A 57,671-nucleotide genomic window follows, 5' to 3' on the forward strand; every position below is an offset into this window, starting at 1 on the left:
ATCAGCGAATTCCATCAGGGACAGAGGCACCGCCTCACTTAAAGTCCGGATGTATGGCTGCAACCTTATCCCGTCTGTGTTTTCACGAATTGAGTGCTTGGCATACTGGGGGCGTCCATGTATGAGCAGGCTTGCCCTGCGCTGGGCTGCGAAGCAGCCCCATTCCAGGCGATGTGGTTTTATCTGGCAAAGCGAGGCGCCTGGGTTTGGGGCCGCTTCGCAGCCCAGCGCGGGGCAAGCCCGCTCTCCACAGAGTTATCTGTGAGCCTTTTAGATTTGTGTAGATACCTATGCCCCGATGACGGGAAGACAGTCAACTTATCCATAACTGATCCACCGCCATCGGGGGCAAGCCCCCTCACACAATGGATCTTCAGTGCCTTGGGAAGTAGATTCCACGCCCCGCCCGGCACCGGGCACTAGGCAAGCGCCCCGTCAGCCGCTACATTGGCCGACTTGCGCCTGCCTTTCAGGCCCGCCTGACACCCCTTACTGAACACACGGAACCTGCACAACTCCATCATGGACCCTTCCCCTGGTATCACCCTCGCGACACTCTTCGCCGATTTCGGCATGATCCTCTTTGCACTGATCCTGGTACTGCTCAACGGTTTCTTCGTTGCGGCCGAGTTCGCCATGGTCAAACTGCGGGCCACCCGGGTCGAGGCCATCGCCCACACCAACGGCTGGCGCGGGCAGATCCTGCGCACCGTACACAGCCAGCTCGACGCGTACCTGTCGGCCTGCCAGTTGGGTATCACCCTCGCCTCCCTGGGCCTGGGCTGGGTCGGTGAGCCGGCGTTTGCGCACATCCTGGAGCCGTTGTTGGGCGCGGTGGGCGTTGAGTCGCCGGAAGTGATCAAGGGCGTGTCGTTCTTTGCGGCATTTTTCGTGATTTCCTACCTGCACATCGTGGTCGGCGAGCTGGCGCCCAAGTCTTGGGCCATTCGCAAGCCCGAGTTGCTGTCGCTGTGGACGGCCGTGCCGCTGTACCTGTTTTACTGGGCCATGTACCCGGCTATCTATCTGCTCAACGCCAGCGCCAACGCGATCCTGCGTATCGCCGGCCAAGGCGAGCCTGGCCCGCACCACGAACACCATTACAGCCGCGAGGAACTCAAGCTGATCCTGCACTCCAGCCGTGGCCAGGACCCGAGCGACCAAGGCATGCGAGTGCTGGCCTCGGCCGTGGAAATGGGCGAGCTGGAAGTGGTGGACTGGGCCAATTCCCGCGAAGACCTGGTGACTCTGGACTTCAACGCGCCGCTCAAGGAAATCCTCGCGCAGTTCCGCCGCCACAAATTCAGCCGCTACCCGGTGTATGACGCCGAGCGCAATGAGTTCGTCGGCCTGCTGCATATCAAGGATCTGCTGCTGGAGCTGGCGGCGCTGGACCATATCCCCGAATCGTTCAACCTGGCCGAGCTGACCCGCCCGCTGGAGCGCGTATCCCGGCACATGCCGCTGTCGCAGTTGCTGGAGCAGTTCCGCAAAGGCGGCGCACACTTTGCGCTGGTGGAAGAAGCCGACGGCAAGGTCATTGGCTACCTGACCATGGAAGACGTGCTGGAAGTGCTGGTCGGCGATATCCAGGACGAACACCGCAAGGCCGAACGCGGCATCCTCGCGTATCAGCCGGGCAAGCTGCTGGTACGCGGCGATACCCCGCTGTTCAAGGTGGAACGCCTGCTGGGCGTGGACCTGGACCACATCGAAGCCGAGACCCTGGCCGGGCTGATCTACGACACGCTCAAGCGCGTGCCGGAGGAAGAGGAAGTGCTGGAGGTCGAAGGGCTGCGGATCATCATCAAGAAGATGAAAGGTCCGAAGATCGTACTGGCCAAGGTGCTGCTGCTGGATTGACCGTCAGTTGCCCAACGCAAAGTTGGGCAACGCGCCCACCGGCTGGTTGAACTCATACGGGATCGACACCAGCCCCGCTTCGGTGGCGCGTTGAACCACAAAATGCAGATGAGGCCCGCTGCTGTTGCCGGTATTGCCGGACAACCCCAGCGGGCTGCCAACCACCACACGCTGACCCACCTTCACACTGACCGAACCCTGCCGTAGATGCAGATAGACACCCTGGGTGCCGTCGTCGTGCTGGACGCGCACGAAATTGCCCGACGCATCACCGCCCCGCCCCGCCTGCTGATTTTCGGTCTTCACCACCACACCGCCCCGCGCGGCAATGATCGGCGTGCCCTCGGGCATGGCGATGTCCATGGCGTAGCGGCTCTTGGGGTCGGTATGGCTGAAGCTGCCGTTAGGTCCCTGAGTCAACCGGAACGGCCCGCCACGCCACGGCAACGGGTAGCGATAAGCATGCGGGGTGTCACGAGGTATGGGCGCCTGCGGTAGCGGCCTGTGTACGCGCTCAACGCTGCGCTGCTGAATCACGAACGCCTGGGCGCCGGGGGTATGCCAGTCGCTGTAAATCACCACGCCATTGGCATCGATGGACTTATACAGCGTCATGGCCAGGGTCGACGGCGCGGCCGTTACCAGCGCGCCGCACAACAGCAGGCGAATGAACATGGCGTGCACCTGTCGGGATGACTGAACGGCAGGCTAACAAGGGTTCATGACAATCTTGTAGCCCGCTTACGACAGGTATTGCGCTGGTCCTACGGGTTACGCACCCGGCACAAAGTGCTTCTGCGCCGTGCCCCGTGCGATCAGGCGCGAGATGTAGTCCATCTTCTGCGCGTCCTGATCGATGAAGCGGAAAGTCAGTTGCAGCCAGTCGCTGTCCGGCCTCGGCTCAAAGGCGACGACGGCGTGCAGGTAGCCGTTAAGGCGCGCCACTTCCGCGTTGTCGCCTTGCTCCAGGTCCAGCACCGCGCTTTCCAGCACTTGCGGCAGGACTTCACCACGGCGCACCACCAACAGCGCTTCCTTGATGCTCAGCGCCTTGATGACGCATTGCTGGGTGCCGCTGGACAGCCGCAGCTGGCCCTGGCCACGGCCCGCTTGGGCAGATGCAGATGCAGCCGGGGCTTTTACCGGCTGCGTATTGAGCAGGCCGCGATTGGGCGTCGCAGCGGCCGCGGGGGCAGCCTTGATGGCTTCGGGCTTGCCGCCGGTCAGGGCGCTGAGGGAGTCGTTACCGAAAGCCGAATTCATCTTGGTTGGCGCACTGGCGACCAACGCATCGAGGCGACCGACTTTGTGCAGGGCCTGCTTGACCTTGTTCAGCAACTGCTCGTTGGTGAACGGTTTGCTGACGTACCCGGACACACCGGCCTGGATCGCCTGGACCACGTTTTCCTTATCGCCACGGCTGGTCACCATCACGAACGGCATGGCTTTGAGATGGGTCTGTTCGCGGCACCAGGTCAGCAGCTCCAAGCCGGACATTTCCGGCATTTCCCAGTCGCACAGCACCAGGTCGAAGGTCTCGCGCATCAGAATGGCCTGGGCCTTTTTGCCGTTCACCGCATCTTCAATCTTGATCCCAGGGAAGTAGTTGCGCAGGCACTTCTTCACCAGGTCGCGAATAAACGAGGCGTCATCCACCACCAATACACTGACTTTACTCATCGACCCTTTATCCTATAAAAACCGCGGCACGCAGAACGCCTAACTGATGGCATTTTGCCAAAACTCTGTAGTCACGTCGGGACTTTCTTTCACCCGCCGCGCAAATAATTCAGCTGCCACAAACAAAAACGCCCGACCAAAGGCCGGGCGTTAATTTCTCGGGCAACCTTACTTATCGTCAGTTTCGCCCGGAACATTAGGTATTTGATCGGTTGAGCCTTCAACTTCGGCTTTCATGCGTTTGAGCCCCATGTGCCGCACGTCGGTACCGCGCACCAGGTAAATCACCAGCTCCGAGATGTTGCGCGCGTGGTCGCCGATGCGCTCCAGCGAACGCAGCACCCAGATAATGCTCAAGACCCTCGAGATAGAGCGCGGGTCTTCCATCATGTAGGTGGCCAGCTCACGCAGCGCGGTTTTGTACTCGCGGTCGATGACTTTGTCGTACTGGGCCACGGACAGCGCCAGCTCGGCGTCGAAACGGGCAAAGGCGTCGAGGGCATCACGCACCATGTTGCGCACCTGGTCGCCAATGTGGCGAACTTCCACGTAACCGCGCGGCGCTTCGCCTTCTTCGCAGAGTTGGATGGCACGGCGCGCGATCTTGGTGGCTTCGTCGCCGATCCGCTCAAGATCGATCACGGATTTGGAAATGCTGATGATCAATCGCAGGTCGGATGCCGCCGGCTGTCGACGGGCCAGAATGCGCAGGCATTCTTCGTCGATGTTGCGCTCCATCTGGTTGATCTGGTCGTCGATTTCACGCACTTGCTGGGCCAGGCCCGAGTCGGCCTCGATCAGGGCGGTGACGGCGTCGTTGACTTGCTTCTCCACCAGCCCGCCCATCGCCAGGAGGTGGCTGCGCACTTCCTCAAGCTCGGCGTTGAACTGCGCGGAGATGTGATGGGTAAGGCCTTCTTTGCTAATCATGTTGGCGTCCTTGGAGCGTCCGGTAAGGTGCGGAGAACCGCAGCGTCAGTGCAATGAGAACCACAGCGTCCTAGCCATAGCGACCGGTGATGTAGTCTTCGGTCTGTTTCTTTGCCGGATTGGTGAACAGGGTATCGGTGTCGCCGAACTCCACCAGCTTGCCCATGTACATGAACGCGGTGTAATCGGAAACCCGCGCCGCCTGCTGCATGTTGTGGGTCACGATGACGATGGTGAACTTGGATTTAAGCTCGTAGATCAGTTCTTCCACTTTCAGCGTCGAGATCGGGTCCAGAGCCGAGCAGGGTTCGTCGAGCAACAACACTTCCGGCTCCACGGCGATGGTCCGCGCGATCACCAGACGTTGTTGCTGGCCGCCGGACAAACCGAGCGCCGAATCGTGCAGGCGGTCCTTGACCTCATCCCACAGCGCCGCGCCCTTGAGTGCCCACTCGACCGCTTCGTCGAGGATGCGCTTCTTGTTGATGCCCTGGATGCGCAGGCCGTAGACCACGTTTTCGTAGATGGTCTTGGGGAACGGGTTGGGCTTCTGGAATACCATGCCCACCCGGCGACGCAGCTCGGCCACGTCCTCGCCCTTGCGGTAGATGTTGCTGCCATAGAGGTTAATGGCACCTTCCACGCGGCAGCCGTCCACCAGGTCGTTCATGCGGTTGAAGGTGCGCAGCAGCGTGGACTTGCCGCAGCCCGACGGGCCGATGAAGGCGGTCACGCGCTGCTTGGGAATGTTCATGCTGACGTCGAACAGCGCCTGCTTTTCACCGTAGTACAGGCTCAGGCCCGGCACTTCGATGGCCACGGTTTCTTGAGCCAGGCTCAGGCTCTGCTTGTCGCGACCCAAGGCAGACATGTTGATGCCGTGGGAATGGGTTTCATGTTGCATGGGATGCTCCCTGTGCTGTTGTGTGGGAGGGGGCTTGCCCCCGATAGCGGTGCATCAGGAACAAGTGTGCTGGCTGGCACACCGCAATCGGGGGCAAGCCCCCTCCCACAAATAAGTCCGCGTTCAATTCAGATCAGCTGTCCAACGCCTTGTACTTCTCGCGCAGGTGGTTACGAATCCACACCGCCGACAGGTTGAGCGTGGCGATCACCAGTACCAGCAGCAGCGCGGTGGCGTACACCAGCGGTCGCGCGGCTTCGACGTTGGGGCTCTGGAAGCCGACGTCATAAATATGGAAGCCCAGGTGCATGATCTTTTGATCCAGGTGCAAGTACGGGTAGTTGCCGTCCAGCGGCAGCGACGGCGCCAGTTTCACCACACCTACCAGCATCAGCGGCGCCACTTCACCGGCGGCACGGGCCACGGCGAGGATCATGCCGGTCATCATGGCCGGGCTGGCCATCGGCAGTACGATTTTCCACAGCGTTTCCGCCTTCGTCGCGCCCAGGGCCAGGGACCCTTCGCGCACTGTCCGCGGGATCCGCGCCAGGCCTTCCTCGGTGGCTACGATCACCACCGGCACCGCCAGCAGCGCCAGGGTCAGCGAGGCCCACAACAGGCCCGGGGTGCCGAAGGTCGGCGCCGGCAGGGCTTCGGCGAAGAACAGCCGGTCAACCGAACCCCCCAATACATACACGAAGAAGCCCAGGCCGAACACGCCGTAGACGATGGCCGGTACACCGGCCAGGTTGTTCACGGCGATCCGGATAATGCGGGTCAGGGTGTTCTGCTTGGCGTACTCGCGCAGGTACACCGCCGCCAGCACACCGAACGGGGTCACGATCATCGCCATGATCAGCGTCATCATCACGGTGCCGAAGATAGCCGGGAAGATCCCGCCTTCGGTGTTGGCTTCCCGTGGGTCATCGCTGAGGAATTCCCAGACCTTGCTGAAGTAGAAGCCGATCTTGGTCATGGTGCCCATGGCGTTCGGCTGGTAAGCGTGCACCACTTTGCCGATGCCGATTTCCACTTCCTTGCCGTTGGCGTCACGGGCCGTCAGCGCATCGCGGTTGAACTGGGCGTGCAGGTCGGCCAGGCGTGCTTCGATGTCTTGGTAGCGCGCATTCAGCTCGGCGCGGTCGGCGTCCATGTCGGCCTGGGCGGCGGCGTCGAGCTTGCCTTCCAGTTCCAGTTTACGGCCGTGCAGGCGGATACGTTCCAGGCCGGCGTTGATTGCGCCGATGTCGGTTTTTTCCAGGCTCTTGAGCTGAGCGGCCAGCTTGTTGACACGGTCGACCCGGGCCTGCAGCTCTGGCCACGCGGCCTCGCCTTCTGCGATGACCTTGCCGTCCTGCTTGACGTTGACTAGGGTGCCGTAGAAGTTGCCCCACTCACGACGCTCAATCGCCATCAGCTCTTTAGGCTTGGTCTGGTCCTTCAACCACTCGCCGACGATCCAGGTGAAGTCGTTGCCGTTCAGGTCGCGGTTACCGACCTTGATCAGCTCGCGGGTCATGAATTCCGGGCCTTCGTCGGGCACCGGCAGACCGGCGCTTTTAAGGCGCTCGCGCGGCACTTCTTCTTTCTGCACCACTTCGCCGATGACGATGTGGTTGGCCTGGCCAGGCACGCTGTAATTGGCCTGGATCAGGTCGGCCGGCCAGAAGTGGCCCAGGCCCCGCACCGCGATCACGGCCAACAGGCCAATGGTCATGATGACCGCGATGGACACCGCGCCACCGCTGATCCAGACGCCAGGGGCGCCGCTCTTGAACCATCCATTCAGGGAGTTCTGTTTCACAGACTTCTACCTTTCTTAAAGCGACGAGTATTTCTTGCGCAGACGCTGACGAATCAGCTCCGCGAGGGTGTTCATGATGAAGGTGAACAGCAGCAGTACCAGCGCCGAGAGGAACAGCACACGGTAGTGACTGCCGCCCACTTCCGACTCGGGCATTTCCACCGCGACGTTGGCCGCCAGGGTGCGCAGGCCTTCGAACAGGTTCATCTCCATCACCGGGGTGTTGCCGGTGGCCATCAGCACGATCATGGTCTCGCCGACGGCGCGGCCCATGCCGATCATCAGCGCCGAGAAGATGCCCGGGCTAGCGGTGAGGATCACCACGCGAGTCATGGTCTGCCACGGCGTGGCGCCCAGGGCCAGGGAGCCCAGGGTCAGCCCGCGCGGCACGCTGAACACGGCGTCTTCGGCGATGGAGTAGATGTTCGGAATCACCGCGAAACCCATGGCCAAGCCCACCACCAGAGCGTTGCGCTGGTCGTAGGTGATGCCTAGGTCGTGGGAGATCCACATGCGCATGTCGCCGCCGAAGAACCAGGTTTCCAGGTACGGGCTCATGTACAGCGACAGCCAGCCCACGAACAGGATCACCGGGATCAGGATCGCGCTTTCCCAACCGTCGGGTACACGCAGACGCAGGGATTCAGGCAGGCGACTGAAGATAAAACCAGCCACCAGGATGCCAATCGGCAACAACATCAGCAGGCTGAAAATCCCCGGTAGATGCCCTTCGACATACGGCGCCAGGAACAGACCGGCGAAGAAGCCCAGGATCACCGTCGGCATTGCTTCCATCAGCTCGATCACCGGCTTGACCTTGCGACGCAGGCTCGGCGCCATGAAGTAGGCGGTGTAGATCGCCGCCGCAACGGCCAGCGGCGCGGCCAGCAGCATGGCGTAGAACGCAGCCTTGAGCGTGCCGAAAGTCAGCGGCGCCAGGCTCATCTTGGGTTCGAAATCGGTGTTGGCGGCGGTCGATTGCCAGACGTACTTAGGCTCGTCGTAGTTCTCGTACCAGACCTTGCTCCACAACGCGCTCCAGGAGACTTCCGGGTGCGGGTTATCCAGCAGCAGCGGTTGCAGCTTGCCGCCGGCTTCCACGATCACGCGGTTGGCCCGTGGCGACATACCGAACAGGCCTTGGCCGTCGACTACCGGGTCCACCAGCAGGGTGCGGTGCGCGGTGCTGTGGAACACACCGAACTTGCCGGAAGCATCCAGGGCGGTGAAGCCCTTACGACGTTCTTCGGCGGTGATTTCCACAATCGGCGCGCTGCCCATCTGGAAGGTACGGATCTGCTTGAAGCGCTGCTCGCCGTCCGGGTCGCGGGCCATGAACCACTGGGCCAGGCCGCCCTTGGAGTTACCGAAGATCAGCGAAATGCCGCCCACCAACTGCGTGCTGGCGGTGATTTCGGCGTTGCCATCTTCCAACAATTTGTATCGACCGTTGAGGCTCTTGTCGCGCAGGCTGAACACGTCGGCCAGGGCGCGGCCGTTGATCACGTACAACCACTGCTGGCGTGGGTCGATAAAGATCGCCTTCACCGGCTCGGTCATTTGCGGCAGCTCGATACGCTTCTGCTCGCTGGTGACTTCACCGGTCATCATGTTTTCTTCGCGGCTCAGGGTCAGCACGTTCAAGTACGAACCGGACGAACCAGCGGCCACCAACGAGGAGTCGGTGGCGTTGAGCGCGACGTGCTCCAGTGGGCGACCGGCCTCGTCCAGCATGATCGGAGTTTCACCGTAGGGGTATTCGATCGCGGGGGTGATGGTTTTCTTACCGTCCGGGTAGGACACCTTATAGGTGTGGCGGAACACCATGGCCTGGCCATTGGACAAACCGAGGATCACCAACGGGCTGCCCGGTTGATCCTTACCGATGGACGCCACGCTCACACCGGCCGGCAGCGGCAGGTCGATGCGCTTGAGTTCGGCACCGGTGTCCACTTCAAAGAACAACGCCTGGCCTTTGTCGGAAACCCGCATGGCGACTTGATTCTGTTCTTCCAGAGAGATCAGCAACGGCTTGCCAGCGTCTTGCATCCACGCGGGCGTGAGCGCGTCTTCCTTGGTCAGCGAAGCACCTTGGAACAACGGCGCTACCACGTAGGCCAGGAAGAAGAAGATCAGGGTAATGGCGGCCAGCACGGCAAGGCCGCCGACCAGCACATACCAGCGAGTGAAGCGATCTTTGAGCGCGCGGATGCGGCGCTTGCGTTGCAGCTCAGGCGTATTGAAATCAATGCGCTTGGGAGGAGAAGTCGTCGTCATGGTGGAATTGGCCAGATCATTCATGCGCACACCCTAGCGATCCTGTATGACAGAAAGATGACAATGCAGTGACGCAGGAAATCCGCCGCGTAGCAGGGCTGGCAGCGGACTAGAAATTAGGAGGCGAGGTCCAGCTCCTTCGGACCTGCCCGGGCCTTGAACCCAGCCAAGCGGCGGGTTCAAGGCGATTTGACCGGTGGCTTACTTGCCGCCTTCTTTCAGACCCAGATCAGCCAGTGCCTTGGCGGCAACTTTGGCTGGCAGTGGGATGTAACCGTCTTTGACCACCACTTCCTGGCCCTGCTTGGACAGCACCAGCTTCACGAACTCAGCTTCCAGCGGAGCCAGAGGCTTGTTCGGGGCCTTGTTGACGTACACGTAGAGGAAGCGCGACAGCGGGTATTTGCCGTTCAGGGCGTTTTCTTCGCTGTCTTCGATGAACTCAGTGCTGCCTTTTTTGGCCAACGGTACGGTTTTCACGCTGGCGGTCTTGTAGCCGATGCCCGAGTAACCGATGCCGTTCAGCGAGGAACTGATCGACTGCACAACCGACGCCGAGCCTGGTTGCTCGTTCACGTTAGGCTTGTAGTCGCCTTTGCACAGGGCTTCTTCTTTGAAGTAGCCGTAGGTACCGGATACCGAGTTACGACCGAACAGCTGCACCGGCTTGTTGGCCAGGTCGCCGGTCACACCCAGGTCGCCCCAGGTTTTCACGTCGGCTTTGGCACCGCACAGGCGAGTCGAGGAGAAGATCGCGTCGACTTGTTCCATGGTCAGGTGCTGGATCGGGTTGTCCTTGTGCACGAACACGGCCAGGGCATCCACGGCCACCGGGATAGCGGTTGGCTTGTAGCCGTACTTCTGCTCGAAGGCCGCCAGTTCGGTGTCCTTCATCTTGCGGCTCATCGGGCCCAGGTTGGAGGTGCCTTCAGTCAGCGCAGGTGGCGCAGTGGCGGAACCGGCAGCTTGAATCTGGATGTTGACGTTCGGGTATTCCTTTTTGTAACCCTCAGCCCACAGGGTCATCAGGTTGGCCAGGGTGTCAGAACCGACGCTGGACAAGTTGCCCGACACACCAGTGGTCTTCACATACGCCGGAATTGCCGGGTCAACACCAGCGGCCACCGCGTTGGCGGTCGCAACGCCAGCAGCGACAAACGTCATTGCCGCCATCAAACGTTTCAGTTTCATGCCTTGCTCCTAGCAGATAGGGATAGTTGGATCGGGGCCAAGTATCGGTAGGCCGTGTGAACACTCTATGTCTGGAATGTGACAATTAGATGAAAGGCCAGTATGGAACGAGGGCGGCGATTGGAGGGCACCCCCCCGCACCGAACGGGCTGCATGAGCAGATAGACGTTTCGAGGCTCAGGCTTGGAAACACTCTGTAATTGTTAGTGGGAAACTTCCCACAGTTCTCTAGGGTTGTAGCTAGGAATCGACCTGACTAACCTGCCTCGCGTCATTGCATATTCAACCATCAGAGACTCCAAGCCCTTGCAGGCTGAAAAAGCTTCCTAGACCTTAGGTTGACAAAACAAAAGCAAAGCATAACCTTGTCAACCGAAGGAGACCTCACATGATCAACGACCGAATCCGCCGCGCAAGGTTGTTGCGTGGAATGTCGCTGGAAGCGCTTGCGCTCAGCCTTGGCGACATAACCAAGCAAGGCTTGAGCAAATATGAGAAAGGATTGAGCCAACCCAGCTCTCGGCGCCTTCTGCAATTGGCAAAAGCGCTGGAAGTGAGTCCTGAGTACTTCTTTCGTCCCCCAGCTCTGCCCCTCGCGCCACTGGAGTTCCGAAAACTGGCGAAAATGCCTCAATACCGCCAGGTTCAGGTCGAAGAACAGATCCGAGAACATCTGGAGCGCTATATCGCCCTTGAAGCGTGCTTCGACCCGGAGGATATACAAACTGCCAAGACCCCCGCTCAAATGCTGTCGGTATCATCCATGGAGGAGGCTGAACGAGCGGCAGATGAGCTCCGCAGATATTGGGACATTGGTGAAGACCCCATCGCTCATTTGACCGAGCAATTGGAAGAACACGGCATCAAGGCGGTGATGCTCAGCGGCCTAGAGGATTTTGATGGCGCCTGTGCCTCGACCAATGACGGCCAACATGTGCTGATTGCTCTGAATGCACAACGACCAGGCGAACGCATTCGCTTTACCGCGGCACATGAATTGGGCCATTGGGTCATGCGATTGCCAGACGACATGCCCGAGCGCGATAAAGAAAACTGCTGCCACCGCTTTGCAGGCGCTTTTTTATACCCAGCTAAGCGTGTCACCGCAGACTTTGGCGGCCATCAGCGGTCTCGGGTTCATCCCCGGGAACTCTTGATCGTCAAACGCCAATACGGACTATCCATGCAGGCGGTACTCCGTCGCCTGAAAGACCTTAACCTACTGGGTGAGGGCGGCTATAAGTCTCTGACTATTCAATTCAGCAGCAACGGCTGGCGAAAGGCAGAACCTGAACCGCTGCCTTGTAAACCCCCTCAGCGTTTCGAGTCACTTGTGTTCTGGGGGTTGGCGGAGGGACTTATTACCAAGTCACGAGCGGCGGAGTTACTGCGCCGTTCAGTGAAGGCTCTGGACCCCAATTTTCTGGGCTCACTGGAGAGCGCATGAGCCTGATCTATATCAGCGATACCAACATCTGGATTGACTTCAGAAATGCAGGATTGCTGGATCACATGTTCAGGCTGCCGTTCACGTTCTGTTGTACTGACTTTGTGATGTACGAACTTGAGGATTTCCCTCATGACGAACTTCTTGCCAAAGGGCTGGTTGTAGAAACATTCGATGGGGATGGCGTACAAAAGCTCGTCGGCCTGAAAGCCGAACACAACAACAGCTCGCTGGCTGACGTTTCCTGCTACCTGCTCGCACAAGTTACCGGCAGACCATTGTTGACAGGGGATGGGAAGCTACGGCGCCAGGCCATTCGGGACGGATTACACGTGCATGGCGCACTGTGGCTGCTCGATCTGATGGTCGAATATCAAGTCGTCAATACGAGCGAAGCCGCAATGGCTCTGGACAATATGCTCACAGGGGGAGCCCGTCTGCCAGCATCAGAGTGCCTGGCGAGACTCTCCACATGGCGCCCCCTCTAAACTCCGACTAACAGGTACATCCGTGTACACAGTCGGCGTTCTGATCACTCAGCGCCCACGCTTCCACAGATACCCACCCACCAAGATCCCCATCACACACAGCACGGCCACGTAGTACGCCGGGCCCATCGGGCTTTCCTTCATCAGCAGCGACACCACCAACGGCGTCAGCCCGCCGAACACTGCGTAGGCCACGTTGTAGGAGAACGACAGGCCGCTGAAGCGCACCACCGGTGGGAACGCTTTGACCATCACGTAAGGCACCACGCCGATGGTGCCGACGAACAGGCCGGTCAGGGCGTACAGCGGGAACAGCCAGTCGGGGTGGTCGAGAAGGCTGTGGTAGAGCGTCCAGGAGGTCGCCAGCAGCAACGCGCAACCGGCGGTCAGCACGCGCCCGGCGCCGAAGCGGTCGGCCAGGGCGCCGGAGGCGATGCAGCCCAGGCTCAGGGTCACGATGGCCAGGCTGTTGGCTTGCAGCGCCACGGTGGGGCTGAAGTGATATATGGTCTGCAGCACGGTCGGCGTCATCAGGATGACCACCACCACGCCGGCCGACAGCAGCCAGGTCAGCAGCATCGACAGCACGATGGCGCCACGGTGATCGCGCAGCACCGCGCGCAACGGCAACTCGGCGGCCAGGGTCTTGCGTTGCTGCATCTCGGCAAAAATCGGCGTTTCATGCAACCAGCGACGCAGGTACACCGACAACAGGCCGAACACACCGCCGAGCAGGAACGGGATACGCCAGGCGTAATCCGACACCTGTTCCGGGCTATACAGCGTGTTGATGGCAGTGGCCACCAGCGACCCCAGCAGAATACCGGCGGTCAGGCCGCTGGTCAGGGTGCCGCAGGCATAGCCGATATGCCGTGGCGGCACGTGCTCGGACACAAATACCCATGCTCCCGGCACCTCCCCGCCGATTGCCGCGCCTTGGATGATGCGCATCAGCAGCAATAACAGCGGCGCCCACAAACCGATCTGCGCGTAGGTCGGCAGCAAGCCCATGATCAAGGTCGGCACCGCCATCATGAAGATGCTCAAGGTGAACATCTTCTTGCGCCCCAGCAGGTCGCCGAAGTGCGCCATGATGATGCCCCCCAGCGGACGCGCCAGGTAGCCGGCGGCGAAGATGCCGAAGGTTTGCATCATGCGCAACCATTCAGGCATGTCGACCGGGAAGAAGAGTTTTCCGACCACGGTGGCGAAAAACACAAAAATGATGAAGTCGTAGAACTCCAGCGCCCCGCCCAAGGCGGACAGCGACAGGGTTTTGTAGTCGTTGCGGGTCAGCGGGCGCGAGGGTTGCGCACTGCTTGCGGGCACGGAGGACATGGCAAGGCTTCTCTTATTAGTCAGAACGGCAGAACCCAGGTGCTGGCTGCGCCAGGACGGGTTCGGCAAGATAGCAAATCGCCTGGAAAAGCACACCAGAAGCACAGTTGACGGAAAAAGCCGCATTACAGCCGCTAAATGCCGACCAAATGAGCGCCGGGAGGTCGTCGCGGCGCATGGGTGTCGATATACTCGGCCCTTGCACGCGCCAGACCCGCAGTCTTGAGGGCTGCTGTGCCAAAACGACGTTGGCGCCACCCAGCCGCTTTGGCAGAGTTTCCCTTTAGTACGCCTTACGAGAAACGCATCAGGCGGGGTATGGTGCTGAAACGTTTTTCCAGAAGACGGCTATCCACTTGAAACACCCATGAAGCGTCACGGGTCAGAGGCACCCTCGGCATGATCGAACTCGAACAAGAAGATCCTATCCCGCAAGGCGATCTCGCCCTGCAAATCACTGCGCTCCCGCGTGAAACCAACGGCTTTGGCGACATCTTCGGCGGCTGGCTAGTCGCACAGATGGACCTGGCCGGCACCGCCATGGCCAGCAAGGTCGCTGGCGGGCGTGTGGCCACGGTAGCCATCGATCGTATGGCGTTCCTGGTGCCGGTGGCGGTGGGCGCGCAATTGTCCTTTTATACACAGGCCCTGGAAATCGGCCGCAGCTCGATCCAGATGATGGTCGAAGTGTGGAGCGACGACCCTCTGTCCAGCGAATGGCGCAAGGTGACCGAGGCGGTCTTCGTGTTCGTCGCCATCGACGGCAGCGGCCGCACGCGTTCGGTACCGTCGCGCGCGCGTTAAACCTCATCGGGTTTTGACGGTCAATTGCCCCATTACCTGCCATTGAGAGTGCTTCGTATGCCTACGCCCCACGTTGAAACCGTGACGATCGACGAGCTGGACTGCTGGCGCATCCGCCACAACGGCGCCGAGCTGCAGGTGGCCCGGCAGGGTGCGCATATCTTCAGCTACCAGCGCGATGGTGAGCAGCCGTTGATCTGGCCGAACCCCGAAGCGGTATTCAAGCAGGGCAAAGGCATTCGTACCGGCGTGCCGGTGTGTTGGCCATGGTTTGGCGTCTTCGACCGTAACCCGGACAGCGTCAAAGCGATGCGCCAGAATGACCAACCGGCCGGCGCTCACGGGTTTGCGCGCACCGCACGCTGGGAGTTGGCCGGAGCCGAGCTTGAAGGTGACGCCTTGCGCATCGACCTGGTGCTACCGGTACCCGCGGGCGGCTTCCCCGGCTGGCCCCATCAGGTCGATCTCACCCTGAGCCTGCTGCTGGACGAGCAACTGCACATCCGCCTGACCAGCCACAACCGTGGCACCGACACCGTCACTCTGAGCCAGGCGCTGCATACCTACTTCGCCGTCAGCGATGTGCGTCAGGTTCAGGTTGAAGGCCTGGACGGCACGACATACATCGACACCGCCGACGGCTGGACCAGTAAGACCCAGTCCGGCCCGCTGCGCTTCAATGCCGAGACCGACCGCATCTACCTCGACACGCCCGCGCAGGTGAGCATCGTCGACAAAGACTGGCAGCGCCGCATCCAACTCACGGCCCAGGGCTCTAAATCGACAGTGATCTGGAACCCTTGGACCGAGCGGGCCAAAGCCTTCGACGATATGGCCGATGACGGCTGGCAAAACATGCTGTGCATCGAGACGGCGAACGTGCTGGACGATGTGGTAACGCTGGCGCCCAACGAACGCCATACCCTGGGCGTAAGCATCACCGGCATCGCCCTGTAGATAAAGAACCCATTGTGGGAGGGGCAAACCCCCTCCCACATTGATTGGTGTTGAGGCTTAGAGATCGGATTCCTTGACTACTCGCACCTTGCCCGCATCCAGCGCATAGGCCGCGTCGGCCAAATCGTTATTCACCGTCTCCACCTTCAACGTGCCGGTCACCCACAGCGGCGTGTAGATGTCGTCCAGCTTCAACCCTTTGGGATAACGCACCAGCACCAGTTGGTTGGGCGGCGGTGGCGGTACGTGAATGCAGGCGCCTGGGTACGGCACCAGAAAGAACAGCGTGCTGCGGCCTTTGGCGTCGGTTTCCAGCGGAACCGGGTAACCGCCGATGCGGATATTCTTGCCGTTCATGGCGGCCACGGTCTTGGTGGAATACATCACCGCCGGCAAGCCTTTGCTCTGCTTCAAGCCGCCTTTGTCGGTAAAGGTGCCCTGGGCTTCGGGGGAGTTGTGATCGATCTCGGGCATGGCCTCAAGGGCCTTTTGGTCCGACAGCGGCATGAGGTCGAGCCAGTCGGTTTCCGGCAGTTCGCCGGCGTGTGCCAGGCCAGTGCCCAGCAGGAGAAAAATCAATAGAAAACGGCGCATGGAGAGGCTCGGCAAGTACAAGTGCCGAGCATTCTAGCCCTCTGCGCCTGCGCAGCGCAGAGGACTTTGTCGGCTGATTACTTCTTTTTGATCAGGCCGTAGATCACCAGCAAGACGATTGCGCCGACCAGCGCACCGATGAAGCCAGCACCTTGACCTGCCTGATAGATACCCAGCGCCTGGCCACCGTAAGTCGCGGCCAGGGAGCCGGCGATACCCAGCAGGATGGTCATGATCCAGCCCATGCTGTCGTCGCCTGGCTTGAGGAAACGCGCGAGCAGACCGACGATCAGGCCGATAAAAATGGTTCCGATGATACCCATGGCATTTCCCTCTGAATGAATGTGTGTCATGGCAAAGCCTAGCCAGGCTTTACCATCCTGCATTCAGAGAGACGGCGGGCCCCAATGGTTCCCGCCGTGCCGAGGCTTATTGCTCGGCGATCAGCGCTTCGACCTTGAGGATCTGCGCCTGCAGCGTCGCGCGGTCCTGGCAACGCAGGTTGGCGTGGCCGACCTTGCGCCCGGCCTTGAAGGCCTTGCCGTAGTGGTGCAGGTGGCAGTCGTCGATCGCAATCACGCGCTCTACCGGCGGGACCACGCCGATGAAATTGAGCATCGCGCTCTCGCCCACCTTGGCCGTGGAGCCCAGCGGCAAGCCCGCTACCGCCCGCAGGTGGTTCTCGAACTGGCTGCACTCGGCGCCTTCGGTGGTCCAGTGCCCGGAGTTGTGAACGCGTGGGGCGATCTCGTTGGCCTTGAGGCCACCGTCGACTTCAAAGAACTCGAACGCCATCACGCCGACGTAATCCAGTTGCTTGAGCACACGGCTGGAATAGTCTTCGGCCAGGGCCTGCAATGGGTGATCGGTGCTGGCTACCGACAGCTTGAGGATGCCGCTGTCGTGGGTATTGTGCACCAGTGGGTAAAAACGGGTTTCGCCATCGCGGGCGCGCACAGCGATCAGCGAGACCTCACCGGTGAAGGGCACAAAGCCTTCCAGCAGGCAGGCAACGCTGCCCAGTTCAGCGAAGGTGCCAACCACATCCGCTTCGGTGCGCAGCACTTTCTGGCCCTTGCCGTCGTAACCCAGGGTGCGGGTTTTCAGCACGGCCGGCAGGCCGATGCGGGCGACGGCGGCTTCCAGGTCCGCTTGGGACTGGATATCGGCGAAGTCCGGGGTCGGGATGCCCAGGTCCTTAAACATGCTTTTCTCGAACCAACGGTCGCGGGCGATGCGCAAGGCTTCGGCGCTCGGGTACACGGGCACGAATTGCGAAAGGAAGGCCACGGTTTCAGCCGGGACGCTTTCGAACTCGAAGGTCACCAGGTCCACTTCGTCGGCCAGTTGGCGCAGGTGATCCGGGTCGCTGTAGTCAGCGCGCAGATGCTCACCCAAGGCCGCGGCGCAGGCGTCCGGCGCCGGGTCCAGGAAAGCGAAGTTCATCCCCAGCGGGGTGCCCGCCAGGGCGAGCATGCGGCCCAGCTGGCCGCCACCGATTACACCGATCTTCATGGTCTACAACCTCAGGCGATGCGTGGGTCTGGATTGTCCAGCACGCTGTCTGTCTGTTCAGCACGGAATTTTTTCAGCACCGCGTGGAACTGCGGGTGCTTGGCGCCCAGGATGCTGGCAGACAGCAACGCGGCGTTGATCGCGCCGGCTTTGCCGATCGCCAGGGTCGCCACCGGGATGCCGGCCGGCATCTGCACAATGGACAACAGCGAATCTACGCCCGAGAGCATCGACGATTGCACCGGCACGCCGAGCACCGGCAGGTGGGTCTTGGCCGCACACATGCCGGGAAGGTGCGCTGCGCCGCCGGCGCCAGCGATGATCACCTCGATGCCTCGGGATTCTGCTTCATCGGCATACTGGAACAGCAGGTCCGGGGTGCGGTGGGCAGAGACCACCTTCACTTCGTACGGAATGCCGAGTTTTTCCAGCATATCGGCGGTGTGGCTAAGGGTGGACCAATCGGACTTGGAGCCCATGATCACGCCAACCAATGCACTCATCGTCGCGCCTCTTCTCTCTGGGCGCCCGCAGGCGCGTCAAAAAACAACAAGCCACGCGGGAAATCCGGCGTGGCTTGTTGTACGAATGGTGGCCGGTTGGACCGGCCGAAGGCCGCGCAGTATACCGTAATAATTCAGATAAACAGCCCCTGGAACGACCATCTGTCCAGTGGCGCAAACCGGCGGTTTTATTGACTTTCAGGTCAGCGAAAACACTACAAACTATGTGGGAGCCGGCTTGCTTGCGATGGCGGAAGGTCAGTGCCTGATAATGCCGGCTGATACACCACTATCGCAGGCAAGCCAGCTCCCACATTTGATCTGTGTTGGCTCAAGTATTCTGCGCCGCCCCACCTTCCAACTTACGCCACAACAACCGCACATTCGCCTTACGCACCAACGCACAGCGGTACAGACGAATTTCCAGCGGCACATGCCATTGCGGCCCACCGCAGACCACCAACTCGCCGCGGGCCAGTTCGGCACGCACGCTCAGTTGCGGCACCCACGCAATACCCAAGCCTTCCAGCGCCATGCTTTTGAGGCTGTCGGCCATGGCGGTTTCGTACACAGTGGTAAAGCGCAAGGCGCGCTGGCGCAGCAGCAAATGCACCGAGCGGCCCAGGAAGGCACCGGCGCTGTAGGCCAGCAACGGCACGCTGCCCTCGCCTTCCAGATCGAACAGCGGCTTGCCATCCGCATCGGCGGCGCACACCGGCAGCATTTCGGTGTTGCCCAGGTGCAGGGACGGGAAGATCTCGGCGTCCATCTGCATCGCTGCGTCCGGGTCGTAGAACGCCAGCATCAAATCACAGCCACCTTCACGCAGGGCATGCACGGCATCGCCGACGTTGGTGGCCACCAGCCGCGTGGCGATGTTCAGGCCTTCGTTGCGCAGTTGCGCGATCCAGCGTGGGAAGAACCCCAGCGCCAGGGAGTGGGCGGCCGCCACCTGCATGACTTCGCCCTGCCCGCCTTCCAAGTGGTGCAAATGGCGCAGCACTTCGCCGAGTTGCTCGACCACGGTGCGCGCGGTGACCAGGAACAACTGCCCCGCCGCCGTCAGTTCCACGGGGGTGCGCGAGCGGTTGACCAGGGTCAGGCCCAACGCGGCTTCCAGGCTGCGGATGCGTCGGCTGAACGCCGGCTGGGTGACGAAGCGCCGCTCCGCCGCCTGGGAAAAGCTGCGGGTCGCCGCCAGGGCACTGAAGTCTTCCAGCCATTTGCTCTCAAGGTTCATCACTTCCTCCCACGGATATGCACCATTTTGGCACACACGCCCGCCACGTTAGCCGGGTCACACGCTCATTATGCCGTTTGTGCATAGGATAGTGTTTAACAGCATTGGCCCTGAAACGTCCAGAAGCCTAGGATTCACAGCGTTCCGGCTTAGCCCGGGTCCATATCGAGATGATTTCCGTCATGTCCTCCGCTGCATCATTCCGCACAGAAAAAGACCTGCTTGGCGTACTCGAAGTACCCGCTCAAGCGTATTACGGCATCCAGACCCTGCGAGCGGTGAACAACTTCCGCCTCTCGGGCGTTCCGATTTCGCATTACCCGAAATTGGTGGTCGGCCTGGCAATGGTCAAGCAAGCCGCCGCTGATGCCAACCGCGAGTTGGGCCAGCTCAGCGAAGCCAAGCACGCTGCCATCAGCGAAGCCTGTGCCCGTCTGATCCGCGGCGATTTCCACGAAGAATTCGTGGTGGACATGATTCAAGGCGGCGCCGGCACTTCAACCAACATGAATGCCAACGAAGTCATCGCCAACATCGCGCTGGAGGCCATGGGCCACCAGAAGGGCGAATACCAGTACCTGCACCCCAACAACGACGTGAACATGGCGCAGTCGACCAACGACGCCTACCCGACCGCGATCCGCCTGGGTCTGCTGCTGGGCCATGACGCGCTGCTGGCCAGCCTCGACAGCCTGATTCAGGCGTTCGCCGCCAAGGGCGAAGAGTTCAGCCACGTACTGAAAATGGGCCGCACCCAACTGCAAGACGCCGTGCCGATGACCCTCGGCCAGGAATTCCGCGCCTTCGCCACCACCCTCGGTGAAGACCTGGCCCGCCTGAAAACCCTGGCGCCAGAGTTGCTGACCGAAGTGAACCTGGGCGGCACCGCCATCGGCACCGGCATCAACGCCGACCCGCGCTACCAGGCCCTGGCCGTACAGCGCCTGGCCGTCATCAGCGGCCAGCCCGTGGTTCCAGCGGCCGACCTGATCGAAGCCACTTCCGACATGGGCGCCTTCGTGCTGTTCTCCGGCATGCTCAAGCGTACCGCGGTGAAGCTGTCGAAGATCTGCAACGACCTGCGTCTGCTGTCCAGCGGCCCACGCACCGGCATCAACGAGATCAACCTGCCGGCACGCCAGCCAGGCAGCTCGATCATGCCCGGCAAGGTCAACCCGGTGATTCCGGAAGCGGTCAACCAGGTGGCGTTCCAAGTCATCGGCAACGACCTGGCCCTGACCATGGCGGCCGAAGGCGGCCAGCTGCAACTGAACGTGATGGAGCCGCTGATCGCTTTCAAGATCTTCGACTCGATCCGCCTGCTGCAACGCGCCATGGACATGCTGCGCGAGCACTGCATCGTCGGCATCACTGCTAACGAAGCACGCTGCCGCGAACTGGTGGAGCACTCCATCGGTCTGGTCACCGCGCTGAACCCGTACATCGGCTACGAAAACGCCACCCGCATTGCGCGTATCGCCCTGGAAAGCGGCCGCGGTGTGCTGGAACTGGTGCGCGAAGAAGGCTTGCTCGACGACGCCATGCTCGACGACATCCTGCGCCCCGAAAACATGATTGCCCCACGCTTGGTCCCGCTGAAGGCCTAAGCGTTAGATGCACCGCTCACCAGGTTGAGGGACTAGACACCTCTCACCTTTTGAGGGCCTGAAGGCTCGTTCTTCAGGCCCTTTTTTTTGCCTCAAGGTTGTGAAATGAAGCCCATAAAAAATCCAATATCGCCCTGCAAACTCACCTTGCCTGCAACAGCTTGGCTGAAACCTTTAATCAGGCCGAGCAGACGGATCACGTTCGCCTAGGTATAGTGCCGCCCCTCTTCGCGTCTGCGGCTGTCGGTAACGACGCCCGGAAACCCGCGAAACCGCATGAATAACAACCCGCAAAAGGATTGGGGTCGAACCGTCGCGCACTGCCTGGTGCGATGCGACGTCTTTGAGCCGTCCTGCGTTTGCCATTAGAAAAATCAGCGAGGAACACTCCATGCTCGAAGTCATCAACGACTTCCTCTCAGGGAAAGTACTGATCGTGCTCATTGTCGGGCTCGGCGGTTATTTCACGATCCGCTCGCGTTTCGTACAACTGCGCCACTTTTTCCACATGTTTTCGGTGTTTCGCGACAGCCTCAAGAGCAGCGCCGGCCAGCTCAGCTCGTTCCAGGCACTGATGCTCAGCCTCGCCGGGCGCGTGGGTGCCGGCAACATCGCCGGTGTCGGCATTGCCGTTACCCTCGGCGGCCCGGGTGCCGTGTTCTGGATGTGGGTCACCGCATTGGTGGGCATGTCTTCGAGCTTTATCGAGTGCTCCCTCGGCCAGTTGTACAAGCGTACCGACGCGGAAGGCACCTTCCGTGGCGGCCCGGCTTATTACATCCAGCACGGTCTGCACAAACGCTGGCTGGGCATGGTCATGGCGTTCCTGTTGTTGGTGACCTTCGGTTTTGCCTTCAACGGCCTGCAAGCCCATGCCGTGACCCACTCGCTGAACAACGCCTTCGGCCTGGACACCACCTACACCGGCCTGGCGCTGGCGGTATTGCTGGGCCTGGTGTTTATCGGCGGGATCAAGCGCATCGCGTCGATCGCCGACCTGCTGGTGCCGGTCAAGACCCTGGTCTACATCGCCGTGACTCTGTACGTGATCGTGCTGCAATTCGACCACGTACCGGCCATGCTCGCGACCATCGTCAAGAGCGCCTTCGGCCTCGACCAAGCCTTCGGCGGCCTGGTGGGCAGCGCGATCATCATGGGTGTGAAACGCGGCGTGTTCGCCAACGAAGCCGGTTTGGGCAGTGCGCCTAACGTGGCGGCAGTTGCCTCGGTTGAGCACCCGATCGCCCAAGGCGTGGTTCAGGCGTTCAGCGTGTTCCTCGACACTTTCGTGATCTGCACCTGCACCGCGCTGCTGATCCTGCTCTCCGGTTTCTACACCCCAGGCTTTGAAGGCGACGGCATTGCCCTGACCCAGAACTCCCTGGCGGCAGTGGTCGGCGATTGGGGCCGCATGTTCATCTCGGTGGCCCTGGCGTTGTTCGTGTTCACCTCGATCATGTACAACTACTACCTCGGCGAGAGCAACCTGCGCTTCCTGGTGGGCAACAACCGCAAAGTGCTGATGGGCTACCGCACCCTGGTACTGGTGCTGATTTTCTGGGGTTCGATCGAGAACCTGAGCACCGTGTTCGCCTTCGCTGACATCACCATGACCATGCTGGCGTTCGTCAACCTGTTCGCCCTGGCGTTCCTGTTCAAGATCGCCATGCGCATCCTCAAGGACTACGACGACCAGCGCGCAGCGGGCATCAAGACCCCGGTGTTCGACTCCAGCCAGTTCCCGGACCTGGACCTGGACCGCAAGGCCTGGCCGGCCAACCCGGTCAAGTCCGAGCCAGCCGCTCAAGCGAGCGCTGAACTGAACGCTCAAACGCAACGTTGAGCGTAGGTAGATGACACGCCGCCCGGCCTTGGGCATGCTCGGGGCCCGGCGGCGTTTTTCGTTCAGGAGAATTCTCGATGTCCCCAGCCAACAACATCATGGTGCTCTACACCGGCGGCACCATCGGCATGCAGGCCAGCGCCAACGGCCTGGCGCCCGCGTCGGGTTTCGAAGCGCGCATGCGCGAACAGTTTGCCGATGTGAAGGTGCCCACCTGGCGTTTCCGTGAAATGTCCCCGCTGATCGACAGCGCCAACATGACCCCGACCTACTGGCAGCACCTGCGCTGCGCCGTGGTCGAGGCCGTGGACGACGGCTGCGACGCGGTGCTGATCCTGCACGGCACCGACACCCTGGCCTACAGCGCGGCGGCCATGGCGTTCCAACTGCTGGGCCTGCCGGCGCCGGTGGTGTTCACCGGTTCCATGCTGCCGGCGGGCGTGCCCGACAGCGATGCCTGGGAAAACGTCCGCGGCGCCCTGCTGGCGCTGGGCGCGGGCCTGGCACCGGGCGTGCATTTGTACTTCCACGGCGCGCTGATGGCGCCGACCCGCTGCGCGAAAATCCGCAGCTTCGGCCGTCACCCTTTCGCCGCGCTACAGCGTCAGGGCGGCGCAGCCAAGGTCGATGCCATTGCCGATACCTTGGGCTATCGCCAGCCCAAGGCGCTGGCGAACGTCGGCGTGCTGCCTCTGGTGCCCGGTCTTTCGGCGGCGCTGCTCGACAGCCTGATCGACAGCGGCATCCAAGCGCTGATCCTGGAATGCTACGGCAGCGGCACCGGGCCCAGCGACAATCCGGCCTTCCTCGCCAGCCTGCAGCGCGCACAGAATCAAGGCGTGGTGGTGGTGGCCATCACCCAATGCCATGAAGGCGGCGTAGAACTGGACGTGTATGAAGCTGGCAGCCGCTTGCGCGGCGTCGGTGTGCTGTCCGGTGGCGGCATGACCCGTGAGGCGGCGTTCGGCAAGCTCAACGCCCTGCTCGGGGCGAGGCTGCCCACTGCCGAGGTCCGTCGTCTGGTCGAACTGGACCTGTGCGGCGAACTGAGCTGACGTCCGATACATAGTCACTCCCGCCGCTGACCTGGCGGTGCCTAGCATGGAAAACCCGAGCCCTCGCTCGGGTTTTTTCCATCAGCCGGCACCACAGGAATGCCCCCATGACCTCTTCAACCTCCACTTCCACGCAACAGCCCACGGGCAATGACCCCAGCCTGGAGCTGATCGCGCAGTTCTACGCAGGCCCCTCCTTCCGCGAAGCCGCCACCGCAACGTTGCGCCAGGCGCTGAACGAACACTATCCGAACCTGAACATCGACCCCGGCAGCACCCTGATGGGGTCGCCAACCTGGACCCTGGTAGGCGATGAACTTGTGGCCGGGCCGCCCGACTATCACGCGCTGAGCGATCTGCTGGCGCGCCAGGCAGTGCTTGCCGTACCGGCGCAGTGTATCGAGGGCGAACATTTTCTCACCCGCCAACCGGTGACCGACCCGCCGGTGCATTTGCCCGTGCGCATGACCGACATCGCAAAAATCCTCAACACCCGCGCCCCGGTGATGCTCAGTGTGTTTCAGGAATACCTGGTCGATTACTGGAACGAAAGCAATACCCTGGGCCCGCGCTGGCAGGAACTGTCCAGCACCCTGCGCAATGGCTGGAATGTGCAAAACGTCGAAGGCTGGGACGAGACCGACCACGCCATGGCACGTCGGCTGTTCCGCTTGCCCGAGCGCGCCACTCGGCAGGTCGACGACCCGTACACCAGCACCGCCAGCATCGTGGAGGTCCAGCAGTTGCATGGCGAATCGGCACAGGGGTTCACTGCGCTGATGTTCGCGGTGCTGTCGGGGCAGGTTCAAGGGCGCCCGGTCATCCTCAGTTACTCCCTGCTCAAGGGCTATGAGAAGTTCGACTCTTTGCAGCAGTTAGGCCAGTCATTGGCCGATCACGTTGGGCCACAGGCGCAGCTGTCAGGGTTGCAATGGCGCCTGTATGAGCCCGACGGTCACTTTTTCGATTACTTGGCCTGCACCTTCATCGCTCAACAGGTGGACGCCGTTGGCGCGATGGATTTCTCCGATCTGCGCCAGGGCAGCCCCAGCCGGATCAACAGCGCGTTGAACTCAACCCCTGGCGCGGATGATGCGGCGGCGCAGAAAGGCCCAGGCTTGGAGTGGTATCGCGATGCCCTGCCCGACTGGCTGAGTGCCGGCTCCACCGGTGACTTGAACAACTACGCGCGGCACCTCAAAGACCTCGCGGCCCTTAATAGCCAGCATGCCGGCCAGTCCTACCTCGATGGCATCCCCGGCATCGAGGAGTACGCCCTGGCCCAGCTCAGGCAACAGGTGCTGATCGACCACCCGGACGCCCAGCATCTGCCCTTGGACAAAGTCGTGGTGAGGGTGCAAAGCGTCGTCACCTGGGGCACGTTCATCGTGCCCGGCGCCACCGAGACCACCACCTTTACCCTGGTGGAGCTGGCGCTGCAGAACCTGATCGCACTGCCCCTGGGCACCAAGACGGTTCAACTGCCCAACGGCGCACAGCTGCCCGCCTGGCTGACCGTCGATTACGTGGAGCAACTGATCCAAGAGGTGGATATCGGCAAGAACTACCCCGAGCTGATCAAAGCCCAACTGGTGGATATTCGCCAGGAAGCTGCGCGGCGCAGGAATCTGTACACCGAACAGACGCGTATCCAACTGCCGCTGATGGCGCTGCAAAGCAAACTTCGCCAACAGAACGGAATCGACGAGCAAGGCTACCGTTACATCGCCGCGCTGATGAATGCCGAGGCCCACGAGCGCAAAGTCGATAACCAGACGATTGTCATGCGCCCGTTGGCGTTCGCGCCCAAACGCCGCTCGGATGGCGCGTATGACACGGTGGAAAACATGTACGTGATCGGCCCGCAAAGCCTCACGGCCGGACCCTGCCTGCTGTATCGCCCGCTGTTCGACCCACCGCTGGTTCAATACGCCTCGCCCGCCAACCTGATCTATGCGATCGCGCAATCGGAATCGCTGCGCAGCTCGGTCCTGGCCTGGCTGCCCGACGCGGTGCGCGAGGACTACGCCAACTACGTATTCCCAGGGGACCTGCCGTCGCCGTGGGCGGTTGCCGAGTACCTGGTCGAGCCCGATAAACTCTGGACCCTGAGCGGCCCTATGACCCTGGCCAACACCGTGTTGGACGGCGACCTGCTGGGGACGTTGTTCAATGCCAACGCGCAGGCACTGATCGCCCTGGCGGACCGCACGTCGGTGTCCAACGCCGAAAGCCGCTGGGCAACGTTCAAGCAGGCCGGCTGGACCCTGCTCAATGCCGTGCTGCCCTTTCTCAGCCCGACGCTTGGCACCGCGGCGTGGATTTGGCAGATCCTCGATCAACTCAAGCAATTGGCCGAGGCCGAACAGCAACACGACACCGCGACGCAACAAGTCACCCTCACCGATGTGCTGCTCAACCTCGGCCTGGCGATTACCCTGCACATCGCCACACGCCATTCGCGTACAGGCCCGACGCTGGCAGCGCGCCGGGGGCCGGAGGCGGAACCGCCAGTCAAGAAACTCGTCATCCAACAAGTGCTTGCCACCCCAGCGAGCGACCCGTTGACCGAACGTGGATCCCCGCTGAACATCCTCGGCGCCGTCAATCGCCTGCCCGAAAAACTCGGCACCGTCCTGGACCGCTTCAAAGTGGATAAGCCCTCAGACCTGAATGCTCCCATCACCGAAGCCGGTACGTATCAGCACCTCTACCGTTCAGGGCAGCACTATTACGTGCCCGTGGGCGCACGCTGGTTTCAGGTCTCGGCTCAACCGGACGAGCCGGTGCACATCATCGATCCGAAACAACCGGAACGTAGCGGGCCGATGCTGGTGCACAATGCCGCCGGCCAATGGTTTATCGATACCCGCTTGCGCCTGCGCGGTGGTGGCCCCAAACGGGCGATCAAGCGAGCCAGCCTTGAAGCCGCGGTAAGAGCCAAGCAACTGCGCGACAAACTGCAAGCCTTCGAGAAAGCCAAAAAAACCGCACAGGTGCAATTGCAGCAAGCGCACACAGCCATGACCGATGCCCCCGGCACCTCGACCGAGGCCAAGCGCCAGCTTTACCTGCAAAAGCTCGCCAGCCAGCGCGCGGACTATGAAACCGCACTGCAACAGCTCAAAGAACTGAACGTGTTCGACCCCTTGCCCGATTACCAGCCCAGGGCCATGGCCTACCTCAAGGCACAGCTGGATTTATCCGAAGCCAGCATCAGCGAGACCCAGCGCAGCTTTACCCCGGTATTCCGCCGCGTGTTGGACCAGATCGAACAGCAGGCCCAGGCACCGAACGAGCGCCATATCGAAGACGCACGAACCCTCACCGAAATGAACCGAGACATGATCGAACGCCTGGACTACGTGCAGTCGCGCTTCGAACAGTTACGCCAATTGCCCTCCGAAGGGCTGCGCCAGATCCAGGAACGGAAAAAACGCCTGCCCGCCTACAACAGCAGCGATCTACGGGCCATGCAAGTGACCATGGCGCGCAACCTGTGCATGCGTGAAGCCTCGCTAAGCAGCGCGCCCGATGCGTGGGAGGCCTTGGACCAGATCGTCAATGCCGCCGATATCGCGATCCAGGCCCTGCGCGACACCTTGCACGAACGCAGCGAAACACGCCTGGATGAGCGCATCGAGGCGCTGGGGAGTCTGATTGAACAATTTGCCGTGATCGATGAACGCCTCGAAGACCTGCCGCAAGATTTTGCCGACGCCATCATTCCCGAGCAGTTGGCCAGTTTGCGCAGCAAAATACGCCAATACTCACAAGACACGCAGGTGCAACTGGCCCTCCTGCACCTGGACCGCGATGCCCTCAGGAGCCGCCCCACGCCGCCGCCCACGCCGCCCAAGCCCAAGATGAAATTCATCCACACCCGCTACAACGGCGTATTGATCGGCGAACCGCGCTTGACGCCGGTCGGGCTGGAAACCGGCCTGGTGGATATCAAGTCGCCGATCACACAGCAGGTAATCGCGACCTATCACCAGAAAGGTCAGGATGTGTACGTGCAGCGCATCAGCACACCGACGCCAACGCTGCCCGCCGTGCCGGATATCCAGGTTGCCCTCGATAAAGCCAAGGGGTTTCTCGACGATTTGCACAGCTTCAAGACCCTCGCCGACGAACAGGCGGCCAAGCCCACCCGCACCGCAATGGGCATTGAGTACCTGTACCACCAGCACGCCCTGCGGCTGGAAGAGACCGACCAGGCCATCGAGCATGGCTTGGCGTCGGCCAGCCTTACCGCCGACCAGCACCGCGCCGCCGCGATTCTCAGCCGCAAACTCAAAGAGGCCACCGCCGAACTCTACCAAGAGGCCACGCAACATATGCTGCGCATGATCCGCGAAAAGCCGCCGACCATTGCCGGTGTGGATTGGCTGCTGCAACGCCACAAAGTCACCTTGAAGAAAACCATGAGCCGCCGCCGACTCAAGAGCGCCAGGCCCGATTATCTGGATGAATACACCGTCGCCGATCGCACCACCCATGAAGTGCTCTGGTACGCCCACTTCCACTACTCAACGTCATGGACGCCGGCCAAGGCGTTTATTTCCGCTCGGTTGAAAACCCCGGCCGAGCGCCGTCTGGGGCTGGCCGCCGACACCGTCAATGGGCTGAACGCTCAGCAGCGGCTGGATTACTACCGCAGCGAAATCAATCTGGAGCAAGCCCGTCGGTTGTTCTTTAACCTCTGATCAGGCATTGCACGCGGCATGGGAATTGCTCGCTTCTGGCAATCGTCCCAGGGACTTACCCAATGCTGCACTCGCACCTGACCACCCTCAACGCCGTTTCGCTGGTACTCGACGCCTTCAGCGCCGACGGCATCCATCAGCAGGTGCTGCTGGCCGGCAGCGGCATTGCGAGCGCGGACCTGCACCAGCCCGACACGCGAATCACCACGCGTCAGGAGATGCGGGTCTGCGCCAATGCCGTAGCGCTGCGCCGCGACCTGGGGCTGGACCTGGGCCAGCGCATGCACGTGTCGTCCTACGGCATGCTGGGCTATGCGCTGCTCACCAGTGCCACCTTCGGTGACGCTTTGCGCCTGGCGCTGCGCTACCCCGCATTGCTGGGAACACTTTTCGAGCTGAGCCTTGAAGAGGACGGCCAACGGATCTGGTTCACCGCCAGTGATTATCGGGAAGACCCGGCGCTGGCCGCGTTCAATATCGAGCTGTGCCTGGTATCGCTCAAAGTCATCTGCGACGACCTGCTCGGCCAGCCGCTGCCACTGTTGGGGGCGCGCTTCGACTATCCGGCGCCGGCCTATCAGGCACGCTACCGCGAACGTTTCACCTGCTCGTTGCAGTTCCAGGCCGCCGGCAACGCGTTTGCCTTCGACCGTCACTGGCTCGATCAACCGTTGCCGCTGGCCGATGCCATCACCCATCGCGCCATGGCCGAACGCTGCCGCAAACAGAACACCGAATTCACCGGGCGCCAGGCGTGGCTGGGGCGTGTGCGCCAGTTACTGGCCTCGCAACTGCACGCCGCGCCGGGGCTGGATCGGCTGGCCGAACAGCTGAACTGCTCGTCACGCACCTTGCGGCGGCACCTGCACGATCTAGGCAGCAGCTATCAGGAGTTGCTCGACGAATTGCGGTTCGAGCGCGCCAAGCAATGGTTGGCAGAGGATGCGATGCCGATCCACTGCATCGCCGAGCAGTTGGGTTTCAGTGAAACCGCGAGTTTCCGGCATGCCTTCGTGCGCTGGAGCGGCGTCGCGCCGAGCCAGTTCCGGCCATGAAGGGGGCAAAAGAGGCCAGACTGGACAGCGCGCCTGGCCATATTTATCCCCTTTTGGCCGCTCCTGTCGTTCTCTTGCCGCGCCGGCCCGGCAACACTGCAAGGCATCACCCTCAGCCCGCGAGAACAACAACATGCTGACGATCTACTCGGACGATCATCACCTGCACCACGGCCGCTGCGAACTGATGGATGGGCAACTGATGCCCTGTTTCGAAATGCCCTCCCGCGCCGACCATGTATTGCAGCGAGTCCAGCAACGCGAACTCGGCCCGGTGCAGGCGCCCCACGACTTTGGCCTGGCGCCGCTGGCACGCATTCATGACCCGGCGTACCTGGAATTCTTCAAAGGCGCGTGGGCACGCTGGGCCCTGTCGGGTCAGGAGGGCGACTTGCTGCCCTACACCTGGCCCGCCCGCACGTTGCGCCAGGTAATGCCCACCAGCCTGCACGGGCAATTGGGCTATTACAGCTTCGACGGCGGCGCGCCGATCACCGCCGGCACCTGGCAGGCGGCGTACAGTGCGGCTCAGGTAGCGCTCACCGCGCAGCAGGCGATCCAAAACGGTGCCCACAGTGCGTTTGCCTTGTGCCGCCCGCCCGGACACCACGCCGCCGCCGACCTCATGGGCGGTTATTGCTATCTCAATAACGCGGCCATTGCCGCCCAGGCGTTCCTCGACCAGGGCCATCGCAAAGTCGCGATCCTCGATGTGGATTACCACCACGGCAATGGCACCCAATCGATTTTCTACGCCCGCAACGACGTGCTCTTCGCCTCCATCCACGGCGACCCGCAAGCCGAGTTCCCGTTTTTCCTCGGGTATGCCGATGAGCGCGGCGAAGGCGCCGGCGAAGGCTTCAACTTCAATTACCCGTTGCCGGCCGGCACCGGCTGGGCGCGTTGGAGCGCTGCACTGGACAGCGCTTGCGCCGAGATCGAAGGCTATGGCGCCGATATTGTGGTGGTGTCGCTGGGGGTCGATACGTTCAAAGACGACCCGATCTCACAGTTCAAGCTCGACAGCCCGGACTACCTGGCCATGGGGCAACGTATCGCCCAACTCGGCAAGCCGACGCTGTTCGTGATGGAAGGCGGTTATGCGGTGGAAGAAATCGGCATCAATGCCGTCAACGTTCTCGAAGGTTTTGAGGGGTCAGCCGAATGAACATATTCAGGTCTCTGTTGCTCTGCGCCGCCGTGGCGAGCAGCGCCGTGCACGCCGAAGAAAAAACCCTGCGGGTCTACAACTGGTTCGACTACATCACGCCCAAGGCGCTGGATGACTTCAAGGCCGCCAACCCGGCGATCAAGCTGATCTACGACATCTTCGATACCAACGAAGCCCTGGAAGCCAAGCTGCTGACCGGCAACTCCGGCTATGACGTGGTGGTACCGTCCAACGTATTCCTGGCCAAACAGATCGAAGCCGGCGTGTTCCAGCCTCTGGACCGCAGCCAGTTACCCAACTGGAACCACTTGGACCCCAAGCTGATGAAGCTGATCGAGGCCAACGACCCCGGCAACAAATTCGCCGTGCCCTACATGTACGGCACCATCCTGATCGGCTTCAACCCGGCCAAGGTCAAGGCGGCGTTGGGCGACGATGCGCCGGTGGACAGCTGGGACTTGATCTTCAAGCCGGAAAACATCAGCAAGCTCAAGCAGTGCGGCGTCGCCCTGCTCGACTCGCCTTCGGAAATCCTGCCCCTGGCCCTGCAACACCTGGGCCTGGACCCCAACAGCCAGAACCCCAAGGACTATGAAAAGGCCGAAGCGCTGCTGCTGAAAATCCGCCCCTACATCACCTACTTCCATTCCTCCAAATACATGGCCGACATCGCCAATGGCGACATCTGCGTGGCCGTGGGTTACTCCGGTAGCTTTTCCCAGGCCGCCAACCGCGCCAAGGAAGCCAATAACGGCGTGACCGTGGACATGCGCCTGCCCAAGGAAGGCGCACCGATCTGGTTCGACATGCTGGCCATTCCCAAAGGCGCGAAAAACCCGCAGGACGCCTACACCTTTATCAACTACCTGCTGCAACCCCAGGTGATCGCGCCAATCAGCGATTTCGTCGGTTACCCCAACCCGAACAAGGACGCCACCGAGCAGGTCGACCCGGCGATCCGCAACAACCCCAACCTTTATCCCACTGAGGCGGCGATGGCCACGCTCTATACCTTGAAACCCCTCGACAGTAAGGCCGAGCGCGCCAGGACGCGGGCCTGGACCAAGATCAAGTCCGGCACCTGAGCCGGCCGCCACCTGGGCAATGTGCGAACTGTCCTTTACTGAAGTTCGCCACAGTCATAACCAGGCTTTACGCAGTCGCATCAAGGCCTGGGCGATGGCCGCCTCGGGCACGGCGGCGAACCCCAGCACCAGGCCGGCGCGCTGATCCGGCGCAATGGCCGAGTGCGGCAGCCAATAGCTGCTCAGGCCATTGACCTCGACATCCACCGCGCGGGCCTGTGCCAACAATTGTTGCTCCCGGGCGAGGCTGTCCACCCGCACGGTCAGGTGCAGGCCCGCAGCCACCGAGGGCAACTCGCCTACCCCCGGCAGCGCCGCCGGCCAGCCCGCCAGCAAGGTGTTGCGCCGACTCAGCGCGGCGCGGCGCATGCGGCGGATATGCCGTTGAAAGTGCCCCGCCGCCATGAATTCGGCCATGACTGCCTGGGTACTGACTTCCGAGTGGCGCATGTCCACGGCGCGGCGCCGCGAGAACGCATCCACCAGCCCCGGCGGCAACACTAGGTAGCCCAAGCGCAAAGCCGGAAATGCGACTTTGCCGAACGTGCCGACGTACAGCACCCGGCCGCTACGATCCAGCGCCGCCAGGGGCGACAGCGGTGCACCGCTGTAGCGGTACTCGCCATCGTAGTCGTCCTCGATAATCCAGCCGCCCGTGCGCTCGGCCCAGGCCAGCAGTTCCAGGCGCCGCGCCAGGCTCATTACCACCCCGAGCGGGTACTGATGGGACGGCGTGACATAGGCCACGCGGCAGTCAGTCAAGGTATCGAGCACCTCACACTCAATGCCGTCGGCATCCACCGGCACACCATGCAGGTGTGCACCGGCCAGGGCGAAGGCATGGCCCGCGGCGCGATAGCCCGGATTTTCCACCGCCACGCCGTCACCGGGCTCCACCAGCAGCTGTGCACAAAGGCTGATGGCCTGCTGCGCGCCACTGGTGATCACTATTTGCTCAGCGCAGCACTGCATGCCCCGCGAACTGCGCAGGTACGCCGCGATCAAGCCACGCAGGCGACCGTCTCCGGCAGGGTCGCCATAGCACAACTGCTCAAGGTTCGGCTTGCGCCAGAAAGCCCCGTTGAGCTTGGCCCATACCTCAAACGGGAACAGATCGAACGCCGGCACGCCGACACGAAACGCCTTCGGCGGGCCAGCCGGCGGTGGCGGCAAATGGTTGTTTTCCAGACGATCCAATCCCGCCTTGTGGATAACTTTGGGGAGCGAATTAACCGGTAAATCCAGCCAATTTGTGGATAAGGCTGGGGATAAGCCTGGTGATAACCCTGTGGACAGTTTTGTGGATAGTTTTTCAGCGGTCGGCAATTGGGCAACATAGGTGCCGTCTCCCACCCGCCCTTCGATAAAGCCTTCGGCATACAGCTGATCGTAGGCGCGCACCACGCTGTTACGGGAAATCGCCAAGGCCGCCGCCAGATCGCGGCTGGCGGGCAAGCGCGTGCCGCCAACCAAGCGCCCATCCAATACACGCTGGCGCAGGGCGTCGTAGAGCTGGCGGGTCAGGCCCTGGCGGCGGTCCAGTTCGATACCGGCGGGGTTGAATGACAAAGGTGGTGCGATGGGCGACATATTGGACCTATGAAATTGGCCACAGATGGCTCTTACAACAGACCATTAGCCTGCCTAGGATGCAGCCATTCGCCAAGGAAAATAATCATGTATACACCGCGCGCCTTTGCCCTCGACGACTTGCCAGAAATCCAGCAATTGATCCAGCACACCCGGCTGGCGCAATTGGTCAGCGTCGGCGAGCACGGCTTGCAAGCCAGCCACCTGCCGCTGTTGCTCAACCCCGATGAGGGCGCCAATGGCACGTTGTACGGGCATATGGCCAAGGCCAATCCACAGTGGCGCGACTTGCAAAACGGCGCTGAAGCCTTGGTGATCTTTGCCGGCGCCGACGCCTACGTCAGCCCCGCGTTCTACCCGGCCAAGGCCGAACACGGCAAAGTCGTGCCCACTTGGAATTACCTGGCAGTGCACGCCTACGGCAAGGCCGAGGTGTTCACCGATGCCGAGCGCTTGCTGGCCGTGGTCAGCGCCTTGACCGATCGCCACGAAGGCGGCCGCCAGCAGCCGTGGGCCGTCAGCGATGCGCCGGCCGATTACATTGACGGCATGCTCAAGGCCATCGTTGGCTTCGCCCTGCCCATCGAGCGCGTGATCGGCAAACGCAAGCTCAGCCAGAACCGCAGCCAGGCCGACATAAACGGCGTGCGTAACGGCCTGGCGGCCAGCGAAGACGTACGCGACCAGACCCTCGCCCGCTTTATTCCCCAAGGAGTTGCTGAATGAGCCAGATCGACATCCGCCCAGTCACCGCCGCCGACCAAGCCGCCTGGCTGCCGCTGTGGCAGGCGTACTTGAAGTTCTACAACACCGAACTGCCGGACGCCGTCACCCAAAGCACCTGGCAGCGCCTGATCGACCCCAGCGAACCGACCCATTCGGCGCTGGCCTGGCAGGACGGCAAGGCGGTGGGCATGGTCAACTTTATCTACCATCGCTCCAACTGGAGCATCGAGAACTCCTGCTACCTGCAGGATCTGTTGGTGGATCCCGCTCAACGCGGCACCGGCGTGGGTCGCAAACTGATCGAATTCGTCTACGCCACCGCCAAGGCCGACGGTTGCTGCAAGGTGCACTGGCTTACCCACGAAACCAATGCCACTGCGATCCAACTGTATGAACGCATCGCCGAACGTCCGGGTTTCATTCAATTTCGCCAAGGTCTTTAAGGAGCGCAGCATGCCCACTTCCCTCGCCGACTGGAAAGGTGCCCCGGCCCCCTCCGCTCAACTGCTCGAAGGGCGCTTTATCCGCCTGGAAAAACTCGACCCCGCACGCCACGCCGAGCAACTGTGGCAAGCCCTCGAAGGCCCCGGCGCCGACCCCAAACTGTGGGATTACTTGCCCTATGGCCCGTTTACCGAGCGCACCGCGTTCGATGCCTGGCTGAACAACCACGCGGCCAACAGCGACCCGTATTTCTTCAGCGTGATCGAACGCGCCAGCGGCGAGGTGCAAGGTATCCTCAGCCTGATGTCGATCGTGCCGGCCCAGGGCCGCATCGAAATCGGCCACGTCACCTTTGGCGCACCGATGCAGCGTTCGCCGAAAAGCACCGAAGCGGTGTACCTGCTGGCCAAGTACGCCTTCGAGCAGGGTTATCGCCGCCTGGAGTGGAAATGCAACAACGGCAACGCCCGCTCCAAGTACGCGGCCGAACGGTTGGGGTTCAATTTTGAAGGGGTGTTCCGCCAGCACATGGTCGTCAAGGGGCAGAACCGGGACACGGCGTGGTATTCGATTTTGGACGGGGAATGGCCGGTGGTGGGGGCGGCTTTTGAGCAATGGTTATCGGAGGCCAATCAGACCGCCTCGGGGCAGCTCAAGAGCCTGGCGGAGTGCCGCCAGGCGCTCTAAACGTCAGTTCAGCTTCTGCGCCAGCACCGCAATATGCTCCGGCCCGATACCGCAGCAGCCGCCCAGGTGACTGGCGCCGCGGGCCTGCCAGTCGGCCGCCCAATGCAGGTAGCCCGGCGGGTCGAGGTCTTCGCGCAGCGGGTCCAGGCCGTCGTTGGCCGTGGCTTCCTTGGGTTGCGGCGGGAAGGCATTGGCGTAGGCGCCGATCTGGATCTGCACGCCCAGGCGTTCGAAGGTCTGACGCGCCGCATCGATCGCCGCGCCAATCACTTCAGGCTGGCTGCAGTTGAACAGCAACACCTGTACACCCAATTGCGCCGCCGCCTCGGCCGCGTCCGCCACCGGCTCGCCGGAACGCAGGCGCGGCACTTCATCGGTGTCTTCGTCTTTCAAAGTGAAGGACAGCCAGAATGGCTTGCCGTCCTTTGGCAGACCGGCGTGGATCGCCCGCGCCTCGGCGATGGAACTCTGGGTTTCCGCCAGCCACAGGTCGACATGGGGCGCCAGGCCCTGCACCAAAGGCGTGAGCAATTCGGACACTCGCGCCGGCTCGAACAGATCCGGCCGATACGAGCCGAATAACGGCGGCAACGACCCCGCCACCCGCACGGCTTTGCCCGAGGCGTCCGCTGCGCGGCGCGCCAATTCACCCGCCAACGCTGCCAGGGCCTGGCCTTCGGCGGCAAAGCGCGCTTCGCCGATATGGAACGGCACCACGGCATAGCTGTTGCTGGTGATTACGTCGGCGCCGCTGTCGATGTAGGCCGCGTGCACCGCCTCTACCGCTTGCGGGGCCTCGCTCAGGGCCAGTGCCGACCACTCCGGCTGCCGGAAGGGCGCGCCGCGTCGTTGTAGTTCACGGCCCATGCCGCCGTCGAGAATTACTGTGCTTTTAGCGCCCATATAGCTTTTACTCATATGCTTATGAAAATAACTCACTATGAGAGTCGTTCTTATAACTATTTAATGCGTACCACTCGGTTAATAACAACTTCTTTTTTATTCAGGTGTTCATTTTGAAACTCAAACCGCTATTGGCCCTGGGCCTGACGATGCTGGCCGCTTCAACCCAAGCCTTTGGCGGCGCCACGCTGGATCGGATCGAACAGAAAAAAGAACTGGTGGGCGTGCTGATGGAAAGCTACCCGCCGTTTTCGTTTCTCAACGATCAGAACCAGCTCGACGGCTTCGACGTCGACGTGGCCAAGGCCGTGGCGCAGAAATTGGGCGTGAAGCTGCGCCTGGAAACGCCGTCCTGGGACGTGATCGCCGCCGGCCGTTGGAGCGGGCGCTATGACATCTGCATCTGCTCCATGACCCCGAGCAAGGCGCGCGCCGAGGTGTTTGACTTTCCGGTGGAGTACTACGCCTCGCCTGCGGTGATTGTGGTCAACGCCAAGGATGAGCGCATCCACGGCGCCAAGGACCTGAGCGGCAAAAAGGTCGGCCTGACCAGTGCCTCCAGCTATGAAAGCTACCTGAATAAAAATCTGGTGATCGAAGGCGCTGAGGACACGCAGTTGCAGTACCCGTTCGAAGACGTGCAAATCGCACCGTACGACACCGACAACGTGGCATTCCAGGACCTCGGCCTGGGCGCGGGCGTACGCCTGGATGCGATCCTCACCAACCTGGTCACTGCCCAGCCGCGCCTGAATCAAGACAAGCGCTTCAAGCTGGCTGGCGAGCCCCTGTATGCCGAACCCAACTCGGTAGCCATCGAAAAAGGCGACCCGCAGTGGGACAGCAAAGTGCGTGAAGTCTTCGCGCAGTTGAAACAGGACGGCACCTTGAGCAAGCTGTCGCAAAAATGGATCGGTGCCGACATCAGCCAATGAGTCATCTCCCCAAACCTGCGCGCGGGCTGTTCGGTTTTCGCACGCGCCTGTACCTGACCTGGGCAGCATTGTTCGCCCTGTTCGCCAGCTTCTTCCTGAGCTTTGACCTGAAGTTCTCGATCATCCTCGACAAGCTGCCCAACCTGGTCGGCGTGCACCTGGCGCCCAATGGCTTCCTGCAGGGCGCGGCGCTGACACTGTTTCTGTGTCTGTGCTCGATGCTGGCGTCGTCGGTGCTGGGCTTTATCACCGCTCTGGGGCGCCTGTCGAAAAGCGCCGTGGCCTTTGGCATTGCCAGTTTCTATGCCTCGTTCTTCCGCGGCACGCCGCTGCTGATTCAGATCCTGCTGATCTACCTGGGCCTGCCGCAGCTGGGGCTGGTGCCGGGCGCAATCGTCGCCGGGATCATCGCGCTGTCGCTGAACTACGGCGCCTACCTGAGCGAGATTTTCCGCGCCGGCATCCTTGGCGTCCCCCAGGGCCAACGGGAAGCCGCCCTGGCCCTGGGCATGCGCGACCGTGAGATCTTCTGGCACGTCACCCTGCCCCAGGCCATGCGCACGATCATCCCGCCGGCCACCAACCAGTTCATCTCGATGCTCAAGGACTCGTCACTGATCTCAGTGATGGGCGTATGGGAAGTGATGTTCCTGGCGCAGTCCTACGGCCGTTCGAGCTACCGCTACATCGAAATGCTCACCACCGCCGCGATCATCTACTGGGTGATGTCCCTGGGCCTGGAACTGATCCAGGCACGCATGGAGCGGCACTACGGCAAGGGCTATGCGGGGCGCGGGTGAAGGGGTGTCGATCGCGACTGATTCACCGTGCACTCAATGCTGTGCAGATTTAACGAATTGTTTTATCGCAACGGACTAGAGACATCTCCCGCAAACCCGCAGCAACCGGCCTGACAGTTATCCCCCAGACACCTCGCTAAATTCCCCGCCTCATACATCACGAGGTGGGTTTACATGCCGCTCATACACAAGCAATTCGCACTCGCCATCACCTTGGCATTGGGTGCAATCGGGGCTCAACATGCACAGGCTCGCGGCGACATGGCGCCAGAGGATGAAGTGCTGCAGCCACTTAGAATGAGCAGCACCAAACACCCTTATCAGCCGGTGACACCCGCACCGGAAGACTTTTATTTCGCCGACCGTGCCCTCAGCCGCAACGGCCTGAGCGTGGCCCGTGTGCTGGATGCGGCGGTAGACGATCTGCTGGCATCGGATGAATTCGGCCCACGGGAGAAATACCACCTGGAACATTACGCGCAGTATCTCGCCAGCCTCGAACCCGGTCGCCTGGGGGTTTGGCTTGAGCAACTGGCGGGCAGCCATAACGCCAACCTGGGCACGGCCACCCAAGCCAGCTTGGAGCCTTTGAACGCCAGCCTGCTTTCGGCCATCCGCCAGTTGGATAACAGCACCGACGAGGCAGGCCGCGTGTGGCTGCAGGCCTTTGGAAGCAGCGGCAATCTCGACGCACAACACGGCAGCGCCGGTTTGAAACAGCGTCGCCAAGGCGTGCTGCTAGGTGCCGACTGGTCCCTCGATCACGCTTGGCGGATCGGCCTTGTGGGCGGCAAATCCGCTAGCGACCTCAGCGCCGGTCGTTTCAAGGGCGACGTGGACAGCTGGCACCTGGGCGCTTACGCGGCACGTCAGGACGGGCCGATTGCACTGCGCCTGGGTGCGCTGTACAGCCGCCACGCGGGGCAAAACAAGCGCGAGGTCGATTTCAATTTCATCGATTACCGCGAACACCTCACCGGCCAATACAAGGCCGTCAGCCAAAACGTATTTGCCGAATTGGGCTATCGATTGGACACCGGCGACCTACGCGTCGAACCGTTTGCCGGTATCGGCTTCGCGCGTTATCACCGTCAGGGTTTTCAGGAAAAAGGCGGCTACAGCGCGCTGAATGTCGGGTCTCAGACTCAACAAAACCTCAGCAGCACCTTGGGTCTGCGGGTGGCCAATGACTTCACGCTGGATAACCAGATGACCCTCAAACCGAACCTGAGCGCCAGTTGGAAACACCTGTATGGCGACGTCAGCAGTCGCGTGCGTCAGTCGTTCGTTGAGGAGAAACGCGAAGACTTCAACAGCGAGTTCATCATCGGCGGCACGCCCCTGGACCGAGATAACCTGACCCTGCGCACCGGCCTGGATCTGGCACTGTCGGCCAAACACAGCGTGGGCCTGACTTACACCGCCGCCTTCGGCAGCCACAGTCGCAACCAAGGCTTGATGGGGCAGTGGGCGATGGCGTTCTAGGGCGTCAAATCCGGCGCAAAAAAAAGGGGAGCACCTGCTCCCCCGAGGATTAAGCGGTTGTATCGAAGGCTGTATCAGCCTTCGATTTCAATCAGGATTTCGCCAGGGTTGACCCGATCGCCCTTGGCCACATGCACGGCTGTCACCTTACCGGCAATGGCGGCCTGCACTTCGGTCTCCATCTTCATGGCTTCGGTGATCAACACAGCCTGACCGGCTTTGACCATGTCGCCTTCCTTGACCAGTACATCGACGATATTGCCCGGCATCGCGGTGCTCACATGACCCGGCGCCGTGGCTTGCTTGCGCTGGTTACCGCCGCTGCTGACGAATTCATTGAGCGGTTCGAACACCACTTCTTCCGGCATGCCGTCGATGGACAGGTAGAAATGCCGCTTGCCTTCGGCCTTCACGCCCACACCGGTGATGTCGACACGGTAGCTTTCGCCGTGCACGTCAATGACGAACTCGGTCGGCACCCCTTCGCCACCGGCACGGGCCACGCCGCCGACTTCTGGGATCGGCAACAGCACTTCCGGCGCCAGCGTCCCGGCTTCGCGCTCTTCAAGAAACTTGCGCCCGATGTCTGGGAACATGGCGTAGGTCAGCACGTCTTCTTCAGACTTGGCCAGCCCACCGATTTCCCCACGCAGCTTGGTCATTTCTGGCTTGAGCAGGTCAGCCGGGCGCACGTCGATCACGTCTTCGCTGCCAATGGCCTGACGGCGCAGTTTTTCGTTCACCACGCCCGGCGCTTTGCCGTAGCCACCTTGCAGGTACAACTTCACTTCGTTGGTGATGGTCTTGTAGCGCTCACCGGCCAGCACGTTGAAGAACGCCTGGGTGCCGACGATTTGCGAGGTCGGGGTCACCAACGGTGGGAAACCGAGGTCTTCGCGTACTCGCGGGATTTCCGCCAGCACTTCGCTCATGCGGTTGAGGGCGCCCTGCTCTTTGAGCTGGTTGGCCAGGTTGGAAATCATGCCGCCAGGCACCTGGTTGACTTGCACCCGGGTGTCGACCGCGGTGAATTCGCTCTCGAACTGGTGATACTTCTTACGCACCGCGTAGAAGTACAGGCCGATCTCTTGCAGCAGCTCCAGATCGAGGCCGGTGTCGAACTCGCTGCCCTTGAGGGCGGCGACCATCGATTCAGTGCCCGGGTGGCTGGTGCCCCAGGCGAAGCTGGAGATGGCGGTGTCGATATGGTCGGCACCGTTTTCGATGGCCTTGAGTTGGCACATCGCAGCCAGGCCGGCGGTGTCGTGGGAGTGGATAAACACCGGCAGGCTCTGCTCGGCTTTCAGCGCCTTGACCAGTTCGCCGGTGGCGTACGGCGTCAGCAGGCCAGCCATGTCCTTGATCGCGATGGAGTCGCAGCCCATGGATTCCAACTGCTTGGCCTGGGCGACGAATGCCTCGACGGTGTGCACGGGGCTGGTGGTGTAGGCGATGGTGCCTTGGGCATGTTTGCCGGCGGCCTTCACCGCTTCGATGGCCACGCGCAGGTTACGCACGTCGTTCATCGCATCGAAAATGCGGAATACGTCGATGCCATTTACAGCCGCCTTGGCCACGAAGGCTTTGACCACGTCATCGCTGTAGTGGCGGTAGCCCAGCAGGTTCTGGCCGCGCAACAGCATTTGCAGGCGCGTGTTGGGCAACGCGGCGCGCAGTTTACGCAGGCGCTCCCATGGGTCTTCCTTGAGGAAGCGCACGCAGGCGTCGAAGGTTGCGCCGCCCCAGACTTCCAGGGACCAGTAGCCGACTTTGTCGAGCTTGTCGCAGATCGGCAGCATGTCGTCGGTGCGCATGCGGGTGGCCAGCAACGATTGGTGGGCGTCACGCAGGATGGTGTCGGTTACGAAGATTTTCTTAGACATTGGAATGTTCCTCACAGGCCTGCGTGGGCGGCAATGGCGGCGGCGATGGCCAGGGCCAGCTCTTCGGGTTTGCGCTTGATCGAGTAGTTGGTCAGCTCAGGGTGGCTTTCCACAAAACTGGTGTTGAACTGGCCGCTACGGAATTCCGGGTTGCGCAGGATTTCCTGATAGTAGGCGGCGGTGGTCTTCACGCCTTGCAGGCGCATGTCGTCCAGGGCACGCAGGCCGCGGTCCATGGCTTCTTCCCAGGTCAACGCCCAGACCACCAGTTTCAGGCACATGGAGTCGTAGAACGGCGGGATGGTGTAACCGGTGTAGATCGCCGTGTCGGTGCGCACGCCGGGGCCGCCGGGGGCGTAGTAACGGGTGATCTTGCCGAAGCTGGGCAGGAAATTGTTTTTCGGGTCTTCGGCGTTGATACGGAACTGCAACGCAAAGCCACGGTGCTGGATGTCTTCCTGTTTCACCGACAACGGCAGGCCCGAGGCGATGCGGATCTGCTCACGAACGATGTCGATCCCGGTGATTTCTTCAGTGATGGTGTGTTCCACCTGCACCCGGGTGTTCATCTCCATGAAGTACACCTCGCCCTCGGCGAGCAGGAACTCCACGGTGCCGGCGTTCTCGTAACCCACGGCTTTGGCCGCGCGCACCGACAGGTCGCCGATGTAGGCGCGCTGTTCGGGGGTCAGCTGCGGGCTGGGGGCAATCTCGATCAACTTCTGGTTGCGGCGCTGGATCGAGCAATCGCGCTCGAACAAATGCACCACGTTGCCAAAGCTATCCCCGAGGATCTGCGCCTCGATGTGCTTAGGGTTGACGATGCATTTTTCCAGGAACACTTCCGCCGAACCGAAAGCTTTGGTGGCTTCGGAGATGACGCGGGGGAAGGCTTGTTCGAGTTCTTCGCGGCTGTTGCAGCGACGGATGCCGCGACCGCCACCACCGGACGTGGCCTTGAGCATCACCGGGTAACCGATACGGTCGCCTTCGGTGAGCGCTTCGTGGATGTCGGCCACGTTGCCTTCGGTGCCGGGGGTGACCGGCACGCCGGCCTTGATCATGCTGCGGCGCGCTTCGGTCTTGTCGCCCATGCGGCGGATCACTTCAGCGGCGGGGCCGATGAACTTGATCCCACGTTCGGCACAGATATCCGCCAATTCAGCGTTTTCCGACAGGAAACCATAGCCAGGGTGCAGGGCATCGCAACCGGTTTCCACCGCCAGGTTCACCAGCTTGCGCGGGTTGAGGTAGCCCGCCAGAGGCTCGGCACCGATGCTGTGGGCTTCGTCGGCCCGTTTGACGTGCAACGCGTGGCGGTCGGCATCGGAATAGACCGCGACCGAACGGATACCCATCTCGGCGCACGCCCGCACGATGCGGACGGCAATTTCACCGCGGTTGGCGATCAGGATCTTTTTTATCACTTGGAAATTCCCTTGAGCCGATTGCTGCATTCTTCGACCCGCTGGAGCCGGGTCGACGCGTGACCAAATGTTTCAGGTCAGTCGCGAGACACACACTAAGCCGCGCAAGGGATTAACAAAAATCAATAATTATTGGGTCGTGCATAAGTAAAGACTTATAGTTGGCCGGACGGCCTTGGGCGAAAGGAATGGAATAATGCGTAAGTCATTGATGCGTATGACGTTGCGTCAATTGCAAATCTTCAATGAAGTGTGCGATTTGCGTTCTTACAGCCGCGCCGCCGAGGAAATGTCTCTGACACAACCGGCGGTCAGCCTGCAAATCCGCCAGCTCGAAGAGCTGATCGGCCAGCCGCTGTTCGACTATGTCGGCAAGAAACTCTATATGACCGAGGCCGCCGAGGCTCTGCAACGGGCCAGCCGCGATATCTTCGGGCGCCTGGAAAACCTCGATATGCAGTTGTCGGACATGCAGGGCTCGCTGCAAGGCCAGTTGAAGCTGGCGGTGGAGTCCAGCGCCAAGTACTTCGTGCCGCACCTGTTCGCCGCCTTCAAGCGCCAGCATCCGGAGGTGCAACTGCAACTGACCGTGGTCAACCGCGCCCAGGTGATCCGCCGCCTCTCGGACAACCGGGACGACCTGGTGATCATGTCCATGGTGCCCCAGGACATGGGCCTGGAATTCCTGCCTTTCCTGAATAACCCCATCGTCGCCGTGGCGTTGCCGGATCATCCGCTGAGCCTGCAAGGCCCACTGCGCCTGCAAGACCTGGAACCCTACACCCTGCTGCTGCGCGAACCCGGCTCCGGTACACGGCTGGCCTGCGAAGAGTACTTCAAGGAAAAACGTGTGCACTTCACCCAGACGGTAGAAGTGGCCTCGGCCGAAGCACAGCGCGAATGCGTGGTGGCCGGCCTGGGCATCGCCCTGCTGACCCGCCACGCCCTGAACCTGGAACTGGCCACCGGCGGGCTCAAAGAGCTACCGGTGGAAGAGCTGCCGCTTTACCGCAGTTGGTGCCTGGTGCAGGCCAAGGCCAAGCGCCTGTCACCGGTGGCCCATGCGTTCCTGGGCTTTATCCGCAGCGAACGGGTGCAGATCAGCGCGCTGGCTGAACGCTTCGCTGGGCGGCCGCGGGTGCCTGCCAATGAAGTTCCGGGTAGTCACTGATGCTCTGGAGCAATTGGCGCTCCTCACAACGGTCTTCGATTGCGCGACGAAACGCCATGCGGCGCTGGTCTTCCTGCTGACGACGGGTCTTGACGGCGCTGTTGCTGTCTTCGTAGGGACGTGCCATTTGGAATCTCCCAATGCGAGTACGGGAGTTCAGGATGGCCTTGGGGGATGACGGGGCGATGACAGCCTGATGAAGATTCTGGACACACAGGACAATCCAATGTCGGAGAGGGCAAGCCCCTTCCGCATTTGCCTGTATTTACAGCGTTCAGTCGTCGAGGGCTTTGACGGATTTGGGCGAGAGACGCAGGCTGCGCAAGCTGCGCTTCACGCTCTTGAGGTGATTGACCAGGCTCGGCCCGCGCGCCATGGCCACGCCCATGGCCAACACATCGATCACCACCAGATGGGCAATGCGCGAGGTCAGCGGGGTGTAGATCTCAGTGTCTTCGTGCACATCGATGGCCAGATTGACCGTGGACAGTTCCGCCAACGGTGTCTGGCTCGGGCACAGGGTGATCAACGACGCACCGCTTTCACGCACCAGGTTGGCGGTGATCAGCAGGTCCTTGGAGCGGCCCGACTGAGAAATGCAGATCGCCACGTCGGTCGGCTTCAAGGTCACGGCCGACATCGCCTGCATATGCGGGTCGCTGTAGGCCGCCGCCGTGAGCAATAGACGGAAGAATTTGTGCTGGGCATCGGCCGCTACCGCACCGGAGGCGCCAAAACCGTAAAACTCCACACGCTGGGCCTGAGACATGGCCGTCACGGCTTTTTGCAGCGCCACCGGGTCGAGCTTTTCGCGCACTTCCATCAGGGTGTGCAAGGTGGTGTCGAAGATTTTCAGGCTGTAGTCGGCGACGGAATCGTCTTCGTGAATCGCGAACTGACCAAAGCTGGCGCCAGCAGCCAGGCTTTGGGCCAGTTTGAGTTTTAAGTCCTGGAACCCGGAGCAACCGATGGCGCGGCAAAAACGCACGATGGTCGGTTCGCTGATGCCCACGCTGTGGGCCAGGTCGGCCATGGAACTGTGCATCACAGCCGCAGGGTCAAGCAGCACATGATCGGCAACCTTGAGTTCCGATTTGCGTAACAGGTGGCGCGACTGGGCGATATGTTGCAACAGGTTCAAAGGGCAGGACTCTTGTTATTGGCAGGGCCAGGGGATGTAGCAAGCTTGTAGTTATACTACAAGAATTGCGCTTTTGCCCGTCCAACACGTCACTAAATCGCCCTGCTGCCCTCTGATTCAAAGGGCAGACGCTTTGTAGCCACAATGGCGCCCTCGGTGTCCCTAAGAAAAATCCGCATTTTTTCGTAACAAATCCGCCATGCCATCGGCCTGCATCGGCCGACTGATCAGATAGCCCTGCACCTCGTCGCACTGCTCTGCGCGCAGGAAATCCAACTGCTGGTGATCTTCTACCCCTTCGGCCACCACTTTGAGCGCCAAGCCGTGGGCCATGGCGATAATCGCCCGGGTAATCGCCGCGTCTTCGCGACCTTGGCCCAGGCCGCGAATAAACGTTTGATCGATCTTTACGTAATCCACCGGAATGCGCTTGAGGTAACTGAGGGACGAATACCCCGTGCCAAAGTCATCAATCGCCAGTTTCACGCCTAGATCGCGTAATTGCCGGAAGGTCGCAATGATGTGTTCGACGCTGTCGAGCAACTGACTTTCGGTGAGTTCCAGCTCCAGGTACTGCGGGTCCAAACCGGTTTCCTCCAACACCTGGCGCACCAGGCTGACCAGTTTGCCCTGACGCAGTTGGTGCACCGACAAATTCACCGACACCCGAATCGGCGCCAACCCCTGACGCTGCCATTCGCACGCCTGCCAGCAGGCTTCACGCAACACGAACTCCCCCAGCGGCACGATCAGGCCGGTCTCCTCGGCCAGGCCGATAAACTCGGCCGGCGGCACCATGCCCCACTGCGGATGCTCCCAGCGGATCAGCGCCTCGGCGGCGTTGAGCTTGCCGGTGGCCAGGCACAACTTGGGCTGGTAGAACACGCTGAGCTGGCGCTCTTCGATGGCTTTGCGCAGGTGGTTTTCCAGCTGCAAGCGCTCCAGGGTGCTGGCTTGCAGGCTGTCGGTGTAGAACTGGAAGTTGTTGCCGCCCAGATGCTTGGCGTGCTGCATGGCCATGTTGGCTTGGCTGACCAGCGCGGAAATTTCCCGTGCGTTATCCGGCAAAAGGCTGACACCCATCGACGCACTGACCACCAATTCATGCCCCTCCACCGTGACCGGCACCCGCAGCTTGGCCAGCAGCCGCGTGGCCACCCGCGCCAGGCTCGACAGGCTGCCGTAGGCATCGAACAACACGGCAAATTCATCGCCGGACAAGCGCGCAATAGTGTCGGCCTCGGGCAAGGCGTTGATCAGGCGCCGCGCCATTTTCTGCAACAGCTGGTCGGCCACTTCGTGCCCCAGGCTGTCATTGAGCAGCTTGAAGCGATCCAGATTGATGTGCAGCAGCGCCAGGCTGCGCCCTCCCTTACGCACTCTTTGATGGGCTTCACGCAGCCGTTCACGGAACAGCGAGCGGTTAGCCAGGCCGGTCAGTTCGTCGTAGTGAGTAAGGTGACGCATGCGTTCTTCGGACTCGCGGCGCGCCGACAAATCGGCGAAGAACCCCACGATATGACTGACGTTTCCCCGAACATCGCGCACTACATTAAGTTGCAGCCACTGCGGGTAGAGTTCGCCGTTTTTGCGCGTTTCCACCAATTCGCCCTGCCAGGTGCCGTGCATGAGCAATGCCTGACGGATCATCGGGAAGTGACGCCGCGCATCGCGGCTGCTGGGCAACTCCACCACGTTGCGACCCAGCATGTCATCGCGCTCAAAGCCGGTGACACGGCTGAACGCCTGGTTGACGGCAATCAGTACGTAGTTCGGGTCGAGGATCACGATGCCTTCGCTGGCCGCCTCGAACACCGTCGATGCCAGGCGCTGTTGCTCTTCCAGGGCTTTGCCAGCGCTGATATCCCGGCGAGTGCCGAGCATGCGGATCACGCGCCCGCTGGGGCTACGTTCAACCGCACGGCCGCGGTCTTCGATCCAGACCCAGCGACCGTCGGCGTGCCGCACACGGTATTCCACCTGGTAGTCCTCGCTACGGCCTTTGAGGTGCTCTACCAGTGCGCGCTTGAGCAACGGCAGGTCATCGGGGTGCAGGCGCGGCTTGAGGTGACTGAGCATGGCCGTGATGCATTCAGGCTCCAGGCCGAACAGCTCTTTGATCTGGGTGTGATGCACTTCGTCGGTTTGCAGGTTCCAGTCCCACAGCCCCAACTCACTGGCCTGCAACGCCATGACCAGGCGTGCTTCGCTTTTATTCAGGGCCTGGCTGGCGAGGTCCAGTTCCTGGCTGCGTTGCGCCACGCGATCCTGCAAGCCGACTTGTACGTCGCGCAATTCCTGCTCGACCTGGCGCCGTTGCTCGACTTCACGCACCAAGTCCTGATTCAACTGCTCACTGCGCTGCTGCGCCTGCTGCAGATGCTCGATCAATGCCTGGTTTTGAAAGCGGCGCAATAGGCCACGCTGAATCAGGCGATTGACCTGCCATGCCACCAGGCTCAAGGACGCCAGCAGAATCAGGCCGAGTACGCCCCAACCTTGTTGCTGCGGCTCGCCGTTCCAGAACAGATAGACAATGGAAGGCACCAGACAGGGCAAAGCAAATGACAGAAACGCAGGAAAACTTACGGCATACGCCACGCTGGCCGACAACGTGGCCGCGCCGATCAGGCCGAACACCCACGCCTGCTGCATGAAACTGTTGACCGGCGCCAGGGCGATGGCGGCCGTGGCCAAGGTTAGACCGCTGACTGCCGAACCGAGCATGAACATGCGTCGCCAAATCGGCCTGGCCTGACGGCTGGGCATGGCCGAATCGAACGCCGCCACCTGGATCACGCGCAGAGCCACCAACGCCAGCAGCCACACCAGCCAGATGCTGTCGAGCAGGTATTGGGCGGGGTTCCACAACAACCAGGCACACACCACTCCGTTGACCAGCATCAACAAGGTCGGCAGCAGCGACCCCTGATACAACAGGCGTGTGCGCTCGACGGCCATTTCGGTGGCGTACTGTTTGTGAATAACCTGCGCGGGCGCGGCCGAGGAGCTGGGCAGGTCAGTGCTGAGGGTCATAGGCAGTGTTCTTATAATGGTGAGCCCGAAACGTCGACGGAGCATACACAAGCAAGCGCTCCGGCCAAACTGCTCCACGTCATAAAAACCTCACGGCTGCGCCGCGCAAACCTTTGGGCCAGACGGCTTGAGCGAGACACCGCGCGGGCTGCGTCACCTGACCAACCGGTCATCCGCCGCGCCGGCGCAAGGAGCATGCCGAAGGTTTTGTCTCGACCGCCCGGCATTGGCATTTGCCCCACTCCCCCGAGGGCCATAGAATGCGCCGATGCGCGATGATCTCTCTCTTTTGCTTAATTCCCTCAACGATGCCCAACGCCAGGCCGTAGCGGCCCCCGTTGGCCGTCAGTTGGTCCTGGCCGGTGCTGGCTCCGGTAAAACCCGAGTGCTGGTGCACCGTATCGCCTGGTTGATCCAGGTCGAGAACGCATCGCCGCACTCCATCCTGTCGGTGACGTTCACCAACAAGGCCGCCGCCGAGATGCGCCATCGCATCGAGCAGCTGATGGGAATCAGCCCGGCCGGTATGTGGGTCGGCACCTTCCACGGCCTGGCGCATCGCCTGTTGCGTGCCCACTGGCAGGAAGCAGGCCTGAGCCAGACCTTCCAGATTCTGGACAGCGACGACCAGCAACGCCTGGTCAAGCGCGTGATTCGCGAGTTGGGCCTCGATGAACAACGCTGGCCCGCGCGTCAGGCCCAGTGGTTTATCAACGGCCAGAAAGACGAAGGGCTGCGCCCGCAACATATTCAGGCCAGTGGCGACCTGTTCCTGGCCACCATGCGCAGCATTTATGAAGCCTACGAGGCTGCTTGCGTACGCGCCGGCGTGATCGACTTCTCCGAATTGCTGCTGCGCGCCCTTGACCTGTGGCGCGACAACCCGGGCTTGCTGGCCCATTACCAGAAGCGCTTCCGGCACATTCTGGTGGACGAGTTCCAGGACACTAACGCCGTGCAGTACGCGTGGTTGCGCCTGCTGGCCAAGGGCGGCGACAGCCTGATGGTGGTGGGCGACGACGATCAGTCGATCTACGGCTGGCGCGGCGCGAAAATCGAGAACATCTATCAGTATTCCGAGGATTTCCCGGACGCGGTCACTATCCGCCTGGAGCAGAACTACCGCTCCACTGCCGGCATTCTCAAGGCTGCCAACGCCTTGATCGCCAACAACACCGGGCGTCTGGGCAAGGAATTGTGGACCGACGGCGGCGAAGGCGAAGCGATCAACCTGTACGCCGCATTCAACGAACACGATGAAGCGCGCTATGTGGTCGAAACCATCGAAAGCGCCTTGAAAACCGGCATCGCCCGCAGCGATATCGCCATTCTGTACCGCTCCAACGCCCAATCGCGGGTGCTGGAAGAAGCCTTGTTGCGCGAGCGCATCCCCTACCGCATTTATGGCGGCCAGCGCTTCTTCGAGCGCGCGGAAATCAAGAACGCCATGGCCTACCTGCGCTTGCTGGAAGGCCGTGGTAACGACGCGGCGTTGGAGCGGGTGATCAATATCCCGGCCCGTGGCATTGGTGAGAAAACCGTTGAAGCGATCCGCGAGCATGCCCGCCACGCCGATGTGTCGATGTGGGAGGCCATGCGCCTGCTGATCGCCAACAAGGGTTTGACCGGTCGCGCAGCCGGGGCGCTGGGCGTGTTTGTCGAACTGATCGAGAACCTCGCGGCCAAGTGCGCGGAAATGCCCCTGCACTTGATGACCCAGACCGTAATCGAGCAGTCCGGATTGATCGCCTATCACGAAGCGGAAAAAGGCGAGAAAGGCCAGGCCCGGGTGGAAAACCTTGAGGAACTGGTCAGCGCGGCTCGTGCATTCGAGAACACTGAGGAAGACGAAGAACTGACCCCGCTCGCCGCATTCCTCGGCCATGCGTCCCTGGAAGCCGGCGATACCCAGGCCGACGAGCACGAAGACAGCATTCAGCTGATGACTCTGCACAGCGCCAAGGGCCTGGAATTCCCGTACGTGTTCCTGGTGGGCATGGAAGAAGGCCTGTTCCCACACAAGATGAGCCTGGAAGAACCCGGCCGCCTTGAGGAAGAACGCCGCCTGGCCTACGTGGGCATTACCCGGGCCATGCAGAACCTGGTGATGACCTACGCCGAGACCCGACGGCTGTACGGCAGCGAAACCTACAACAAGGTGTCGCGCTTCGTACGCGAAGTGCCAAAGGGTCTGATCCAGGAAGTGCGCTTGTCCAACAGCGTCAGTCGCCCATTCGGCGGTGGCCAGCAGCAGAACTCCAGCAACATGTTCGCCGGTTCTGAGATTCCGGAAACGCCGTTCAGCCTTGGCCAGCAGGTCAAGCATGCGATCTTCGGCGAAGGCGTGATCCTCAACTTCGAAGGCGCCGGTGCCCAGGCCCGCGTGCAGGTGAACTTCGCCGAAGGCAGCAAGTGGCTGATGATGGGTTACGCCAAGCTCGAAGCGATCTGAACTGCGGGCTTGCCGCTCGTTATCCTTGTTTTTAACGAGCGCGGGCCCATATCTGTAATTAGTCCTACAGATCTTTCGGATTCAGTCCTACGCAAAAGCCCGAAACATTATGTCGCTAGCCACTGTCATTACACCTGTGCAACATGGCGCGCGTGCAATCCACAAATGGGAATTCCCTTTATGAAACGTTTTCTTAGCATCGCCATGGCGTTGTGCATCGGCCTGACGATGAGCCTCGACGCCAACGCCAAACGCTTCGGTGGCGGCAAAAGTTCGGGCGCAGCCCCCACTCACCAGACCAGCCAAATGGCCCCATCCGCCGGTGCGGGCGGTGCAGCAGCCACCGCAGGCGCGGCCGGTGCAGCAGGCGCTGCGGCCAAGGCCGGCGGCGCTTCGCGCTGGTTGGGCCCTCTGGCCGGTATCGCAGCCGGTGGCCTGCTGGCGTCCATGTTCATGGGTGGCGGCTTCCAGGGCATGCAGATCTTCGACATCCTGATCCTCGCGGTCATTGCCTTCGTGATCTTCCGCTTTATCGCCGCCCGTCGCCGCAAGCAGCAGGAGCACCTGGCTCCGGCCGGCGCGCCGATGCAGCGTGAAGTGTTCGAGCAGAAGCCGGCCATGGGCTCGATCTTCGGTGGTTCGGCAGCGCCTGCCGCCCGTCCGGTGATCAATGCACCGGCCTGGTTCAACGAAGAGCGTTTTATCGAAGCGGCCCGCAGCCACTTCCAGTCCCTGCAGCAGCATTGGGACGCCAACGAAATGGACAAGATCGCCGAGTTCGTGACCCCGCAACTGCTGGAGTTCCTCAAGCGCGAACGCGCCGATCTGGGCGACGGTTTCCAGTCGACCTATATCGACGACCTGCGCGTCCAGCTTGACGGTGTGGATGATCGCGCCGACAAGACCATCGCCACCCTGACTTTCAGCGGTGTGTCGAAAACCTCGCGTTTCGACCAGGGCGAAGCGTTCAGCGAAAGCTGGAACATGGAACGCGCCCAGGGCGATAACCAGCCTTGGCTGGTCGCCGGTATCCGCCAGAACGGCTGATCCCCGCTCGCTTGAGCCCGCAACAACGAAACCCCGGACCTGTCCGGGGTTTTCTATTTCACGGTTGCACTTATAGCGAGCTACTGTATAAAACGCCCCTATCAACCCGCGCCATCAGCAAGAGGATCCCGGCCGTGGAAGAAATCATCGAACAACTGCGTGAAGCCAACGAACCGGTTCCGGTTCCGCTGGAACTGCCTGACGAAGACCTGCTGGTGGAAATCGAAGAACAGCTGTTCATCGATATCCCCTTTGTCTTCCGCGAATTTCTGCTGACCGTCAGCGACGTGGTCTACGGCAGCCTGGAGCCGGTGACTGTCACCGACCCTCAATCCCATACCTACCTGCCGGACGTGGCCGCCAATGCCTGGGATGCCGGTGTGGAGCGTAGCCTGATCCCGATCTGCCAGGACGGCGACGACTACTACTGCGTTGAGGAAGACGGCACTGTGGTGCTGTGGTCCGCCGAAGAGGAACTTGTCCAGGAAGAAACCTGGGAATCGGTATGGCACTGGGCGCGGGACGTCTGGCTGGAAAGCTGAGTCCCGTACTCGGCGCTTTAGTGCTCCGGCGTATCGTTATGGTTGTCCAGCGTTTCCAACAACGCGACCTGCATCCGCGTATGCACGCGGATGAACCAGCGCCAGAGCACCGCCGCCACCGCCGCCGCAACCACCGCGATCAGCACCAGCAACTTGTTGGTCGGCAGGATACTGGCCGACAACGCGGCCAAAAGCAGAAAGATCACCAACAGCGACAGAATCGGAATCAGCTCGGCAATCACCCGCCGCACACGCTGGGTATGCCGTCCGGCCATTTCCGGCTTGACGCTCATCTCCGCCAGCAACATCGACAGGGCTTTGAGCTTGCGGTACGCCGCGATCAAAAACGGCAGCGACAACAGCAGCGCCCCGCCCCAGATCAATGCCTTTTGCCAGCTGGGATCGCTGATCCAACCCTCCAGATACCCGCCGATATGTGCGGCGAAATAGCTGCCGGCAAAGAAGATCGCCACCACCAGCGCCAGATTCACCCCTACTTGCAGGACGATTTTGCGGATCATCGCCGCCAGCATCGCGCCCTCTCCCTGAGGTTGAATGCTGCGCAGCCACTCACCGTACATGCCGAACACCCGGCTCATGCGCCGAGGCATCACCGCCGCCATCTTCAATGACAATGGGTCGGCCCCACGAATCAGATAGGGGGTGAGCAAAGTGGTAATGGCCGAGACCGCCACCGCCACCGGATACAGAAAGTCGCTGGTCACCTGCAACGTCATCCCTAACGCCGCGATGATGAAGGAAAACTCGCCTATCTGTGACAGGCCCATGCCGACCCGCAATGACGTACGCCCATCGTTACCCGCGATAAACGCCCCCAGGCCACAGGAGAGCATCTTGCCCAGCACCACCGCGACGGTGATCACAGCGATAGGCCAGGCGTACTGAAGCAGGATCCGAGGGTCGATCATCAGACCGATGGCGACAAAGAAAATCGCACTGAACATGTCGCGAACCGGCTCGATCAGGCGCTCAATCTTAAGCAACTGCCGCGACTCGGCCATGATCGCGCCAATCAGGAACGCGCCCAGCACCATGCTGTATTCCAGTTTGACCACCAGCAGGCAGAAACCGAAGCACAGGCCCAACACGGTAATCAGCAACATCTCGTTGCTTTCGAAATTGGCCACATAGGCCAGCAGGCGCGGCACCAGCAGAATACCGATCACCAGCGCGACGACCATGAACAGCGAGAGCTTGCCGACCGTGGAAAACACCTCGCCGGAGCTGACCGTGCCGCTGACGGCGATGCTCGACAACAGCGCGATGATGCCGATCCCGAGGATGTCTTCCACGATCAGCACGCCGAAAATCAGTTGGGCGAAGCGCTGGTCTTTCATCTTCAGGTCATTGAGGGCTTTGACGATGATGGTGGTGGAAGAGATGGCCAGGATCGCGCCGAGGAACAGCGAGTCCATGGTGCTCCAGTCGAACCAGCGGCCGATTTCGTAGCCGATCCAGATCATCAGGATGATTTCCAGGAACGCCGCGATAAACGCAGTGGCACCCACCTTGAACAACTTGCGTAGGCTGAACTCCAGGCCCAGGCAGAACATCAGGAAGATCACCCCCAGCTCGGCCAGTGTCTTGATGGTGTCTTCGTCGTGGATCAGCCCGAAGGGCGGCGTGTGGGGGCCGATGATAAAGCCGGCGACGATATACCCCAGCACCACGGGCTGCTTAAGCCGATGAAACAGGATGGTAACCACCCCTGCCACCAACATGATCACAGCCAAGTCCTGGATAAAGCTGATGGCGTGCATGGCGAGGGGCTCCTTGAGGGTACCGGCGCTTTTCCCACTTCAGCTCGCAGCGTTAACTGGCCTTAAAAAGCTGAAGGAAAAGTCCACCTAAATCGTAAGAAATGCCCTGAGACGGGCTTTTGAAGGTTAACACCGCGACTTCCGGCGAAAAGCCGGTGCAATATATGGAAACAGATCGGCCTACGCGTGACGGCAAGCCGCCCGCCGGCGTCCCGTTAGGGCTAGCGCAGTAAAGAGTCCAGCACCCGCAGAGGTGCTTTCCCCACCAATGCCTATAACCCGTGAGTGAGCTATGGAACCCGGAAACGCCCAGCTGTCGATGACGGTCTTGATGACCCCTGATATGGCCAACTTCTCAGGCAATGTCCATGGCGGCACCTTGCTCAAGTACCTCGACGAAGTGGCCTACGCCTGCGCCAGCCGTTACGCCGGGCGCTATGTGGTGACGTTATCGGTGGATCAGGTGATTTTCCGCGAGCCGATCCATGTCGGCGAGCTGGTGACCTTTCTCGCTTCGGTCAATTACACCGGCAATACCTCCATGGAAGTGGGCATCAAGGTGGTGACCGAGAACATTCGCGAGCGCTCGGTGCGGCATACCAACAGCTGCTTCTTTACCATGGTGGCGGTGGACGACCAGCGCAAACCGGCTGCCGTCCCGCCGTTGCAACCGCATAACAGTGAAAGCAAGCGGCGCTTTGTGCAGGCTCAACAACGTCGGCAGATTCGCCAGGAGCTGGAAAAGCGCTATCAGGAAATCAAGGCCGACGCGCCGTAAGGTTGAGGCCGTAAACCCAACAACAATGTGGGAGCGGGCTTGCTCCCACATTGGGTCAGGTGTGCTTACAGAGTGATGGGTGTCGCTTCGAAGCGAACGCGAGGATGGGCGATACGGTCCTGGGCGCGCACCAGCTCCAATTCATAACTGGCGCAAGCCTGGGTCTCCAGCAGTACTTCGTGGACGGCCGCAGCGGTGAACTCAAAGGCCGCCAGTAAGCTGTCCCCCAACAACACACGCGCCAGGAACAACCCGGATGTCAGGTCTCCCACCCCCACCGGCTGGCGCGGGAAGGCCAGCAACGGCCGGCGCAGGTGCCAACTGGCGTCGGCGGTTACCAGCAGCATCTCGAAGCCGTCCGGCAACTTGCCCGGGTAATCCAAATGCTTGACCAGAACCGCCTTGGGCCCACGGGCTAGCAACGCCTTGGCCATGGCCAGGCAATCGAACAGCGAGCGCGGTTTGCGCCCGGCAAAACTGTCCAGTTCCAGTTGGTTGGGGCACAGGAAGTCGGCCATGGCCGCGGCTTCATCAAGCAGGAAATCGCTGACTTCCTGGGGCACGATGCAGCCTTTTTCCGGATGCCCCATTACCGGGTCGCATAAGTAAAGCGCCTTGGGATTGACTGCCTTGATGCGCGCCACGCCGCTGAGGATCGCCCGGCCCTGGTCCGCACTGCCCAGGTAACCGGACAGGATGGCGTCGCAGTTACCCAGCTCGCCGATGGCGGCAATGCCTTCCACCAACGCAGGAATTTGCTGCGGCGCCAACACTTCTCCCGCCCACTGTCCATACTGGGTGTGGTTGGAGAACTGCACCGTGTTGAGCGGCCAGACGTTTACCCCGACCCGCTGCATGGGGAACACGGCGGCGCTGTTTCCGGCGTGGCCAAAGACCACATGAGACTGGATCGCAAGCAGATGAGGGGTGCGTTTCATGCAGGGGATTTCCGTAAAGCCGTTTGGATTCTGGCCGCGCAGTATGCGACTAAACGCAGCCTGTACGACAGACCGGCGACACAGTTAAGCTGCTCTCACTTTGTTGGAGTTCATCGCATGCTGACCCTGGGAAACATGTTTGTGTTGATGCTGCTGGCGACCGGTGCCGCCTGGGTGTGGCACAACCACGGCTTGCGCGAGCGCGCGTTGGAGCGGGTCAAGCAGCATTGCGCCAAGCTCGACATCGAGCTGCTGGACGGCGCGGTAGCGCTCAAGCGCATCGGCTTTGTAAAGGATGCCAATGGACGGCGGCGTTTGGCGCGGGTCTACAATTTCGAGTTCACCGTGACCGGCGAAACCCGCCACCCCGGCACCATCACTCAGTTCGGCGCCCATAGCGCGCAGATTGAACTGGCGCCCTACCCGTTCGAGATCAAGACACCTTTGCCTAGCGCCGAGATCATCGAGCTGAGCCAATGGCGCCAGGACCACAGCACCAAGCACCGTCAATAACGGCAGGCCGCCAACCCGGCCTGCAATGCCGCCACATCCTGTGGCGTGCTGAAGATCAATTCAACACGAGAATCACGGCGCCATTCGCTGGGCAGCCACGCGAGCGAGCAGTTATCCAGAGCATTGGCGCTGACCCAACCGTCGCGGCTGTGGATAACCAGCTTGGCGCGCCGCCACGCAAGGTCTGCCAGCCACGCCGCCACGCGTTGAGTGTCGAATTGCTGGCTAGGATGCCAACGCCAACCCACACTCCAGCCGCCGTCCTGGGCATGGCTCAAGCAGATCGGCACGGTCGGATCGCTCCAGATCGCCGGTATATGCGCCAAGCCTGGGGACTCATGACCGTTATCCACAGCCTCGCCCGCGTGCTGATCCAACCCCGGCAGCAGGGCCAATGGCAGATGCGCCTGATGGGTCCAGTAACGCGGGCAATCGGGTAACCGGGCCTCAATCGCCTGACGCTGCACCGCGTCCAGCCCCTCCTCCTTGTTCAAGACCAGCAGCCCAGCATTGGTCAGTGTTTCCTGCTGTGCCGGCGGCAAGGGGTTGCCTCTGGCCAGGGCCTGGGCATCCAGGACCAGCACACAAGGCTGGACCGTCAACACGCCCTGCCACGGCACTTGGCGCAACTGCTTGAGCAACTGCGCCGGATGGCCCAACCCCGATGGCTCGATAAACAAACGATGCGGCTTGGCCTTACGCAACAAACGGCTAAGACCTACCTGGAACGGTGCACCGTTCACACAACACAGGCAGCCACCGGCGACCTCGCCCAAGGCAATACCGTCGTCATCCTGGGTCAGCAGCGCGGCGTCCAGGCCGATCTGGCCGAACTCATTGATCAATACTGCCCAGCGCTCATCTTCCGGGCGTTGGGCCAGCAGTTGCCTGATCAGGCTAGTCTTGCCGGCACCTAGTGGCCCGGCTATCACATGAGTGGGAATGTTCTGCAGCATGGAGGGCATCATTCAGGCCGTGTAGAGCGCTTGATCCTACGCGGTTATGCCAGCCAATCCAGCGTCAGGATCAATCGGCGCTCGCCTTCTTTGAGCGCCGGCGAACGATGGATCAAACCGTGGCCTTCGTTACCGTGCCACTTGCTGCCTTTGAGCAAGGCCACTTCGCCACAATGGATCTGCTCAACACGTGCGGTGGGTTCGGCTTCGGGTTGTCCCAAGTGACGCCGGTCCATGACCCCCTCCCGCAACCACTGGCTGCCGATCCCGGCATAGGTGGTGATCAGCCGCACCGGTACGTGGTCGACGTGAAACCGTGGGCACATGGCTTTATCCAGCAAGCGCAGGCGCACGCCAATGCGTCGGGCGCCGAGCA

The 57,671-nt window shown here is 61.4% G+C and carries 48 protein-coding genes (1 of these 48 running past the window's edge); 24 read left to right on the top strand and 24 right to left on the bottom strand.

The window, feature by feature from the left end:
• Positions 1-522 precede the first annotated feature (522 nt).
• On the top strand, positions 523-1,863 hold the full coding sequence (locus ABX75_RS15970; protein WP_034101519.1) for a hemolysin family protein: 1,341 nt from the start codon (positions 523-525) through the stop codon (positions 1,861-1,863).
• A gap of 3 nt (positions 1,864-1,866) precedes the next feature.
• On the opposite strand, the gene ABX75_RS15975 is transcribed toward ABX75_RS15970, so the two are convergent.
• From ABX75_RS15975 to ABX75_RS16005, 7 genes are all read right to left on the bottom strand, one after another.
• Positions 1,867-2,538, bottom strand: coding sequence for a peptidoglycan DD-metalloendopeptidase family protein (locus ABX75_RS15975; RefSeq protein WP_034101520.1), 672 nt, complete (start codon positions 2,536-2,538; stop codon positions 1,867-1,869).
• A 96-nt stretch (positions 2,539-2,634) separates the two neighbouring features.
• Positions 2,635-3,543, bottom strand: coding sequence for a response regulator (locus ABX75_RS15980; RefSeq protein WP_047882276.1), 909 nt, complete (start codon positions 3,541-3,543; stop codon positions 2,635-2,637).
• Between the two features lie 168 nt (positions 3,544-3,711).
• Entirely contained in the window at positions 3,712-4,473 is a 762-nt protein-coding gene (gene phoU / locus ABX75_RS15985; RefSeq protein WP_034115469.1) for a phosphate signaling complex protein PhoU, read from the bottom strand.
• 70 nt (positions 4,474-4,543) lie between these two features.
• Positions 4,544-5,377: a phosphate ABC transporter ATP-binding protein PstB gene (pstB, locus tag ABX75_RS15990; protein ID WP_016971675.1), complete on the bottom strand. Its 834-nt coding sequence runs from the start codon at positions 5,375-5,377 to the stop codon at positions 4,544-4,546.
• Positions 5,378-5,510: 133 nt separating this feature from the next.
• Positions 5,511-7,181, bottom strand: a complete 1,671-nt coding sequence (gene pstA, locus ABX75_RS15995; protein ID WP_034101523.1) for a phosphate ABC transporter permease PstA — start codon at positions 7,179-7,181, stop codon at positions 5,511-5,513.
• A gap of 15 nt (positions 7,182-7,196) precedes the next feature.
• The gene (locus ABX75_RS16000) at positions 7,197-9,230 is read right to left on the bottom strand and encodes an ABC transporter permease subunit (protein WP_177329692.1); all 2,034 of its coding nucleotides are present in this window, start codon (positions 9,228-9,230) and stop codon (positions 7,197-7,199) included.
• Positions 9,231-9,659: 429 nt separating this feature from the next.
• Positions 9,660-10,649: a phosphate ABC transporter substrate-binding protein PstS gene (locus ABX75_RS16005; RefSeq protein ID WP_034101525.1), complete on the bottom strand. Its 990-nt coding sequence runs from the start codon at positions 10,647-10,649 to the stop codon at positions 9,660-9,662.
• A 388-nt stretch (positions 10,650-11,037) separates the two neighbouring features.
• Here ABX75_RS16005 and ABX75_RS16010 point away from each other — a divergent pair, with 388 nt between their 5' ends.
• Both ABX75_RS16010 and ABX75_RS16015 read left to right on the top strand, forming a co-directional pair.
• The gene (locus ABX75_RS16010; RefSeq protein WP_047882278.1) at positions 11,038-12,096 is read left to right on the top strand and encodes a helix-turn-helix domain-containing protein; all 1,059 of its coding nucleotides are present in this window, start codon (positions 11,038-11,040) and stop codon (positions 12,094-12,096) included.
• Positions 12,093-12,584: a nucleotide-binding protein gene (locus tag ABX75_RS16015; protein WP_047882279.1), complete on the top strand. Its 492-nt coding sequence runs from the start codon at positions 12,093-12,095 to the stop codon at positions 12,582-12,584. The genes ABX75_RS16010 and ABX75_RS16015 overlap by 4 nt, the downstream gene beginning before the upstream one ends.
• Positions 12,585-12,632: 48 nt before the next feature.
• Here the strand turns inward: ABX75_RS16015 and ABX75_RS16020 are convergent, their stop codons facing one another.
• The gene (locus ABX75_RS16020) at positions 12,633-13,922 is read right to left on the bottom strand and encodes an MFS transporter (protein ID WP_034115470.1); all 1,290 of its coding nucleotides are present in this window, start codon (positions 13,920-13,922) and stop codon (positions 12,633-12,635) included.
• Positions 13,923-14,321: 399 nt separating this feature from the next.
• Here ABX75_RS16020 and ABX75_RS16025 point away from each other — a divergent pair, with 399 nt between their 5' ends.
• Together ABX75_RS16025 and ABX75_RS16030 are read left to right on the top strand one after the other, a co-directional pair.
• A complete protein-coding gene (locus tag ABX75_RS16025) occupies positions 14,322-14,726 on the top strand; it encodes an acyl-CoA thioesterase (RefSeq protein ID WP_003176975.1) in 405 nt (134 codons plus the stop codon).
• A 57-nt stretch (positions 14,727-14,783) separates the two neighbouring features.
• Positions 14,784-15,683 (top strand): D-hexose-6-phosphate mutarotase, encoded by a 900-nt coding sequence (locus ABX75_RS16030; RefSeq protein WP_047882280.1) that lies wholly within the window; start codon positions 14,784-14,786, stop codon positions 15,681-15,683.
• Positions 15,684-15,740: 57 nt separating this feature from the next.
• Here ABX75_RS16030 and ABX75_RS16035 read toward each other — a convergent pair whose 3' ends face one another.
• From ABX75_RS16035 to ABX75_RS16055, 5 genes are all read right to left on the bottom strand, one after another.
• A complete protein-coding gene (locus ABX75_RS16035; protein ID WP_034101528.1) occupies positions 15,741-16,277 on the bottom strand; it encodes a DUF3299 domain-containing protein in 537 nt (178 codons plus the stop codon).
• A gap of 77 nt (positions 16,278-16,354) precedes the next feature.
• Complete coding sequence (locus tag ABX75_RS16040) at positions 16,355-16,600, bottom strand: GlsB/YeaQ/YmgE family stress response membrane protein (RefSeq protein ID WP_005792540.1); 246 nt, start codon at positions 16,598-16,600, stop codon at positions 16,355-16,357.
• 106 nt (positions 16,601-16,706) lie between these two features.
• Positions 16,707-17,792, bottom strand: a complete 1,086-nt coding sequence (locus tag ABX75_RS16045) for a 5-(carboxyamino)imidazole ribonucleotide synthase (RefSeq protein WP_034101529.1) — start codon at positions 17,790-17,792, stop codon at positions 16,707-16,709.
• Between the two features lie 11 nt (positions 17,793-17,803).
• On the bottom strand, positions 17,804-18,295 hold the full coding sequence (gene purE / locus ABX75_RS16050; protein WP_003195648.1) for a 5-(carboxyamino)imidazole ribonucleotide mutase: 492 nt from the start codon (positions 18,293-18,295) through the stop codon (positions 17,804-17,806).
• 331 nt (positions 18,296-18,626) lie between these two features.
• Positions 18,627-19,535: a LysR substrate-binding domain-containing protein gene (locus ABX75_RS16055; RefSeq protein WP_010566930.1), complete on the bottom strand. Its 909-nt coding sequence runs from the start codon at positions 19,533-19,535 to the stop codon at positions 18,627-18,629.
• Positions 19,536-19,717: 182 nt separating this feature from the next.
• Between ABX75_RS16055 and aspA the strand changes: the two genes are divergently transcribed.
• From aspA to ABX75_RS16090, 7 genes are all read left to right on the top strand, one after another.
• A complete protein-coding gene (aspA, locus tag ABX75_RS16060) occupies positions 19,718-21,142 on the top strand; it encodes an aspartate ammonia-lyase (RefSeq protein WP_034101530.1) in 1,425 nt (474 codons plus the stop codon).
• Positions 21,143-21,533: 391 nt separating this feature from the next.
• A complete protein-coding gene (locus ABX75_RS16065) occupies positions 21,534-22,985 on the top strand; it encodes a sodium:alanine symporter family protein (protein WP_034101531.1) in 1,452 nt (483 codons plus the stop codon).
• 77 nt (positions 22,986-23,062) lie between these two features.
• Complete coding sequence (locus ABX75_RS16070; protein ID WP_034101532.1) at positions 23,063-24,040, top strand: asparaginase; 978 nt, start codon at positions 23,063-23,065, stop codon at positions 24,038-24,040.
• A 107-nt stretch (positions 24,041-24,147) separates the two neighbouring features.
• A complete protein-coding gene (locus tag ABX75_RS16075; RefSeq protein ID WP_047882281.1) occupies positions 24,148-28,749 on the top strand; it encodes a hypothetical protein in 4,602 nt (1,533 codons plus the stop codon).
• A 62-nt stretch (positions 28,750-28,811) separates the two neighbouring features.
• Positions 28,812-29,804, top strand: a complete 993-nt coding sequence (locus ABX75_RS16080) for an AraC family transcriptional regulator (RefSeq protein ID WP_034115475.1) — start codon at positions 28,812-28,814, stop codon at positions 29,802-29,804.
• Between the two features lie 133 nt (positions 29,805-29,937).
• Positions 29,938-30,972 (top strand): histone deacetylase family protein, encoded by a 1,035-nt coding sequence (locus ABX75_RS16085; RefSeq protein WP_034115476.1) that lies wholly within the window; start codon positions 29,938-29,940, stop codon positions 30,970-30,972.
• Positions 30,969-32,060 (top strand): polyamine ABC transporter substrate-binding protein, encoded by a 1,092-nt coding sequence (locus ABX75_RS16090; protein WP_034101536.1) that lies wholly within the window; start codon positions 30,969-30,971, stop codon positions 32,058-32,060. Before ABX75_RS16085 ends, ABX75_RS16090 begins: the two co-directional genes overlap by 4 nt.
• Before the next feature lie 54 nt (positions 32,061-32,114).
• On the opposite strand, the gene ABX75_RS16095 is transcribed toward ABX75_RS16090, so the two are convergent.
• Positions 32,115-33,650: a PLP-dependent aminotransferase family protein gene (locus ABX75_RS16095; protein WP_034101537.1), complete on the bottom strand. Its 1,536-nt coding sequence runs from the start codon at positions 33,648-33,650 to the stop codon at positions 32,115-32,117.
• Positions 33,651-33,737: 87 nt separating this feature from the next.
• Between ABX75_RS16095 and ABX75_RS16100 the strand changes: the two genes are divergently transcribed.
• From ABX75_RS16100 to ABX75_RS16110, 3 genes are read left to right on the top strand one after another with little or no spacing between them, the layout of a single operon-like run.
• Positions 33,738-34,376 carry an FMN-binding negative transcriptional regulator gene (locus ABX75_RS16100; protein WP_047882282.1) on the top strand — a complete coding sequence of 213 codons (639 nt, stop codon included), beginning with the start codon at positions 33,738-33,740 and terminating at the stop codon, positions 34,374-34,376.
• Positions 34,373-34,819, top strand: coding sequence for a GNAT family N-acetyltransferase (locus tag ABX75_RS16105; protein WP_034101539.1), 447 nt, complete (start codon positions 34,373-34,375; stop codon positions 34,817-34,819). Before ABX75_RS16100 ends, ABX75_RS16105 begins: the two co-directional genes overlap by 4 nt.
• Positions 34,820-34,829: 10 nt before the next feature.
• Complete coding sequence (locus tag ABX75_RS16110; RefSeq protein ID WP_034101540.1) at positions 34,830-35,507, top strand: GNAT family N-acetyltransferase; 678 nt, start codon at positions 34,830-34,832, stop codon at positions 35,505-35,507.
• A 3-nt stretch (positions 35,508-35,510) separates the two neighbouring features.
• On the opposite strand, the gene ABX75_RS16115 is transcribed toward ABX75_RS16110, so the two are convergent.
• Positions 35,511-36,410: a homocysteine S-methyltransferase family protein gene (locus ABX75_RS16115; protein WP_034101541.1), complete on the bottom strand. Its 900-nt coding sequence runs from the start codon at positions 36,408-36,410 to the stop codon at positions 35,511-35,513.
• 113 nt (positions 36,411-36,523) lie between these two features.
• Here ABX75_RS16115 and ABX75_RS16120 point away from each other — a divergent pair, with 113 nt between their 5' ends.
• From ABX75_RS16120 to ABX75_RS16130, 3 genes are all read left to right on the top strand, one after another.
• A complete protein-coding gene (locus ABX75_RS16120) occupies positions 36,524-37,345 on the top strand; it encodes an ABC transporter substrate-binding protein (RefSeq protein ID WP_034101542.1) in 822 nt (273 codons plus the stop codon).
• Positions 37,342-38,145: an amino acid ABC transporter permease gene (locus ABX75_RS16125; RefSeq protein WP_034101543.1), complete on the top strand. Its 804-nt coding sequence runs from the start codon at positions 37,342-37,344 to the stop codon at positions 38,143-38,145. The genes ABX75_RS16120 and ABX75_RS16125 overlap by 4 nt, the downstream gene beginning before the upstream one ends.
• 174 nt (positions 38,146-38,319) lie before the next feature.
• Positions 38,320-39,630, top strand: a complete 1,311-nt coding sequence (locus ABX75_RS16130) for an autotransporter domain-containing protein (protein ID WP_034101544.1) — start codon at positions 38,320-38,322, stop codon at positions 39,628-39,630.
• Between the two features lie 74 nt (positions 39,631-39,704).
• On the opposite strand, the gene oadA is transcribed toward ABX75_RS16130, so the two are convergent.
• Positions 39,705-41,513 (bottom strand): sodium-extruding oxaloacetate decarboxylase subunit alpha, encoded by a 1,809-nt coding sequence (oadA, locus tag ABX75_RS16135; RefSeq protein ID WP_034101545.1) that lies wholly within the window; start codon positions 41,511-41,513, stop codon positions 39,705-39,707.
• Positions 41,514-41,524: 11 nt separating this feature from the next.
• A complete protein-coding gene (locus ABX75_RS16140) occupies positions 41,525-42,940 on the bottom strand; it encodes an acetyl-CoA carboxylase biotin carboxylase subunit (RefSeq protein WP_034101546.1) in 1,416 nt (471 codons plus the stop codon).
• Between the two features lie 196 nt (positions 42,941-43,136).
• On the opposite strand from ABX75_RS16140, the gene ABX75_RS16145 reads away from it, so the two are divergent.
• On the top strand, positions 43,137-44,111 hold the full coding sequence (locus ABX75_RS16145; RefSeq protein WP_034101547.1) for a LysR family transcriptional regulator: 975 nt from the start codon (positions 43,137-43,139) through the stop codon (positions 44,109-44,111).
• Here ABX75_RS16145 and ABX75_RS28475 read toward each other — a convergent pair.
• The 3 genes from ABX75_RS28475 to ABX75_RS16155 all read right to left on the bottom strand — a co-directional run bounded on the left by ABX75_RS28475 (position 44,041) and on the right by ABX75_RS16155 (position 48,288).
• A complete protein-coding gene (locus tag ABX75_RS28475; RefSeq protein ID WP_080758807.1) occupies positions 44,041-44,238 on the bottom strand; it encodes a PA3496 family putative envelope integrity protein in 198 nt (65 codons plus the stop codon). The genes ABX75_RS16145 and ABX75_RS28475 overlap by 71 nt on opposite strands.
• Before the next feature lie 147 nt (positions 44,239-44,385).
• Positions 44,386-45,252 carry a transcriptional regulator HexR gene (gene hexR / locus ABX75_RS16150; RefSeq protein WP_003187110.1) on the bottom strand — a complete coding sequence of 289 codons (867 nt, stop codon included), beginning with the start codon at positions 45,250-45,252 and terminating at the stop codon, positions 44,386-44,388.
• Between the two features lie 162 nt (positions 45,253-45,414).
• Positions 45,415-48,288 (bottom strand): GGDEF domain-containing phosphodiesterase, encoded by a 2,874-nt coding sequence (locus ABX75_RS16155; RefSeq protein WP_034115485.1) that lies wholly within the window; start codon positions 48,286-48,288, stop codon positions 45,415-45,417.
• 268 nt (positions 48,289-48,556) lie between these two features.
• On the opposite strand from ABX75_RS16155, the gene uvrD reads away from it, so the two are divergent.
• The 3 genes from uvrD (at position 48,557) to ABX75_RS16170 (ending at position 52,329) form a co-directional block, all read left to right on the top strand.
• Positions 48,557-50,740: a DNA helicase II gene (uvrD, locus tag ABX75_RS16160; protein WP_034101549.1), complete on the top strand. Its 2,184-nt coding sequence runs from the start codon at positions 48,557-48,559 to the stop codon at positions 50,738-50,740.
• Between the two features lie 180 nt (positions 50,741-50,920).
• Positions 50,921-51,787, top strand: coding sequence for a Tim44 domain-containing protein (locus ABX75_RS16165; protein ID WP_034101550.1), 867 nt, complete (start codon positions 50,921-50,923; stop codon positions 51,785-51,787).
• A gap of 134 nt (positions 51,788-51,921) precedes the next feature.
• Positions 51,922-52,329, top strand: coding sequence for an SMI1/KNR4 family protein (locus ABX75_RS16170; protein WP_034101551.1), 408 nt, complete (start codon positions 51,922-51,924; stop codon positions 52,327-52,329).
• A gap of 17 nt (positions 52,330-52,346) precedes the next feature.
• Here the strand turns inward: ABX75_RS16170 and ABX75_RS16175 are convergent, their stop codons facing one another.
• Positions 52,347-54,110 carry a cation:proton antiporter gene (locus ABX75_RS16175; protein ID WP_047882283.1) on the bottom strand — a complete coding sequence of 588 codons (1,764 nt, stop codon included), beginning with the start codon at positions 54,108-54,110 and terminating at the stop codon, positions 52,347-52,349.
• 292 nt (positions 54,111-54,402) lie between these two features.
• On the opposite strand from ABX75_RS16175, the gene ABX75_RS16180 reads away from it, so the two are divergent.
• Entirely contained in the window at positions 54,403-54,888 is a 486-nt protein-coding gene (locus ABX75_RS16180) for an acyl-CoA thioesterase (RefSeq protein WP_034101553.1), read from the top strand.
• Between the two features lie 65 nt (positions 54,889-54,953).
• Here ABX75_RS16180 and pdxY read toward each other — a convergent pair whose 3' ends face one another.
• Positions 54,954-55,826: a pyridoxal kinase PdxY gene (gene pdxY, locus ABX75_RS16185; protein WP_034101554.1), complete on the bottom strand. Its 873-nt coding sequence runs from the start codon at positions 55,824-55,826 to the stop codon at positions 54,954-54,956.
• A gap of 117 nt (positions 55,827-55,943) precedes the next feature.
• Here pdxY and ABX75_RS16190 point away from each other — a divergent pair, with 117 nt between their 5' ends.
• On the top strand, positions 55,944-56,339 hold the full coding sequence (locus ABX75_RS16190; protein WP_034101555.1) for a DUF3301 domain-containing protein: 396 nt from the start codon (positions 55,944-55,946) through the stop codon (positions 56,337-56,339).
• Here the strand turns inward: ABX75_RS16190 and ABX75_RS16195 are convergent.
• Both ABX75_RS16195 and ABX75_RS16200 read right to left on the bottom strand, forming a co-directional pair.
• Positions 56,333-57,295, bottom strand: a complete 963-nt coding sequence (locus ABX75_RS16195) for a GTP-binding protein (RefSeq protein WP_047882284.1) — start codon at positions 57,293-57,295, stop codon at positions 56,333-56,335. The genes ABX75_RS16190 and ABX75_RS16195 overlap by 7 nt on opposite strands.
• A gap of 44 nt (positions 57,296-57,339) precedes the next feature.
• Positions 57,340-57,671 carry the 3' portion of a DUF1826 domain-containing protein gene (locus ABX75_RS16200; RefSeq protein ID WP_040266677.1) on the bottom strand. Its footprint extends 313 nt past the window's final position, so only the last 332 of its 645 coding nucleotides appear in the window; its start codon lies beyond the right edge, outside the window; its stop codon occupies positions 57,340-57,342.

It is taken from the genome of Pseudomonas sp. ARP3 (genome assembly GCF_001029595.1).
Taxonomy (GTDB): domain Bacteria; phylum Pseudomonadota; class Gammaproteobacteria; order Pseudomonadales; family Pseudomonadaceae; genus Aquipseudomonas; species Aquipseudomonas rhodesiae.

Coding starts and splice junctions, on each gene's coding strand:
- ABX75_RS16090 (WP_034101536.1), top strand. CDS start 30,969: ATGAACATATTCAGGTCTCTGTTGCTCTGCGCCGCCGTGGCGAGCAGC.
- ABX75_RS16175 (WP_047882283.1), bottom strand. CDS start 54,110: ATGCACGCCATCAGCTTTATCCAGGACTTGGCTGTGATCATGTTGGTG.
- ABX75_RS16015 (WP_047882279.1), top strand. CDS start 12,093: ATGAGCCTGATCTATATCAGCGATACCAACATCTGGATTGACTTCAGA.
- ABX75_RS16025 (WP_003176975.1), top strand. CDS start 14,322: ATGATCGAACTCGAACAAGAAGATCCTATCCCGCAAGGCGATCTCGCC.
- uvrD (WP_034101549.1), top strand. CDS start 48,557: ATGCGCGATGATCTCTCTCTTTTGCTTAATTCCCTCAACGATGCCCAA.
- ABX75_RS15970 (WP_034101519.1), top strand. CDS start 523: ATGGACCCTTCCCCTGGTATCACCCTCGCGACACTCTTCGCCGATTTC.
- ABX75_RS16095 (WP_034101537.1), bottom strand. CDS start 33,650: ATGTCGCCCATCGCACCACCTTTGTCATTCAACCCCGCCGGTATCGAA.
- ABX75_RS16180 (WP_034101553.1), top strand. CDS start 54,403: ATGGAACCCGGAAACGCCCAGCTGTCGATGACGGTCTTGATGACCCCT.
- ABX75_RS16000 (WP_177329692.1), bottom strand. CDS start 9,230: ATGCAAGACGCTGGCAAGCCGTTGCTGATCTCTCTGGAAGAACAGAAT.
- ABX75_RS16010 (WP_047882278.1), top strand. CDS start 11,038: ATGATCAACGACCGAATCCGCCGCGCAAGGTTGTTGCGTGGAATGTCG.
- ABX75_RS16040 (WP_005792540.1), bottom strand. CDS start 16,600: ATGGGTATCATCGGAACCATTTTTATCGGCCTGATCGTCGGTCTGCTC.
- phoU (WP_034115469.1), bottom strand. CDS start 4,473: ATGATTAGCAAAGAAGGCCTTACCCATCACATCTCCGCGCAGTTCAAC.
- ABX75_RS16165 (WP_034101550.1), top strand. CDS start 50,921: ATGAAACGTTTTCTTAGCATCGCCATGGCGTTGTGCATCGGCCTGACG.
- ABX75_RS16075 (WP_047882281.1), top strand. CDS start 24,148: ATGACCTCTTCAACCTCCACTTCCACGCAACAGCCCACGGGCAATGAC.
- ABX75_RS28475 (WP_080758807.1), bottom strand. CDS start 44,238: ATGGCACGTCCCTACGAAGACAGCAACAGCGCCGTCAAGACCCGTCGT.
- ABX75_RS16065 (WP_034101531.1), top strand. CDS start 21,534: ATGCTCGAAGTCATCAACGACTTCCTCTCAGGGAAAGTACTGATCGTG.
- ABX75_RS16030 (WP_047882280.1), top strand. CDS start 14,784: ATGCCTACGCCCCACGTTGAAACCGTGACGATCGACGAGCTGGACTGC.
- oadA (WP_034101545.1), bottom strand. CDS start 41,513: ATGTCTAAGAAAATCTTCGTAACCGACACCATCCTGCGTGACGCCCAC.
- ABX75_RS16155 (WP_034115485.1), bottom strand. CDS start 48,288: ATGACCCTCAGCACTGACCTGCCCAGCTCCTCGGCCGCGCCCGCGCAG.
- ABX75_RS15975 (WP_034101520.1), bottom strand. CDS start 2,538: ATGTTCATTCGCCTGCTGTTGTGCGGCGCGCTGGTAACGGCCGCGCCG.
- aspA (WP_034101530.1), top strand. CDS start 19,718: ATGTCCTCCGCTGCATCATTCCGCACAGAAAAAGACCTGCTTGGCGTA.
- ABX75_RS16145 (WP_034101547.1), top strand. CDS start 43,137: ATGCGTAAGTCATTGATGCGTATGACGTTGCGTCAATTGCAAATCTTC.
- ABX75_RS16070 (WP_034101532.1), top strand. CDS start 23,063: ATGTCCCCAGCCAACAACATCATGGTGCTCTACACCGGCGGCACCATC.
- ABX75_RS16080 (WP_034115475.1), top strand. CDS start 28,812: ATGCTGCACTCGCACCTGACCACCCTCAACGCCGTTTCGCTGGTACTC.
- ABX75_RS16055 (WP_010566930.1), bottom strand. CDS start 19,535: ATGAACCTTGAGAGCAAATGGCTGGAAGACTTCAGTGCCCTGGCGGCG.
- ABX75_RS15980 (WP_047882276.1), bottom strand. CDS start 3,543: ATGAGTAAAGTCAGTGTATTGGTGGTGGATGACGCCTCGTTTATTCGC.
- ABX75_RS16115 (WP_034101541.1), bottom strand. CDS start 36,410: ATGGGCGCTAAAAGCACAGTAATTCTCGACGGCGGCATGGGCCGTGAA.
- ABX75_RS16130 (WP_034101544.1), top strand. CDS start 38,320: ATGCCGCTCATACACAAGCAATTCGCACTCGCCATCACCTTGGCATTG.
- ABX75_RS16020 (WP_034115470.1), bottom strand. CDS start 13,922: ATGTCCTCCGTGCCCGCAAGCAGTGCGCAACCCTCGCGCCCGCTGACC.
- ABX75_RS16110 (WP_034101540.1), top strand. CDS start 34,830: ATGCCCACTTCCCTCGCCGACTGGAAAGGTGCCCCGGCCCCCTCCGCT.
- ABX75_RS16195 (WP_047882284.1), bottom strand. CDS start 57,295: ATGCTGCAGAACATTCCCACTCATGTGATAGCCGGGCCACTAGGTGCC.
- ABX75_RS16190 (WP_034101555.1), top strand. CDS start 55,944: ATGCTGACCCTGGGAAACATGTTTGTGTTGATGCTGCTGGCGACCGGT.
- ABX75_RS16045 (WP_034101529.1), bottom strand. CDS start 17,792: ATGAAGATCGGTGTAATCGGTGGCGGCCAGCTGGGCCGCATGCTCGCC.
- ABX75_RS16125 (WP_034101543.1), top strand. CDS start 37,342: ATGAGTCATCTCCCCAAACCTGCGCGCGGGCTGTTCGGTTTTCGCACG.
- purE (WP_003195648.1), bottom strand. CDS start 18,295: ATGAGTGCATTGGTTGGCGTGATCATGGGCTCCAAGTCCGATTGGTCC.
- ABX75_RS16035 (WP_034101528.1), bottom strand. CDS start 16,277: ATGCGCCGTTTTCTATTGATTTTTCTCCTGCTGGGCACTGGCCTGGCA.
- ABX75_RS16085 (WP_034115476.1), top strand. CDS start 29,938: ATGCTGACGATCTACTCGGACGATCATCACCTGCACCACGGCCGCTGC.
- ABX75_RS16005 (WP_034101525.1), bottom strand. CDS start 10,649: ATGAAACTGAAACGTTTGATGGCGGCAATGACGTTTGTCGCTGCTGGC.
- ABX75_RS16100 (WP_047882282.1), top strand. CDS start 33,738: ATGTATACACCGCGCGCCTTTGCCCTCGACGACTTGCCAGAAATCCAG.
- pstB (WP_016971675.1), bottom strand. CDS start 5,377: ATGCAACATGAAACCCATTCCCACGGCATCAACATGTCTGCCTTGGGT.
- pdxY (WP_034101554.1), bottom strand. CDS start 55,826: ATGAAACGCACCCCTCATCTGCTTGCGATCCAGTCTCATGTGGTCTTT.
- ABX75_RS16105 (WP_034101539.1), top strand. CDS start 34,373: ATGAGCCAGATCGACATCCGCCCAGTCACCGCCGCCGACCAAGCCGCC.